Here is a 52460-nt window from a genome sequence, read left to right as displayed (position 1 = left end):
GCAAGAAGGGCTGCACTCATAACCCAGAGGTCGCAGGTTCAAATCCTGCCCCCGCTACACAGTGACAGAGGCCCGGACCGTATGGTCCGGGCCTCTGTCGTTCGCGCAACCGGATCCGCGAGTTGGTAGACGGTGGGCGAGTGACTGCTCGGGCACGCCGGGAAGGGGCGACCGTGACCGGGCGCCATCCGAGATGGCGCACGGCTGTGTTGCTACGCTCCTGCCACGTAGCAAGTGAGGAGGTGTGCCGTGCCCGTGACCCAGGCCGACGTCGCGCGGCGAGCCGGTGTGTCGCAGCGCACTGTCTCGAATGTCGTGAACAAGTTCCCTCACGTCAGCGCGGACGTCGTCGCTCGCGTGACTGAGGCGATCGAGGCGCTCGGGTACACCCCGAGCCACGCGGCGCGCAGCTTGCGCCTCGGGCGCTCCGGCCTGCTCCAGCTCGTCGTCCCCGAGCTCGACGTGCCCTACTTCGCCGAGCTGGCGCGCGGGGTGGTCAAGTGTGCAGAGGAGCGTGGCTTTGGCGTCATGGTGCGCCAGACGCTGGGCGACCGTGAGCGGGAACGGGATGCACTCGAGGGTCCGGCCGCTGAGCATGCCGAGGGCACGATCCTCTCGGCTGTGGGCTCCATCGAGGACATCCTTGCCACGGGCCGAGGGCGTTCCCCGGTGGTGCTCATCGGTGAGCGGACGGGGATGGGTCTCGTCGACCACATCGGCATCGATGACACGGCGGCGGCCGCAGAAGCGACCAGGCACCTGGTCGAGACGGGCCGGCGGCGGGTGGCATTCATCGGCGCCGACCCGGCCGACTCCCTGCGCATGGCGGAGCTCCGCCTTCGGGGCTACGAGCAGGCGTTGACTTCGGCCGGTCTGCCCTTCGACGAGACGCTCGTCGTGCGCACGCGCTCGTACCACCGCAAGGACGGCGAGGAAGCGATGGCGGCGCTGCTCGCGCTCGGCCCTGACCGCCGTCCCGACGGCGTGTTCTGTGCGACCGACCTTCTCGCCCTCGGCGCGCTCCGTACGGCCCGCACCAGCGGCGTCGCCGTGCCGACCGAGCTTGCGCTGGTCGGCTTCGACGGTCTGGAGGAGGGGGAGTACTCCGCCCCGACGCTCTCGACGGTCGCCCCGGACAAGGCGGAGATCGCGCGCGTCGCCGTCGAGACCCTCCTGGCGCGTATCGCCGCGCGCGCCGGCGTGGAGGACGAGCCGCCGGCGCAGGACCTGCTCATCGCGTTCGACCTTGTCGTGCGGGAGTCGAGCCGGGCGGTTTGACCAGCGGATGGCCGTGGGATCTCGGTTGGGTAACGGTGCTTGCCACGTAGCATGCTACGTGGCAACACTGTACCGGGGCACCCACGAACCAAAGGAGATTCAGATGGGACTGCGGAAGAAGGCCTTCGGCATCACCGCTGCGGCGGCGTGCCTGGCCCTGCTCGTGGCCGGCTGCACCGGCGATTCGAGCACTGAGGACGAGGGCGACGACGATGGTGCTGCCACCGGCGACGTGGAGCCGGCGACGGTGCGCGTCATGCTGTGGGGCAACGACGCCGACATCTCCTCCATCAAGGACGCGGCGGCAGGCTTCTCGACGGCTCGCCCCGAGATCACGATCGAGTGGGAGAGCGGGGACTGCGGCGTGGACTACGCCGCGTGCAAGACCCTCGTGGCAGGTGGCAACACTCCCGACGTCTTCGTGATGGGCAGCTGGAACTACTTCGAGGCCGCGCGCGACGGTGTCACGGCGGACCTGACGCCCTACCTGGAGGAGTCCGGGACCACGACCGACGACTTCACGCCGGCGATCATCGACGCCCTCACGTCGCCGTCCGACGGCAAGCTCTACGGCCTTCCGATGGGCTACAACATCCAGTCGCTCTTCTACAACAAGGACATGTTCGACGCGGCGGGCCTGGACTACCCGCCGGCCGATGGCTCCTACACCTACGACGACCTGCGCGAGTGGGCCGCCAAGCTGACCCTCGACGGCTCCGGCAACGACGCGACCGCGGCCGGCTTCGACCCGAACGCCATCCAGCAGTACGGGTACTTCAACTTCGCCGCCGCGCCCATCGAGCCCGGCTACGCGCCCGTCCTCGCCGCCTTCGGTGGAGGGATCCTCGGCGGTGACGCCCGCAACGAGTGCACCGCGGACTCCGAGGGCACGATCGAGGGCTTCCAGTGGCTGCAGGACCTGATGTGGACCGACCACTCGGCCATCACCCCGCAGCTGCAGCAGGAGGAACCCGGCTACGCACGCTGGGTCCGCGGCCAGGTCGCCATGCAGCAGGGTTCTCACGAGCAGGTGCTCGCCGTCCAGCAGCAGAACCCCGAGCTCAACTACGGCATCGCCGCCCTGCCCGAGGGTCCGGCCGGCAACGCGACGCTGGCGCAGATCCACGTCTGGGTGATGTCCGAGGCGTCGGAGCACAAGGACGCGGCGTGGGAGTTCCTGCACTACATGGCCACCGAGGGCGCCGGCAAGCAGATGGGTCTGATCCCCGCGTACCAGGACGTCGCGCAGGGCCCGGCGTTCGCGCAGGCCGAGGGTGAGCCCGAGGGCCTCGTCGAGGCGCAGATCGACCCGGCGGGCTGGGACCTGACGTTCACCAACGTCGACCCGTCGGTCGTGTGGAGCGCCGTGTCCAGCCAGGACGGCATCGCCCCGGCGATCGAGGACATCATCATGAACCGCGCGACCGCAGCCGAGGCTCTGGACGGGATCTGCGCCTCGCGGATCGACGCCCTCCTCGACGCCGCCAAGTAGCCGGGACGAGGACGAGGAGTCGAGCGGTGCCACCACGCACGCAGCGCGGCGCAGCGACGCCACGCCGACGGACCAGCCTGGCTCGCAGGCGCTCACGCACAGCTCTGCTGTTCGTGCTGCCGCAGGTCATCGGGCTGCTGGCCTTCACCGCCGTGCCTCTGGTGGCATCGCTCGGCTACTCCTTCACCAACTGGGACCTGGTCGCACCGTCGCCCACGTTCGTGGGCCTGGACAACTGGCAGCACCTGCTGGGCGATGACCGGATCCCCGCGGTGCTGTGGAACACGGTCCGCTTCATCCTGGTCGGCACGAGCACCCTGCTCGTCTTCTCGCTCGTGGCCGCGTTGCTGACCTTCACCCCGCGCCGTTTCGTCGGCGTCTACCGGGCGGCTCTGTTCCTGCCGTACGTGCTCTCGCAGATCGCCGTGGGCGTCGTCTGGCGGTGGATGTTCAACAGCCAGTCCGGGCCGATCTCGGGTATCTGGGAGCTCTTCGGAGGCACCAGCCCCGACTGGCTGCTCGACCCGGCGACGGCGATGCCCTCGATCGCCATGGTCACCACGTGGCAGACCATCGGCTACGGCATGACGCTCTACGTCGCAGCGCTGCAGGGGGTGCCCGTCTCGCTGCTGGAGGCGGCGACCATCGACGGGGCGAACCGTTGGCAGCGGTTCCGGAACGTGACGGTCCCGATGATCTCCCCGACGGTCTTCTTCCTCACGGTGACGTCCCTGATCGGGGCGTTCCAGCTGTTCGACCCCGTCGTCGCCATGACGTCGGCCAGCGCCGGCCCGGCCACCGCGGGCGGTCCCTCCAACTCGACTCGGACGATCGTGCTCTACATGTACAACCAGATGTTCAACTACAACGAGCAGGTCTCCGGCCTCGGGTACGCCGCGGCGATCGCCTGGATGCTGGCGCTGCTGATCTTCCTGGTCACCGCGGTGCAGTTTCTGGTCAGCGGCCGCTGGGTCCACTACGAGGACCCGACCGCGTCCGGTGGCCGGCGCCGACGTCGGGCGCGTCGATGAGCGCCGTGACCGCCCCGCGCGCCTGGGCGCGGGCCACCACCAAGGAGCGGGGCCAGACGGTCCTCTACCACGGCTTCATGATCGTCATGGTCTTCGCGTACATCTTCCCGGCCCTGTGGGCGCTGTCGATGTCGCTGCGGACCGACGAGAACATGTACGCCGCCGACCAGCTGATCCCGCACCCGATCACGTTCGAGCACTACCACCGGCTCTTCGAGGCCCTGCCCGAGCTCGGCCGATACTTCGGCAACACGTTGCTCATCGCGGTGATCGGTACGGCCGGCACTTTGCTGTCGAGCTCGATGGCCGGGTACGCGCTCGCCCGGTTCCGGTTCCCCGGCCGCGGCACCCTGCTCGCCACCATGCTGCTGACGCTCATGGTGCCGGTGCACGCCACGCTGATCCCGCAGTACGTCATCTTCCGCGAGCTCGGCTGGCTCAACTCGCCGCTGCCGATCATCGTCCCGATGCTGTTCGGCACGCCGTTCGCCTCGTTCTTCTTCCGGCAGTACTTCATCACCCTGCCCGGCGAGCTGGAGGACGCGGCCGCGATCGACGGGGCGGGCCCGTGGCGTTGCTTCTTCCGCATCATCGTGCCGCTGTCCGGGCCGGCCTACCTGGCCCTGGGCCTGCTGACCTTCGTGTCGCTGTGGAACAGCTTCTACGTCAACTCGATCTACCTGACCAGGCAGGACAGCTGGGTCCTGACCCAGGCGCTGCAGTCCCTCATCGGCCGGTACACCGCGCAGTACGGGGCGATCATGGCCGGCGTCACGCTCGTCTCCCTGCCGATCCTGGTCGCCTACCTCTTCTTCCAGCGCTGGATCGTGCGCGGCATCTCCATGACCGGCCTGGCCAACTGACCACCGAAGGAAACCCCCTGTGCGTGCACCCCTGACGAGCGCCACCGTGCGCATCGACCCGACCGCCCTGGTCGACCACCCGCTGTCCAAGGAACGGATCGCGATCTACAACTCCGGGCTCGTGCCGATCGAGCGGTACCGGCGCGACGCTGCGCACATCGCGGCGGTGCGAGCGGAGTCTCTGCGGATCGACCTCGGCTGGGGTGCGGAGTGGATGCCCTGGACCCGCGAGGTCGTCACCCGCGACGAGCGCGGCGAGCTGGCCTTCGACTTCGAGGAGACCGACCACATCGCGCGGGTCCTCGCCGAGACCGGCACCCGCCCCTACTGGTCCTACTGCTACGTCCCGGCGGCGGCGCGGGAGCCGGGCGACGACTGGCGGACGATGGCCCGCGACGACTCGGCTTGGGTGCGCACGGTGGCGTCCTACGTGTCCGGGCTGCGCCAGCGCGGCACCGCCGTCGGCTATCACGAGGTCTACAACGAGCCGGACCTGCGCGACGAGCGCACCGCGGAGCCCACGTTCTACACGGGTGACCTCGAGGACTACCTGGAGCTCTACCGCGCGACTGCGGCCGCCATCCGTGCCGCGGATCCCGCGGCCCGCGTGGGCGGACCGGCACTGGCCGTCGCGGCCGTCCACGCCGACTGGCTGGACGCCTTCTGCCGGGTGGTCACGGACGAGGGGCTGCCGCTGGACTTCCTGTCCTTCCACCACTACGGCCACTTCGGGCTGGAGGCCACGCTGCGCACCGTCGGCGACGTGCTGGCCGCGTATCCGACGCTGCGCGACGTGGAGTGGCACCTGAACGAGTACAACGCGTTCAGCATCGACTACCCGCGCGGCGGCCTCCAGGACACGCACCTGCTCGCCTCGGCCTTCGCCGCGGACATCCCGCGGCTGCTCGCCCACCGCGAGTTGACCCGGACACACTGGGCCCAGTTCCTCGACAGCGGCCAGGGCAACTTCTCCGGCATGGTCGACATCGACGGGGCCCCGAAGCCCATCTACGCCGTCTACCGCTTCTACCAGCACATGCCCGTCGACCGTGTCGCCGTCGGCATCGACGGCCCGCGCGGCGTCGGCGCAGTCGCCTCGGCGTCCGGGTCGGCCGTCTGCGCCATCGTGTGGAACCGGCACTTCACCGACGTCGACGTCCACCTCGCGCTCGGCAGCGCGCCGGGCGCGGGGACCGTCTGCGTCATCGGCGCCGACGGCGTCGCCCCGGAGCGATCCTTGGCCCTCGCGTCCGGCCGCGCGTCCGTGATGGTGCCCGCCGGAGGCGTCGCGCTCATCCGCATCGGCGACCCTGAGGACGAGCCGGGTGGCAGGCGTGCGTGGGGGATCGCGCTCCGCAGCGACGGCACGGGATGGGCGGATCTCGACGAGGCGACCCTCACCTTTCGCTTCGGTGGCGGGACCGCCTGGTCGGCCCACGCCGCCGACGTGCCCGACGACGCCGTGCCCGACGGCTGGGACGTCCACGCCAGGACGGCAGACGGAGCGCCGGCCGACGCGACGGTCGTCCTGGAGATCGACGGCGTGCAGCACGTCGTCTCCGGTTCGCCGCAGGCTCGTTGGACCGGCGGACGCGTCAGCCGCCCGGCCCCCGCAGGCCACCGCCGGATCGTGATGGCGGCCACCGCTCCCGCCGGCACGTTCGTCACCGTCTCGCCGGTCACCGGGGCGGGACGATGACGCCCGACCACCCCCGTCCGACCCTGGTACGACGCGAGTACACCCTGCTCGACGGGCCATGGGGCTTCGCCGCCGACACCGCCGACAGGGGCCTCCCCGACCGGTGGTTCAACAGCGCCGAGCCGTTCGACCGGACCATCCAGGTGCCGTACCCGCCGGAGGCTCCCGCGTCCGGCATCGGACAGGACATCGACGCACCGCTCTGGTACCGGCGCGACTTCGAGCACCGGCCCACGCCGGGACAGCGGCTCCTGCTCCACTTCGAGGGCGTCGACCACCGCACATCCGTGTGGGTCAACGGCACCCACGTCGGAGACCACGAGGGCAGCCAGGCCCGGTTCAGCTTCGACGTGACCGACGCCGTCCGGCCGGGCGCCAACGTCCTGGTGGTGCGCGCCGTCGACGACGCGCGCGACCTCGAGCAGCCACGCGGCAAGCAGGACTGGTCCGACGAGCCGCACGTCATCTGGTACCGGCGCACGTCCGGCATCTGGCGCACCGTCTGGCTCGAGCCAGTCCCGGCCGCACGCATCGACCGCCTCGCTCTGCGGCCCGGGGACGACCTCGCGTCTGTAACCGTGGAGGCCAGACTCGTCGGCGTCCACGGCCCGGCGGCGAGCCTGGGTCTCCGGTTCGCTGTCGGCGGCCGGCTCCTGGCCGACGTCACTGTCGCGTGCCTGTCCTCAACCGCCCGGGTCGTCGTCCCTCTGGACCACGAGTGCCTGGACGTCGAACCGGGGGAGCTCCTGTGGAGCCCGGAGTCGCCCACCCTCATCGACGTCGACGCCACACTGCGACTGAACGGCGAGGTCGTCGACCAGGCCGAGTCGTACCTGGGGTTGCGCACGGTCGGCACGGACGAGGAGAACGTGCTCCTCAACGGCCACCCGTACTTCCTGCGTCTTGTCCTCGAGCAGGGGTACTGGCCGCAGACCCACCTCGCGGCGCCGTCATTCGAGGCCCTCGAGCGCGAAGCCGGCCTCATCAAGGAACTTGGCTTCAACGGGCTGCGGATGCACCAGACGAGCGCAGATCCCCGGTTCCTCGCGTGTTGCGACCGGCTCGGCCTGCTCGTGTGGGCCGACACCGCGGCCGCCTACCGGTTCTCCGACGTCGCGCTGACCCGGACGGTCGCGGAGGCGGTGAGCCTCGTCGAACGCGACGCAGGCCACCCGAGCGTCGTCGCTTGGGTGCCCTTCAACGAGAGCTGGGGCGTCCCGCGACTTGCCGACGACCCCGCCCAGCAGCACGCCGTCACCGCACTGCACGCGCTGCTCAAGGCGCTCGACCCGACCCGCATCGTCATGGGTAACGACGGCTGGCAGTACACCGCCGGCGACGTCTTGGGAGTACACGACTACGCCCAGCAACCCGGCACGCTTGAGGACCGCTACGGCTCGCGCGAGCGCGTGCGGTCCACCGTCGCCCGCGGTCACACCGGAGGTCGCCGCATCGCGCTCGAGCGCTCGGTCAGCCGTGCAGCGACCGTTCCGGTGCTTCTTTCGGAGTTCGGCGGGCTCAGTGTCCACGAGGACGCCGAAGCGTGGGCGGCGTACGGGGACGTCATCGACCCTGAGGCGCTCGGGGAGGCGATTGCCGGCCTGGTTGCCACCATCGGCCCGGGCCGCGGCCTCGCCGGCTACTGCTACACGCAACTCACCGACACGGCGCAGGAGAAGAACGGCCTGTTCACCGAGGATCGGGTCCCGAAGAGCTCCCCGTCCCGCATCAGGGCAGCGCTGCTCGGGATCCCGGTGACGGCCTGACGTCCGCCATCGCGATGGATCGGGTAGCGGACGACTGCCGTCCGACCTTCTCGGACGCCGTGCTCGGCGTCCCGGAGCGACGTCGAGCCATGGAGGTGCTGATTCGCGTGCGAGGTGTGCTCACCGTCGCCGACCTCGCGGCGGAGTTCCGAGTGTCGAGAGTGACGGTTCGCAAAGATCTCCGCGCACTCGTCGAGGCCGGCTCAGTCCATCGGTTCCATGGCGGAGCGGCTCGTCGGCGCAGGCCGGGGTGAGGCGCACCGGTCCGGACGGGACGGCGAAGGCAGGGGTCGGCGACACCCCTGACTCACGCACCGATCAGGGGTGTCCCAGGCGCGTGGTTGGATCGCACCGGGAAGAGAGGGGTGTGCAGATTGCCATGCACGAGCTGCTGACCTGCGAAGACGCCAGGCGCGCGAGACGCAGAACGCCCGTCTCGGTGATCCCCCCGCTACAAGTGAAGTACCAGGTCAGAGGCCCTTCCGATCGAGAGATCGGGAGGGCCTCTGGCGTTGGTGTCAACGAGATGTCAACGGACGCTGCCCCGTGGACGGGCACGCACAGCCGCGAAAGTGCTGCTCCATCCGGCGGCATCACCGATCGTGGTCCGCTCGCGGAACGAGGTGGTGAGCGCCGTCGCGGATCTCCACGCGCATCTCGGCATCGGACGTGACTCCCAGGCCGTGGAGGCCCGGCGCTGGATAAAGGCGGCGACGGACGTCAGGGACAAGGTGTTCGAGACAGGTGAGGACGGCGTCGACGCCGCGCGAAGGTTGGGCAGTGAAGCGGTCGATCAGGCCAGGGCGGTGTCTGACCGAGTCGCCAAGGAGGTCGTGCAGCGCGCCCGGCGGCAACGCGGTGATCGAGAATCTCCCGAGAACTAGACCACCGAGATCGACTCGACCGGCACCTCGACGAACGGATGGCCGGTGGCCTGCGGCGGGGGGCTGCTGATCGGGTGCGCCGCGACCCCGGTGTACATCGCGGCTACCGCCCGGAGGATCTCCGTGGGGGCAGGCACCGTCCGGCCGCTGAGCCGGGCCGCCACGACATCGGGGCATGGCGGCCGAGCGCGGGCTCGCGGGGGACTGAGCCCGCCGTCAGCGCGCCGGACGTGCGGCGGCCGCGGGCCGGGCGCTGCGCCGGGCCACGATGTCGTGCATGTGCTGCTCGCCCCAGTCCCCGAGGGGGCCCAGCGCCCGGTCGAGCTGCACACCCACCTCCGTGAGGTGGTAGACGACCTTCGGCGGGACCTGCGCGAAGACCTCCCGCCGGACGACGCCGTCCTCCTCGAGCTCGCGCAGCTGGGCGATGAGCACCTTCTCCGAGACGCCGTCCAGCTCGCGCCGCAGCTCCCCCGTGCGGCGCGGGCGCTCGCTCAGCGCCCAGAGGATGAGCGGCTTCCACTTGCCGCCGACGACGGCGACAGCGGCGTCGAGCCCGCACAGGAAGGTGCCCGTCCCGGCCATTCCGGCCTCCACACTCACCTCGGGGTAGGTACCGCACACGGAAGTAGGTACTTGTCGGGACGACGGTACCGGTCGGAGGGTGTGCGGGTCGAGACCGTGCCCGAGACCGAGGAGGACCCCATGTCCCGTCAGCACACGCCCCCCACCGTCGCCGTCCTGGGCCTGGGTCCCATGGGCTCGGCCGTCGCCTCCGCCCTCGCCCGTGCGGGTCTGGCGACGGTCGCCTGGAACCGCACACCGTCCCGGGCCGAACCCTTGCGCGACCTGGGGGTCGTCGTGGCCGCGACGCCGGACGACGCCGTCCGGGCGGCCGACGTGACGTTCGCCGTGCTCCGCGACCACGCCACCACCCGGGCGCTCCTGGCCTCGATCGACCCGTCCGCACTCGCCGGCTCGGTCGTCGTCAACGCCGCGTCGGCGACCCCGATGCAGGCGAGGGAGACCACGCGGTGGGCGACCGACCGCGGGATCCGCCTGCTCGCTGCGGCGATCATGGTCCCGACCCCGCTGGTCGGCACCGAGGACGCGCTCGTCCTGTACTCCGGCGACCCCGACCTCTTCAGCGCGTCGCACGACGCGCGGGCGGCCCTCGGCGGCGAGGGCAGGTACGTGGGTGACGACCCCGGCGCGGCATCCCTGCTCGACGTCGCCATGCTCGAGGTGTTCTTCACCGGGATGACCGGCTTCCTGCACGCGGCGGCGATGGTCGGGGCGTCCGGCGTGAGCGCGGCGCGGTTCCTGCCGCTCGCCCGGTCGATGGTCGAGATCCTGCCGGCGACCCTCACCGAGCTGGCGCGCGACGTCGACGCCGGGGAGCACCCGGGCGCGCAGGACCGGATCGCGATGGAGCTCGCCGCGCTGGAGCACGTCCACGCGACCGCCAGCGACGCCGGGCTCGACCTCCGGCTGCCGTCCCTGCTGCGTGACCTCGCCGCCAGTGCGGTCGAGGCCGGTCACGGGGACGACGGCTGGTCGCGTGTCGTGGACCTGCTGCGCGACCCCCGGGCTCGGGACGACCGGGCCCGGGGCCGCGCGACCGACGGTCAGCTGACCGTGCCGCCCTCGTCCGTGCAGTAGATGACGTGGCTGAGGTTCTTGCCGGGGTGGTGGGAGACGGTGGGGGCGGTGACGTCCGTCATCGCAGCGAGCTCGCCGGCCGACACCTCCCCGGACGGTGCGGTGGCCAGCGCCGAGAGAACGCGCACCCGGATGGGGTCGGAAGCCGCCGTGAGCGCCTCGGCGACCGGCCGCGCCACGTCATCGGCCATCGCTCGCTGCCGCGCTTCCATCAGACCACTTCCGAGTTCGCCCCATCGCAGGCCCGTCTCGATCGCGGTCATGACGAGCGGCTTGAAGCGGTCCGGGATCTCGGCCAGCACGCCCGCGAACTCTTCGGGGGTGAGCGTCCTGGCCCTCCTCGTCACGACCTTCGGCGGCTCGGTGTGCTTGCAGGGGTTGGAGGCGACGAGCCGGTCAGGAACCGCCCGGGCGAACCACCGAGTGCAGCATCACGTGGTACTTGGCGATGGAGCGTGGCGACAAGCCCTTGGCCACGGCTGAGGCCCACGGCGCTTCCGTACCGCCCGCACGGGTCCAACGGGAGCATCGAGTCATCGAGTCCGCGTCCCAGACCGCTCGCGCTTCGAACCATGGACGGGCCGCCTCACCCCTCCGCTTCTACGTCGGTCAGCCGGCCGTCCTCGGTGAGAGTCGCCGTCAGGCGCTGGCTCGTGATCCAGGTCGTCGTCGCGGGGTCGTAGGTGTCGGGCGAGACGCGCAAGTACAGGACGAGCTCGTAGTCACCGGCTGGAAGGTCGGTGGTGTAGGTCCCGTCGCTGTTGGGGACGCAGTAGTCCGTGCGGGTGGCCGAGGCGTGGACCGCGCGTGGCTGGTCGGGCGGGAGGGCGGCGATGGAGGCGCTCTCGGCGTTGTTCGGTCCCAGCCCGACGATGCGGCCGTCCTGCACCCAGGCGACGGCGGCCAGGTCGGGTGCCCACAGGTCCACGGTGGACGTCGCGGCGGATGTCAGGGTGGCGTCGAAGGTGTAGAGCCACGTCCCGTCGGGCGTCTGCTCGGAAGTCGCCGTGCCGGCGGCCCGGAGGGCGACGACGGTGCCGGCCGGTTGCGGGGCGACCGCGTCCGCGCCGCAGGCCAGGCCGGAACCCTCGAGCCAGGCCGGCACATGCCCGTCGACGAAGCCTGCGGGCAGTGCACCCGTGGGGCCCGGGGACTCAGCACCTGGACTGGTGGCTGCGGGCGACGGGGCTTGGGTGCTCGAGGTAGTGGGTGCGCCGGTGCTGGCTGGTGGCACCGAGCGGGTCGGGAGCAGTGAGGGTGCGAGCAGGACTGCGCCGGCCGTCAGGGCAAGGCTTACCGTTCCAGTCGCCACTCGCCCGGTGGTGCGTCGGCGGCGACTGCGGGTCACGACCTGGTCGGTGTCCAGGGCTGAGGTGAGTTCGTCGAGGTGTGCGCCGGCGCGCAGCCGCGCGGCGAAGTCGTCGGGGGCGCTCATGAGGATGCCTCTTCTCCTGGGTCGGTCATGATGGTGCGCAGCTGGGCCAGGGCGCGCGAGGAGGTGGACTTCACGGTGCCGATCGGCAGGCCGAGCTCGGCGGCGACGTCGGCCTCGGACATGTCCAGCAGGTGACGCAGCACGACGATGCGGCGCTGCTTGACCGGGAGCAGCAGCAGGGCGCGGACGACGGCGTCGCGTTCTGCCACGGCGACCGCGGGGTCGCCGACATGTGCCCGATCGTGGTGGTCCAGGCCGGTGAGGACCTCGCGGCGAGTGCGTCGCCAAGTGTCGATGCGCAGGTTCGCCAGGATGCGGCGGGCGTAGGCCAATGGGTCGCCGTCCCGGGCCGAGCTCCACGCCCGCCACGTGCGCTCGAACGTGGCCTGGGTCAGCTCGTCAGCACGCACGGCATCCCCGCACAGCAGGAACGCCATCCGGTACAGGGGGTCCTTCGCGGCCTCGACGAACGCACGGAACTCCTCCACGCGTGTCGCACCCGTGACGACCCTGACCGCCTCGCCAACACCCGGCCCGCTCGCGCGTCTCGTTCTCGTGCCCATGGCGGCCGCCCAGCTCCCCGCATCGGGTGGGTTCTCGATCCTTCTCACGCCCCTACACGCAACACAAGGCATCCAGGGTTCCATCGATGCCCAGCCCCTGACGGCGATGAGTCGGACATCCGGGCAGGTCGAGCATGTAAGGCTGCGCGAGCTCGCTGCGCCTCGAATTCGCCCCGGCTCGCTGACCCGGCACGTCGCGCGGTCCTCGCCAGGTCGGCCGAGGCTCGGCCATGGTGGCTGCCTGCGCAGTCCGAGTCGCTCGATGAGGGCTCGGTCCGGGGGGAGGAGGAGTGCCGCGAGCGAAACCCGTATCGCCCCCGTGCTCCCGACGCTCGCGTGCGGACCATGAGGCCGGACCTTCAGGGACGAGCACTCAGGAGGTGCGGCGGTGCACCTGGCGCATTCGCGGCGGGCAAGACCGACCGGAACGGTGCACGGCGATGCCCTCGGTCGACGCGGTCTGCCGCCCAGTGAGCCGCTACACCGGGGCCGGGTTGCGCCGGGCGAAGCCTTCCTGTCGCTGGTACGGGAAGTGGGGGTATGGGTGCTCCACCTGGCTGACCGCGTCGAGGCGAGCCATCTGGTCGGCCGTGAGGTCCCACCCCACAGCGCCCAGGTTGTCGAGCAGCTGCTCCTCGGTGCGCGCCCCGAGGATGACACTGGTGACGGTGGGTCGGTTGAGGAGCCAGCGGATTGCGACCTGCGGGACCGACCGGCCGACCTCGGCTGCGGTCTCGAGGAGAACGTCGACGACGTCGTACATCAGCTCGTCGTCGACCGGGGGGCCGTACGCGGCCGTCGTGTGCAGGCGGCTGTCGGGCGGGGCGGGTCGGTCGCGGCGGATGCGCCCGGTGAGCCGCCCCCACCCCAGCGGGCTCCAGACGAGGGCCCCGAGTCCCTGGTCGAGCCCGAGGGGCAGGAGCTCGGCCTCGTAGTCGCGGCCGACGAGGGAGTAGTACACCTGGTTGGCGACGTACCGGGGGTAGCCGTAGCGGTCGGCGACGGCCAGGGACTTCATGATCTGCCAGCCCGCGAAGTTCGAGACCCCGATGTACCGCACCTTTCCCGAGCGGACCAGGGCGTCGAGGGTCCAGAGCACCTCCTCGACCGGGGTGAACGCGTCGAAGGCGTGCAGCTGCAGGAGGTCGATGTGCTCCGTGCGGAGCCGTCGGAGTGCGGCGTCGACGGAGTCGACGAGACGGGCTCGTGAGGTGCCCGCGTCGTTGGGGCCGTCCCCCGTCGGCAGGCCGACCTTCGTCGACAGCAGGACGTGATCGCGCCGCCCCCGCAGGGCTTCGCCGAGGATCTCCTCGGACCGGCCGTCGGAGTACACGTCTGCGGTGTCGAAGAGGGTGACGCCTGCGTCGAGGCACAGGTCGACGAGGCGCCGGGCGCCGGCAACGTCGGTGTTCCCCCAGTTCGAGAACAACGGTCCCGAGCCGCCGAAGGTGCCAGCCCCGAAGCTGAGCACGGGGATCTGCAGGCCTGACCGTCCGAGTCGTCGCGTCTCCATGCCGGCGATGATGCGACGACGGTTTCCAGAAGACAAGTAGTCACCTTCTGGTAACCTCAACGCCATGGCCGACCAGGACGTCGCTCCCTACGGGCCGAGGTACCCCGCTCGGCGGCTGCTCGAGCTCGTCGGTGACAAGTGGACGCCCATCGTGCTCTTCAGCCTGTCCGACTCGACGAGGCGCTTCAGCGAGATCCAGCGAGCCATCCCCGACGTGTCGAAGAAGATGCTCATCCAGGTCCTGCGGGCGCTCGAGCAGGCTGGGCTGGTCGAGCGGACCGTGTACCCGGTGGTGCCGCCAAAGACGGAGTACCGGCTCACGCCCGACGGACGTCGGCTGCACGAGCCGGTCGCCGCGTTGTGCACCTGGGCCACCGAGCACGAAGCGTTCCTGGACGAGCTGCACAGGCGCCGAGCCGACGGGTGACGACGGGCGCGTGCGGCGGTGGCGTCCCGCGAGCAGCGCGATCAGCCCTCAGGGTGCGACGCGGCCGCCGTGCGGCGAATAACTCGATGCACCCGTGTCCCGCCCGGGCATACGTTCGTCAGGTGACCGATCCTCACGAGCCCTTGGATCCGGTGCTGCTCGAGGACGTCCGGGTGGCCGTCTATGCGGCCCTGGCGTCGACCGGTCGGCTGCCGGCCGACTCGGAGCTGGCCCGACTCGCAGGAAGCCCCGCCCGCGCAAGGGCCGCGATCGAGCAGCTGGCCGAGCAGCGCGCGTGGGCGCTCGGCGCGGACGGGGAGATCGTGCTGGCGCACCCGTTCGCGACCCGGTCGTTCGGCTACAGCGTGATGAGCGACACGACGCTGTGGTGGGGTGGCTGCGCCTGGGACTCCTTCGCGATCCCCCATCTCGTGCCCGACTGCGGGCCGGTGGTCGTCGCGGGGGCGTGTCCCGCGTGTGATCGGCCGCTCGCCTGGCGCGTCGACACCACGTCGCCGCCCGAGGGCCGGGAGCGCGCGCACTTCCTCGTCCCCGCGGCTCGGATGTGGGACGACGTCGTCCACACGTGCAGCAACCAGCTGCTCTTCTGCGACGACGCCTGCATCGACCGCTGGCTCGCTCGCACGGGCCATCCGGAGGGCTACCGGATGGACCTCGATACGCTGTGGCGCTTCGCCGCGGGGTGGTACGAGGGCCGGCTCGAGCGGGGCTATCGCCGGCGAGAGCCTGCTGACGCCCGCGCCTACTTCCGACAGGTGGGGCTGCAGGGCCCGTTCTGGGGCCTCAGCTGACGACGCTCCCGCCGGCGAGGTGCGCATCGAAGGCCGCTGCTCGTTCGGTGTCCTCGTAGTCCTCCTGCCGCTGGATCCTCCCCCATCGGGTATCGATCATGAGGACGACGCGGTTGCTGTAGACGTCACGGCCGACCTCAGGGCCCGGTACCCAGACGTGGGCCCGCACGGCGGCGCGCAGGGCCCACGGCGGTCCGTTCACGAGGATGTCCTCCACGGCCATCTGGATGCCGTGCCGCACGTAGCGACGTAGGAACGCCTCGATCTCGTCGCGTCCCTGGTGCGACCGGTGGGCGGAGCGCCCCAGGGTCGGTTCCCGGAACTGCCCGCTCCACGCGTTCCGTCCGGGGAAGCACAAGGTGGCGCTGCCGGCGAACATGGCCAGCGCCGGCTCGTGGCGCCCGGCGTTGAGGGCTGCGATGTTGCGTCGAATCATCCAGCGCACGGCGGCCTTGATCACGGCGCGACCTCCGCGAGGTCGGACTCGGCCGCCGGCTGCAGCAGCGCCCGGCCGATGAACGTGAGCGCAGTCCGCTGGAGCTCCGCCATGCCGGCATCCATGTGACCGCCACCTGCGACGACGAGGTACTGGTGGGACACGTCGGCCGCCAGGAGCTGGGCGTGGAGGTGCTCGCTCCCGTCGCGCAGCCCGAACTCGTCTCGTTCGCCCACGCCGAGGAAGAGCGCCATCCTCCGCTGTCGGATCGCGTCGAGGTTCGCGAACAGCCGCTCGTGCACACGCTCCCCGGGGAGCTGGTCGAGGGCTGCGAGGAGTTGGCCGAGCACCGCCTGGCGGTTGCGTTCCGGCACCTCCGCGGTGGTGCTCCCCGGGAACACGGCAGGCGCCAGTGCCGCGGCCGCGACGTATCGATCCGGGGTTCCGAAGGCCAGCTTCAGCGCACCGAAACCGCCCATCGAGGCACCTACCACCGCGAGTCGCGAGCGGTCGATGGGGTGGATCTGGCTGACGAAGTCCGGCAGCTCGTCACCGACCACCGATCCCCACCGGGGCCCCTGCGGCCAGTCGAGGTAGAAGCCGCCCTCGGTGGGGGTGCTCGCGCACGCGACGACGCACGGAGGCAGTGCGCCGGTGGCCCACAGCCGGTGGATGAGGGGAGCGTGCAGGTCGAGCGACTGCGCAGACGACATCGCTCCGTGCAGGAGCAGGATCAGCGGGAGCGGCTCGTCCGCCGGGCCGGCGGCGAGGACCCGGACCTCGACCCCGGCCGAGGCGCTGGTCGACGGCATGCGGTGTTGCTCGATCTTCGGTGACATGAGGGAACCTCCTCGTGACGCGGCACGACCGGCCGTCCTCCGGGGGAGGGCCCTAGGGGTTGGCGGAGAAGGGGGCGAGCGCGGCGTCGACGGCCGCCCGGAGGTGGGCTGGTTCGGGCGTGACGCGCGCCAGCACATGGAGGCCTTGCATGAGCGCCACGAACATGCGGGCGGCGCCCTCGGGCTCGACGGCGGGGGCGACTTCGCCCTCCCGCTGCGCCCGTGCCAGCGCCTCGGCGATGCTGCGCTCCAGCTCGAGCAGCGCGTCACGCACGATGGCTGTGGCGGCGGGGTCGTCGGACAGCTCGGTGGCCGTGTTGCCGAGCATGCAGCCCCGTGGATGGTCGCTGGAGGCTGCGGCAGCGATCTGTTGCAGCACGCTCCGGAGGCGGGGTAGCACCGGACCGGGATCCTGCAGCGATGTACCAAAGGCGCGCTGGCGCTGGGCGTAGTGCTCCAAGGAGCGGAGGAAGAGGCTGCGCTTGTCGCCGAAGGCGGCCTGCAGGCTGCCGGGCAGGAGCCCGACGCGCTCACCGACGCGCCGCATGCTCGCAGCGCCATAGCCGTGCTGCCAGAAGACCTCGGTCGCGGCGTCTACGACCTCGGACTCGTCGAAGCTGCGCGGCCGTCCCGTGCGGACCATGCGTCGAGGCTACGACTTCTTGACTGGTCGTACAAGAATTTGTACGATTGGATTTCTTGTTCGGCTGACCAAGAATTCGAGGAGAAGGTCCATGGGATCCGTGTTCGCGCACATCAGCGTCTCGGTCGACGGCTACGTCGCCGACGCCGCCCGCGGGCTCGGCTGGTGGTCGGCGGACGATGAGTTCGACCGCTACATCGACGGCATGCTCGAGTCGATCAGCGGCATGGTCTTCGGCCGCGTCGCCTTCGACGCGCTCGCCCAGTTCTGGCCTACCGCCGGGCCGGAGGTCTCCCTGATCCAGCGGCACCGGATGCACGAGCTGCCCAAGTACGTCCTCAGCCACGCGCCGCTCGACACCACCTGGCACAACAGCCACCGGCTCGCGGGCGACCCGCGGCGGGCAATCGAGCGCGCGGCCCAGGATGCAGCCGGCGACATCGCCGTGTTCGCCGGTGCGGGGGCCGTCAGGGCGACCCTCTCGTCCGGTGTGCTCGACGAGCTGCGCCTCGTCGTCCATCCCGTGCTGCTCGGATCGGGCCTGCCGCTGTTCGACGGCACACACCCGGCACAGTCGCTGCGGGTGCGTGAGACGACCTCGTTCGGCTCGGGAGCGCACGTCGTCCGCTATTCGTTGCCCGCACCGGCGCAACGGCTCCCTGCCGCGACCCCTGCCACGGTGGGCTCGCCATGGTGATCGTGGCCGGACACCTCATCGTCGACCCCGGAGCACGCGCCGCGTACCTCGAGGGGTGCGTTCCGATCGTAGAGCAGGCACGGCGCACCGCCGGCTGCCTCGAGTTCACTCTGGCTCCCGACCCCCTCGACCCCTCCCGGGTCAACGTCCTCGAGCGCTGGGAGTCGCGCATCGCGCTGGACCGGTTCCGTGGCGAAGGGCCCGACGACGACCAGCGGGCCGCCCTCAGATCCGTAGACGTCGCGGACTACGAGGTCGACGGGCCGGTTGCCGACCCCGGTGGAAGGGGCGCGGCGCGGTGATGCCGACATGGAGAGGGAGACCGATGGACGACGTCAATGCTGAGGTGATCGACGAGTTCCGGGCCAACGGTGGCTCCGTCGGCGGCGCGCTCGCCGGGGTTTCACTGCTCCTCCTCACCCATCGTGGGGCCCGCTCGGGGGTTTCCCGGACGACTCCGCTCGGATACTACGAGGATGGCGAACGTCTGATTCTGTTCGCGTCGAACCGGGGCGCGGCACGCGCTCCTGACTGGTACCACAACATCGTGGCGGACCCGCGGGTGACGGTCGAGCTCGGCGAGGAAACGTTCGAAGCCGAGGCGAGCGAGCTGGTGGGTCCAGATCGAGAGGCTACGTGGGAGCGGGCCGTCGCCGTTCGACCATTCCTGGCGGAGCACCAGGAGAAGGCCGGGCGCCAGATCCCCCTCATCGCTGTGCGACTCGTGTGACGGACGAGTGACGTACCCGGTCAGAGGCCCTCCCGAGCGAAGATCGGGAGGGCCTCTGGGGCGGACGATGCGCCATCTCGCACGCGACGTCCGTGATCCGGCGGCTCCGCATCGCTCGCGGCGCGGTGGCCTGCAGCGGCGCTACGCCGTGGTGGCGTGGGCGTGCTGCAGGGCCTCGCCGACGAACCGGATCGCCTCGCGGGTCCTCGTCTCGGCAGCGGGACCGAGGTGCCCGGCCCCCTCGACGAGACGGAACGTGTGCGGGACTGCCAGCGCCGTGAGGACGCCGTGCAGGTGCTCCGCGCCCTCGTGGAGCAGGTACTCGTCGGCAGCGCCGCAGTCGAGGAGCAGAGGGGTCTGCGCTGCCCGGAGTGCTGCCGCGTTCGACCGGGCGCGCCCGTGGACGCTGTTGGCCGTGTACGACCCGGCATCGCCGGTCCCGCCGCCCATGGCGGCGTGGAGCTGCCCGAGGACGGAGGGGATGTTGCGGTCAGGGACCTCCTCCGGCGCCTCTCCGGGGAACACGGCAGGCGAGAGCGCGGCGACGACGGCGAACCGGTGGGGTGCCGCGAAGGCGATCTTCAGGACCGCGTAGCCGCCCATCGAGGCGCCGACCAGTCCGGTGGCGGAGAACGGACCGTACTGCGCGGCGAGGTGCTCCGGCAGCTCCCGGGCGGTGAAGGTCTCCCACGCCGGGCCGCCGGGCCAGTCGATGTAGAAGCCGCCCGTGGTCGGCACGCTCGGGCAGGCGACCACGGCGCGCGGCAGGGCGCCCTCGGCCCACAGCTCGTCGTACAGGGGTCGTGCGAGCTCGAGAGACGTCGAAGACGACAGCGCTCCGTGCAGATGCAGCACGAGGGGGAGGGTCTCGCCGGGCGTCCAGTCGGCCGGGCGCAGGACCCGGTACTCGACGCGTTGCTCGACCGTGCTGGCATCGAGGTGACTGACGGACATGACGGAGGTGGGGGTCATCGTGACGCTTCCTTCGACTCGGGTGGTGCGGGGTTGATGGTGGGGTGGGTGCGCCCGGCTGCCGTGTGCCGCCCTGCAGGCCGGGCTTGCGCACGGTGCGTGGTCGCCCCGGCGCTACGCGGCGGCGTTCACGCCTGCGCGGCCATCACGGGGCGATCCGTCCTCGGCGACTCGAGTGCCGGGTCTTCCAGGTGGACGGGGGGGAGCGCGCGGTCCAGCCACGGCGGGAGCCACCACGCCCGGTCGCCGAGGAGGTGCATCACTGCCGGCACGACGAGGCAGCGGACGACGACGGCGTCGAGCAGGACGGCGACGGCGAGCCCGAGCCCCATCTGCCCGAGCATCCGGGTGGGGCTGAGCAGGAACGAGCCGAAGACCACCACCATGATCGCCGCCGCGGCGGTGATGACGGCCCCGGTTCCCGCGAGGCCCTCGCGCACGGCCGTTCGGGCGTCACCGCCGCGCCGCCACTCCTCGTGCATCCGGGAGACGAGGAAGACCTCGTAGTCCATCGACAGGCCGAACACCACCGCGAACACGATCACGGGGAGGAAGGCCTCGATCGGTCCGGGTGACTGGCCGAGGGTGCCGTTGCCGTAGACGAGCTGCATGGCTCCCAGTGCGGCCCCGATGGAGAGCAGGTTCGCGATCGCCGCCTTGAGCGGCACGAGGACCGAGCGGAACACCGCCATGAGGAGCAGCGCGGAGATCCCGACCACGACGAGGACGAACCACGGCATGCGGTCGCGGACGCCTTCGGCGAAGTCGATCGCCGCTGCGGTCGCGCCACCCACCGAGAACTGTCCTTCCGTGGCGGGGGGCAGGACGTCGTCCCGGAGGCGGTGGACGAGCTCGATCGTGGCGCGGTCCGACGGCCCGGTCTCCGGGACCACGACAAGGGTGGACGCGCCGTCGGCAGTCAGGGGCCCGACGACGTCCGCGACGCCCGGGGTCCGCCGGACGGCCTCCGTCACCCGAGCCACCTCGTCGGCGGGGGCCTCGGCGAGCACAACGAGCGGGCCGTTCACCCCATCGCCGAAGCCCGCAGCGAGGAGGTCGTACGCCTCGCGGGTCGTCGAGCCGGCCGGGTCGGTGCCGGCGTCCGCGAAGCCGAGCCGGATCGAGAGCGCCGGCGCCGCGAGCACGAGCAGGACGAGAACGCCACCGACGAGGGCCGGCCAGGGGTGCCGGGCGACGGTGTCGGAGAGGGCGCGCCACGACGAGCCTTCGGCCCGGCCCCGTTGCCGCGCGCGGCCCGCGCGTCGGCGGACCGAGCGCTCGATGCGCCCGCCCAGGAGCGTGAGGAGGGCCGGGAGGAGCGTCGCCGAGGCCAGGAGCGTCATCAGCACGGTGACGGCGACGGCGACGGCGAGCCCACGCAAGGAACCCAGGCCCAGGACGACGAGGCCCAGCAGAGCGACGACGACCGTCACGCCGGCGAAGACAACCGAGCGCCCGGCGGTGCGCTGGGCGACGACCGCCGCCTCGGCGCGGGGTCGGCCGGCCAGCAGCTCGCCGCGGTAGCGGGTGAAGATGAGGAGGGCGTAGTCGATCCCCACGCCGAGGCCGACGAGCATCATCATCGGCGCGGCGTAGGACGGCACGGACGTCACGTGCGAGACCAGGGCGGCCGCCGCGATGCTCGCCCCGACGGCCAGGACCGCGCTCAGCACGGGGAGGGCCGCCGCGACGAGGCTGCCGAAGAGGAAGACCAGGATCACCAGCGCAGCCAAGATGCCGACGCCCTCGGCGGCGCCGCCCGTCTCCTGCGCACCGCGGACGGACGCGCCGCCGACCTCGACCTGCAGGTCGCCCGTGGCGTGGGACTCGGCTGCCTCGATGATGCGTCGCACGTCGGCGGCGTCCGTCGCCAGGGGCTCGGTGTCGAGGGTCACGGTCGCGTACCCGATGCGGCCGTCGGTGCTGATCGAGTGCCCGTCGGTCGTCGGGGCCTCGACCGAGGCGACGCCCGGGAGCGTGGCGATCTCGTCGACCACGGCGCGCAACGAACGCGCCACGGGTTCCTCTGTGAGGCCGGCCGCTGCGTAGAAGACGACCTGGACGGTGTCCAGGCCCTGGTCGCCCGACTGCTGCAGCCGGTCGGCGACGCGCTGCGACTCGGTCCCGGGCAGCGTGTGGTCGTCGAAGTAGGCGGACCCGGCCGCCGCGGCGGCCGCGTTCAGGCCGGCCACCGCGAGCACCCAGAGGGCGATCGCCCACCACGGTCGTCGCATCGCCCACGTCGTCCTCATCTTGCCTCCAGTCCTCGTCGTCGCGGCCGGGCAGCCCAGCCGTCGCCCGGACGGTACGGACGAGGGCGGGCCCGGCCCATCCGTCAGGGAGCGGCGTCTGGGGCCGGTCGCGTACGTCAGCGTGCGACCGGCGTTGTCGCCCGCGGGCGTACCGGGCCGCTGCGGCGTCGGGGAGGGCCGCGCTCAGTGGCCGGCGGCGTGGGACCGGGCCGGCTCCTCGCCGTCGGTCACGACGAACTGCGCCATGAGGCCCTGGTCCTCGTGCAGGAGGAGGTGGCAGTGGACCATGTACGGGGAGTCGGGGTCCGCGTAGTCCTCGAACCGCATGAGCAGGCGGTAGGTGCGGCGTGGTTCGAGGTAGACGGTGTCCTTGCGGCCGGCGAGCTCCGGGGATGGGGGCGCGCCGTCCACGTCGAGCACGTGGAACTGCACGTCGTGGACGTGCCAGTTGTGCGGGAACCGGTCGAGGTTCGTGACCTCCCAGATCTCCGTGTCACCCACGTGCACGGTCTCGTCGATGCGGTCCATGTCCATGGTCCGGCCGTTGATGCTGCGGTCCTGGACCTCGAACCTCCGCGTGACCGCCGCGTCGTCCGGATCGACCGCGTCGCCCGGCTCGACCGCCTGGCGCTGGGGGACCGGCGCGGACTGGCGCAGCGAGGCACCGGCTGCGAGGCGCAGCACCGGGAAGGTGTCGTTGCCGCCGAAGGCGAACGGGGCGGCGACGTCCCCGAGGTCGGGCGCTCGGGAGACGAGCGTGGTCTCCGAGCTTGGCGCCATGGCGACGACGATCTCCGCGCGTTCGCCGGGTGAGAGACGGACGTGGTCCGTCTCGTGGGGCTCGGGCAGCAGCCCGCCGTCGGTGGCCACGTGCCAGAAGCTCCGGCCGTCCTCGAGCGCGAAGTCGTACACACGAGCCGTCGAGCCGTTGAGCAGGCGGAGGCGCACCAGCTCGGTGGTCACGTCGAGCATCGCGCCGGCGACGCCGTTGGTGAGCACCGTGGAGCCGAGGAGGCCGACCTCGTTCCCGTCGGAGTCGAGCTCGAGCCGCCCGTCGGCGTCGAGCCGCTTGTCCTGGACGACGACGGGGACGTCGTCCACGCCGTACTCGGCGGGCAGCCCCGAGGGAACGCCGTCCTCCACGAGGAAGAAGCCCGCCAGTCCGCGGTAGACGTGCTCCTCGGTGCTGCCGTGCGGGTGGGGGTGGTACCAGAGGGTCGCCGCCGGCTGGTCGATGGTCCACTCGGGGCGCCATGTCCCGCCGGGCTCGATCATCTGGTGGGGGCCGCCGTCCATGGCGGCCGGGAGGTGCATCCCGTGCCAGTGCACGGTGGTGGGCTCCGGCAGGGCGTTGGCGACCTTGACCGCCACGCGCTCCCCACGCGACGCCCGGAGCGTGGGACCGAGCATGTCGCCGTTGAAGCCCCAGGTGGGCGTCCGGACGCCGGGGAGGAGCTCGGAGGTGCCCTCCTGCGCGGTGAGCTCGAAGACCCGGATCCCGTCGACGACGGTCGAGGGGGCGAGCGGCGGGATGGGGAGTGGGACGTCGAAGGCCGCGGGCGCCTCCACCGGCGACAAGGACGACGGCCCGACGACGTCCTGGGCGGAGCACGCCGCGGCACCGGCCAGCATGCTCGCCGCCACCAGCGCCGCCGGGAGGGCTCGGCGGAGATGGGTGCGGCGACGGTCGGACGGGTGTCCGCCCGGCGAGCCGCTGGCATCGATCCGCGCGGGCGCGCCGGTCACCGGCGCGCCCGCGAGTTCTGGAGCTGTCGGGCCAGGACCCCGGCCAGCGCCCCCAGGCCGGCCGAGCGGGCGATCTCCACGATAGCGACGACGGCGGCGATGCGGCCGTCGACGGACGGCCGGACGTCGAGCGCGAGGGACAGGCCCAGGAGGAGCACCCCGTAGACGACGCCGGCGAGGGTCAGCGTCGCGACAGGTCGGGGGACGCGCCCGAGCCCGGCACCGAGCACCCATGCGAGCCCGACTAGCCCCAGGACGAGCAGGGCGGTGGCCGGTTGGCCCAGTGCCTCGTCCAGGCCGACGACGTCGACCAGTGGCCAGAGCAGCGCGAGCGAGCCGAAGCCGACGATGAGCGGCCAGCTCAACAGCGGCTGCGGGCCCCGCGGATCGAGGACGGGATCTGGGGTGGAGGACTCGTGTGACATGCCGGGACGGTACGGAGCGGCTGCGCCGACCCGCGTCGTGCTCGTGTCGTCACCTGGTGTCGCCCGTCGGCGACGTCGAGGTCGCCTGTCGGCGAGCGCCGTCGGCGGCCCGGACGAGCGCGTCGCGAAGCGGGATGCCGCGCTCGAGGGTGGACGCCCGGTTCGCGAGGCGGGCGAGCCGCACCAGGCGCCGGGTGGCCGGCCTGCGCTCGCGGTCGTAGCGGCGCAGCGCCGTCTCGACCCGGTGCTCCTCGCGCACCGCGCGTGCGAGCGCCACGGCGTCGAGGATCGTCTCGCACGCCCCGCGGCCCAGGTTCGGTGCCATGGCGTGTGCGGCGTCGCCGAGAAGTGCGACGTTCCCGCGCACGTAGGGCCCCAACGCTGGGACGTCCGAGAGTCGGCGCCTGTCGACGGTGCCGGGTTCCACGGCCGCGAGCACGGCCGAGACGTCCTCGTGCCAGCCGGCGAAGAGGGCGTGGAGGTCGTCCGTCATCCGTACGGGGTCATCTCCGGCGGGCGCCGACCCGGCGCGCACGCAGGCGAACCAGTTCGTCGTGCCGTCCCCGTTCGGGGTGATCCCGAAGAGCCGGCCGGGTCCCCACGTCTCGGTGATGCGGTCGACGGCACCTGGCACCGTGCCGCGGAAGGCCACCGTGCGCAGGACCCGTGGGCCTACCGCCCAGTGGGCGGAGCGGACGCTCGAGTGGATGCCGTCGGCGGCCACCACCAGGTCGGCCGCAGGTAGCATCCGGGGGTCCGTGACCTGTACGCCCCACTGCACGGTGCCCGCGGGCAGGCTGCGGGCGAGGACGTCCAGCAGGTCACCGCGCGACACGAGCTGCACGCCACCGGGGACGCCGACGCCGGTGAGGGTGCGGCCGTCCGGCCGGAGGATCTCCGCACGCGTGCACATGACGGAGCGCCGTCGCACGTCGTCGCCCAGCCCGAGCGCGTCGAGCGCTCCCATCGCCGCGGGCCACATGCCGAGGGCGGTGCCCCGGCGGGGCGGCGCGGGGGAGCGTTCGAGGACGACCGCCTCCCATCCGGCGAGGTGGAGCGCCCGCGCGACAGCCAGGCCTCCGATGCCCCCGCCGACGACGACGGCAGAACCGCGCACAGCACCTCCTCTGGTCGGGCCGCCGACGGTCAGGCCAGCCCGGACCGGTGGGCGATGATGGCGAGCTCGGTCCGGTCCCGCGCGTCGAGCTTGGCCAGGATCCGGCTGACGTAGGTGCGGGCCGTCGCCGGGCTGATGTACAGGACCGCGGCGATCTCGTCGTTGGTGTCGCCGTGACCGACCCGCTGGAGCACCTCGAGCTCGCGCTCGCTGAGCGTGTCGAGCCGGGGATGGGGCTGCGGCTGCGGCGGGCTCGCGGCAACGAAGTCCATGAGGCGACGCGTGATCGCCGGTGAGAGCAGGTTGCCTCCGGAAGCGGCGGTGTGAACCGCCTGCCGCAGGTCGGGTCCGGGGGTGTCCTTGAGGAGGTACCCCGCCGCGCCGACACGCACCGCCTCGATGACGTCGGCGTCGTCATCGAACGTCGTGAGGATGAGGACGCGGGTCGCCTCGAGGCGCACGTCGGCCCGGATCCGCCGCGTGGCCTCGATCCCGTCCGTGCCCGGCATCCGGATGTCCATGAGCACGACATCGGGCCGGTGCCGCACCGCCAGCTCCACGGCACGGGCACCGTCCGTCGCCTCGGCGACGACGGTGATCGTCGGGTCGCTCGTGAGCAGGGCGCGCAGGCCGGCGCGCACGAGGTCCTGGTCGTCGACCATCAGAACTGTCGTCATCGCTCCTCCCCGAGGGGCATCGTCGCCGCGACGACGAAACCGGTGGCTGTCCAGCCGGCATCGAGCGTCCCGCCGAGCGCCTCGGCCCGCTCACGCATCCCGGCGATCCCGTGGCCCGCCGACGGTTCCCCGTGCTCGGTGGGCGGGCGGCTGCCGTCGTCCTCGACGCGGACGTGCAGCATCCCGGCCGCCGTGTGCACGGCCACGCGGATCCGACGGGCGTGGGCGTGGCGGACGACGTTGGTCACCGACTCCTGGACGATCCGGTAGGCCGCCGCCTCGACGGCCGCCGGGATCGGCTCGCCGAGGGTGACCTCGTCGACGACCTCGAGCCCGGCGACGCGCGCCGGCCGGACCGCCGAGGCGAGGGCACTCAGGCCTGGCACCTCGCGCGACGTCTGGCCCGGCCGCCGCAGGAGGGCGACCGTGCGCCGGAGGTCCGCGAGCGTGCTGGTCGTCGTCTCCTGGATGACGGCGACCGCCTGCGCCACCGCGGCGTCGTCGCGCCCGACGGACTCGGCGGCCACCTGCGCGTGCAGGGCGACGACGGTCATCGCGTGGCCGACGGAGTCGTGCACGTCCCGCGCCATGGTCAGGCGTTCGGCGGTGAGGCGTTCCTCGGCCTCGCGGCGGTAGCGCTCGGCCACGAGGTCCGCGATCTCCCGTGCGCGCGCTTGGAGCGCCCGACGGGAACGGACGCCGTCCCCCAGCGCGACGGCGGCGGCGAGCATGAGGGCGTTCCAGACGAGCTCGTACCCGAGGACGAAGTCGGCCGCCTGGCCGACGGCGAGCCGGTACCCCGTCGAGATCGCCAGGACAGCCACGGATCCGAGGACCGCGACGGCGGTGCGGCCCACCTCGGCCGCGGAGAAGACGGCGGCGGCGACGGGCACGGCAACCCCGACGGGCGGGTAGCCGGCGGCGTAGTAGGCGAGCAGGCCGCCGACGGTGAGCGCCACGACGAGGGCCGGATAGCGTCGGCGCACGAGCATGAGCGCCCCGAGCCCCGCGGCCCAGAGGTAGGGCATGGCCCCGGGCCGCGACCCGTCGACGTCCGCGGTGATCACCAAGGACAGCGTCAGGGCGACGGACGCCGCCAGGATCGCGTCGGCGACCCAGGGGGCGGTCTCTGCGACGGCGTCCTGGGCAGCGGTGTCGGCAGGCATGCCGCCAGGGTAGGCAGCGTCCGTCGGCGCCGGGAGTCGCCACGGGGCGACTCCCGGCGTCGCCCTGGACCGTATGGAGGTCCTGATCCCGGACCGACGCGGCGCAGTACGAGAATTTCTACGGTCGGCGCCATGACTACTTCGACTCCTCCCGTTTCCCGTCAGCTCGGCCCGTCAGCCGTCGACCACACGCCCCGACGGGCTGGCCCCGTGCGGCGGTTCCTCGGGCTCCCCACGACCGCCGTCGTCGGTCTCGCCGCCCTCGGGCTGCCGCGGGTCGTCCTGCACGACTTCGGTGTTCTGACCGGTAGCTCGGTCACGTCCTTCCTCCTCGCCGTGCTCCCGCTCGTCGCGTGGGTCGTCGTCGCGACGCGGCCCGTCGTGCGGGCGCCCTTCCTCGCCCTCGTCGCGACCGGCGCGGTCCACGGCGTCCTCCTCGCGGCGACCCACCAGCTGCTCTGGACGCGCGCGTTCGACGGCGCGCCCCCTCGGCTCGGCGACAACCTCGCGGGCATCGACCCGGAGCTGCAGGACGTGGTGCTCCGCGGCGCCGCCGTGTTCTCCGGGATGCACACCGGGCTCGCGCTCGGCGTGCTGACGGGCGCCGTCGCCTGGGCGATCGTGCGCCGGCAGCGCCGGGCGGCAGTCCAGTCGTCCTCCCGATGACACGGGGGCCGGGCACCCGGGCTGCCACCCACCGCCCGACGGTGGCCTGGCTGACCGGGAGCGCGCTCCTGGTACCCGTCCTCAGCGGCGCGACGCCGGCCGCCAGCCCAGGTGAGGGGCCGGTCGTGCCCCGGGGGTCGGCGCACCTGCTCGTCCTGGGGGTCTGGGTGGCGGTCGTCGTCTTCGGACGGCGACCGTCACCCCTGCGCACACTAGCCCTGTGCGGCGTCCTGGCCGGGCCGCTCGTCGTGATCGCCGATGCGGCCCTGGCGACGTACACCGGTGTCGCGTCACACGTGGCGGGGCGCGACGCCTTCGCCGTCATCGCGGAACTGTTGCGGTGGGCCGGGGCCGGTCTGGCGGCCGGTGTCGTCGCGCTGGTGATCCTTCGGCTCGGGCGATCTTGAGCGGGTCAGGCCTGCGGCTCGTCTGGGCGAGGTTCGGTTCGTGCACCACAAGGGGAGGTGCACTCATACCCAGAGGTCGCAGGTTCAAATCCTGCCCCCGCTACTCATCACGAAGGCCCGGACCATGAGGTCCGGGCCTTCGTGATGAGTAGCGGGGGCAGGCAGGGCCGCCCGGGTACCGACCCGTGACCGCAGGGACTCGTGGCGCGCGTGCACAACGTGACGGCCACGGCTCCGCCAGACTGCTGCTCACGAAGCAGTTCTCGTACGTCCAGTGCCGGTGCAGCACGGGAGGCGCCCAGATGTCCGTCGCACCTGACGACAGAGACGTCGCGTGGCGGTCGGCGGCGGATCACGTGGTGCAGGACGAGGACGGCACCGCGATCGCGCAGTCCCAGGCGTTGTGGGCTGCGGCGGTCGCTGCGTCCTTCCCCCTGGGAGGGGACATCCGGTGCGACGGCGCCGCGTTCGGTCCCGCGCGGCTTCCAGATGGCCGGGTTGTGCATCGACCCGTGGTTGCCGTCGTCGCGGAGGACCCCGTCCGCGCTCTGAAGGCCTGCCGTGCGGCATGGGGTCGCTTCCAGCGCGTGGACGTCGATGGCATCGAGGATCCCGACGACGGCGAGGGTGAGGCGCCCGACCCGTTCGGTGACCCAGCGCTGGTGGGCGGACAGGTCCTGGTCGGCCTCGACACCCGTAGGGACCTGGAGCCGCTGCCGCACCGAGCGTGGGCGTGCCTGTTGATCCTTGCCGAGGAGCTCCGGGCGTACGGGTGCGCGCCCTGCTCGATCAGCTCGGTGGTGATGTTGCCCGGGGACGAGCCCGAGGCCGTCGGCAGGGACGGCCGCGGGACGCCGGCGTCTCACCGGCGTCCTGAGCCTGGCGAGGAGGTGCAGGAGAGCATGGACCCGCCGTCATGGCTGCCGGCCTTCCACCGGGTGGAGCGACCCCGCGTGGGGCTTCCGGCCGGTCCGGTGCCGTTCGTGATGGTGGTTCGCGGCTGGGTGTTCGCCTGGGACCCGCAGGAAGGGCTGCTCACGCTGCCGGGACGCGAGGAGGAGGTCTTCGGACGCGTCACGATCACCTGGGAGTGCCTGTCGGCCGACGGGACCGTGCTGCACTACGAGCGGGCTGCCCGACCGGACCACGGCGACCCGCCGGCGGGATGCGTCAGGTACGACCTGGCCACCGGCCAGAAGCGGCTGGTCTCCTCCGGCCCGGATGTCGCGGTGGCGGTCGGCGGATGGCCGCGGCTGCGGCATGACTGGCGCTCGGAGCCCCAGCGCCTGGTCATCGTGCGGTCGGCCGATGAGGACCCGAACGCCGCGCGTGCCCTGCCCCTCACAGATCAGCTGATGGGGGACCTGAGCGGGCCGGGGGCGCAGTTCTCACCGGACGGGACGGCGTTGCTCACGAGCCATGCTGGAGCAGAGGGCCACCATGTCGCGGTCACCGACGCGGCGAGCGGCACGACCCATCGCTTCGAGGGCGTCCAGGCGAGCGGGTCCGCCTCCTGGAGCCCGGACGGGACCAGGTGTCTGGTCTCGTGGGGTCCGCAGCAGGTGCTCGACGTCCGAACAGGGCAGCGGACGTCGCTGAACGGGCACAGGTTCCGATCCGACGACGTCCCCGGTCGGGGGGAGGCACGGGCACTGGGGTGGCTGGACGACGACGGCGTCCTCGTGCGGCAGAGCTACGGCAGGCGCGTCCGGCTGTCCTACCAACCCCTGCACGCCGGGGTCCGGTTTCCGATCCTCGACCTTCCCACGCCCGGCGCTGCGGCGTACGACGCGCCCGTCTACCTGGCATCCCAGATCGTGCGGAGCACCCCGGAGTCCGTGGGGTTCCTCGGGCCCTGACCGCCGGGGCTGATCGGACCGGCACCGGTCTGGCAGATGACGGCGCCCGACGGGTGGGTCAGAGATGATCAACGACGAGGGTCACGCCTCACCGTTCGCCGCCGACCTGCCGGGCCCCGGCGCCGGTGCGGGTGCGGCAAGCACCCGTGTCGCAGGCCCCGTCACGGCGAACGGCCCGGGCACGAGCTGGTCTCGTGGCGCCCCGAACACGTCTGTGGTCAGGTCCAGATCGGACCCGTCGGGATTGGTGTAGGGCATCTCGGCCTGGTAGCTCCGACCGAGCCGCGCCGTCGTCACCGCAGCGACGACGGCGAGCTCACCCGCGTCGCTCACGTCCACACGGACGGTTCCGGCCTCGGCGTCGACCACCTCGACGCGCACCGGTGACGTACCGATCACGACGGCCCCGGGCTCCGCGCGGAACGGCTCGGCGCCGGCCGCGTAGAGGTTGCCCTCGATCCAGACCGGGAGCCGTGGCCCGGCCAGGTCGCTGCCACGCTCGCTGGGGTACTCCTGCGCCGTCGGGTACGCGTCGTACTGTGACGTGCCCACGGGCGTCGGCACGAAGGTCGCCCGGCCGGGCACGCCGTCCATGTCGATCGCGCCGGACCAGAAGCTGGCGAGCGCAGGCTCCGCCTGCGCGTCTGCTCCGGCGGGTTCGCCGGTCGCGCGTTCGCCGACGAAGAGGTTGTTGTAGAACCGGTTGTCGCCGCCGAGGATGTTCGAGACGCCGTAGACGGCCGTCGAGTGCGGGACGTGGTACGGGGTGTACCGCTGGTGCTCCGTGCAGTTCGCGATGCGACCCGCGACGTAGTTGTGCACGTAGGCGCCGCCGGAGGACATGTCCTTGACCGCCCACGGCGACAGGAAGAGGTTGGAGTCCACGAGGTACGGGCCGTGGCAGACCTCGACCATGAAGTCCTCGGCGGTCGAGGCGTAGAACACGTTGCGCCGCACGAGGGTGCCCTGCGCCTGCCAGTCGAGCCACAGCGCGCGGTGCGTGTGGTGGATCGTGTTCCCGCTGATCACGGTGTCGATGGCGGCGTGCAGCTTGATCCCGGCCACCTCGGCGCCGTGCCACTGTCGCTTCACGTGGATGCGTGAGATGTGGTTGTCGGCGATGGTCGAGAACGCCGCCCCCAGGTGCCCGACGACGCCGGCCTGCTCGCAGTCCCGGATCGTGTTGCGGCGCACGGTGTGCGAGCCGACGTGGTCCCGGTGCCACGGGTGCGGCTCGCCCGCGTCCGGTCCGCCCAGGACGAGCGCGCGCTGGATCACCTCGCGCTCGCGCTGCGTGCCGCCCTTGTCGCCGGCGGACCCCGCGGTCCACTCGTTCTGCCCGGTGCTGGCTTCCTTGCCGAGCGAGATGCCGACGTTCTTGGAGTCGGTGATCGTGTTGTCCTCGATCACCCAGCCCTTCGACCAGTGCGGGCCGATCAGGCCCTCCTGCAGCGCGGTGGGCGGGGCCCACTGCGTGGCGGCCTTCGTCAGGGTGAACCCGCGCACCGTGACGTGGTCGACGCCCGTCGTCGCCGGCCAGAAGACGAAGGTGCGGACGTTGATCTCGATCTCGTGCTCGGCCGGGTGCGCGCCCCCGAAGTTCGCCCAGATCGTCGTGACGTCGTCGCCCACCTCGCAGTACCAGGTCAGCAGCGAGCCCTCCGGGTCGAACGAGTCCGGGGTGACCTGGGGGTGCTCGACGCCGCCGAGCGTCTGGGACTCGTACATCGACGTGCCGTCGAGATACACCTCGCCCGTGTGCCAGGTGTTGACCTGGTCGAAGAACCAGTCCCCGCCGATGCGCTCCGCGTACGGGTTGCGCTCCCCGAACAGGGTGTTCGGCACCTGCGTGAACCAGACGCGGCCCTCGGCACCGGGGTGGGGGTGCCAGTCGGTGATCACCTCGGCACCGGAGATCGTGACGGGCTCGAAGCGCCCGTCCGGGCCCACCGCGGCCTGGTAGGTGATCGGCGCGTCGACCGTGCCGCCGCGCGGTGGGTTCACCCACTCCCGGTACACGCCTTCATGCACGACGACGGTGTCGCCCGGCACGGCCGCCTGAGCGGCCCGGTTGATGCTCCGGAACGGGGCGTCGGCCGACCCGTCCCCGCGGTCGGAGCCGGTGGTGGTGACGTGCAGGACGGTCACGGCAGTGCCTCCTCCGGCTGCGGGTTCACGTATCCCCGGGCGACGAAGAACCGCTCGAGCAGGTAGCACCACCACACGAGGATCAGGCCGGGGACCACGAACACCGCCGGCATGGCGTTCCAGATGGCGGTACCCCCGACGAGCACGGCGATCCCGAGCAGGAACGTCAGGCTGGGCGTCGTCAGCCCCAGGGTGAACCCGTTGCGCACATGGCGCCAGGTGGGGTTGGTGAAGCGGGCCACGAGGGGGAGGCACCAGAAGACCAGGAGCAGGAGGAAGAGTCCGATGACGAGGAGCGGCACCAGGACCTCGGCCAGCCCGAGCGTGGGCAGGTAGGAGAGCGTGAGGATGCCGACGGCGGCGACCCCGACGGCCAGCAGACCGACGACGGTCGCCTGCTTCCAGCTCTGTCGCCAGGCTTTCGTGGCGACGCCCCACGGCCCAGCGTCCTTACCCAGGACGTACCGCCGGCAGAGCTCGTAGGAGATGACCGTGCCCACTCCCGCGGTCACGACGAGGCCGACGCTCACGAGCCAGAACAGGCTGATCAGGATGACGGAGCCCAGCGCGTCGAGAATGCGCCACAGCATCGACGCGGGGTTGAAGCGGAAGATGGCCGGGACCTCTCGATATGCGACGCGGGGCGCCGTCGGCCTCCCGCGGAGCGCGGGAGGCCGAACGCGCCATCAGCCCTTCACGGAGCCGATCATGAGACCGGACACGAAGTGCTTCTGCAGGAAAGGGTAGACGAGCAGGATCGGGACGGCCGCCACCATGGTGATCGCCGAACGCAGGGCGATCGGTGTGGTGAGCTGCCCACCGGCTCCCACCGCGGCCTGGTTGGCCGCGGAGTTCGCGGAGTTCGCGCCGGCGTTCATCGAGCTCGCGAGAAGCTTCTGCAGCTCGTACTGCAGGGTGGTCAGCGCCGGGTCGCCCGAGTTGTACAGCAGCGTGTCCAGCCAGGCGTTCCAGCTGCCGACCGCCACGAACAGGCCGATCACGGCCAGCACGGGCTTGCACAGCGGCATGATGATCTGCCACCACGTACGGAAGTCGCCCGCGCCGTCCATGCGTGCCGACTCGGTGATCTCCTCGGGGATCGACTTCATGTACGTGCGCAGGATGATCAGGTTGAACGCGCTGATCATCACCGGCACCCAGTAGGCCTGGAAGCTGTTCAGCATGCCCAGGTCCTTGATGAGCAGGTAGTTCGGGATCAGGCCGGCGTCGAAGTAGAGCGTCAGGACGAAGATCAGGGTGATCGGACGCCGGAAGATGAACTCCTTGCGGCTGAGCGCGAAGGCGAGCATCGAGGTGAAGAAGAGGTTCGTCGCCACCACGACCACGGTCTTCAGGGTGCTCATGATGAACGCCTGGTAGATCGTGTCCATGTTGAGGACGATCTCGTAGTTCCTCAGTGAGAAGACCCGGGGCCAGATGCCGATCCCGCCGCGGACGGCGTCCATGCCGTCGTTCAGGGAGATGGCGAGCGTGTTCAGCAGCGGGTAGACCATGATCACGGCGAGGGCCACGAGGAAGGTCGTGTTGAGCGACGTGAAGACGACCCGCTCGGTCGTCCACCGCCGTCGGCGGCGGGCGGGCCTGCCCTGTGCGGCGCTCGGCGCCAGAGGCTTCGCGACAGACGTGCTTGACATGAAGTCCTCCTAGACCAGCGTCTCTTGGTTGAGGCGCTTGGCAGCCGCGTTCGCCGAGCCGACCAAGATGATGGCGACGATCGTCTTGAAGATGCCCGCGACGACGGCGAGGCTGTAGTTGCCGAGCTGGTAGCCGTAGCGCAGCACGAAGACGTCGATGGTCTCGGCCTTCTCGGCGATCAGGCCGTTGCCGAGGAAGTACGGCAGCTCGAAGTTCGTGGACAGGATCCAGCCGCTGTTGATGATGAGCAGCACGACGATCGTGGGCCTGATCCCTGGGAGCGTGATGTTCCACATCTTGCGGTAGCGCCCGGCCCCGTCGACCTCGGCGGCCTCGTACTGGCTCGGGTCGATCGCGGTGATCGCAGCCAGGTAGAGGATCGTGTTCCAGCCCAGCTCCTTCCACAGGTTCGTCCCGGCGACGATCCCCCAGAAGTAGTTCGGCTCGGTCAGGAACAGGACCGGTTCGTCGACGAGGCCCACGTTCATGAGGACCTGGTTGATGAACCCGCCGGAGGAGGGCATCGAGAGCGCCACCGAGGCCAGGCTCGCCACGATCACCCAGCTGAGGAAGTGGGGCATGTAGGTGATGTTCTGCAGGACTCGCTTGAACGGCAGGTTCTTGACCTCGTTCAGCAGCAGCGCGAGGACGATGGCCCCGACCGTCCCGACGAGCAGGGACAGGACAGACTGCCCCACCGTGTTGACCACGACCCGGCGGAACCGTTCACCGTTGACACCGGTGAACAGGTCGACGAAGTTCTCGAAGCCGACCCACTCCTGGTTCCAGATGCTGCCGCGACCCGGCTTGTAGTCCTGGAAGGCGATCGACCAGCCGTAGACCGGGACGTACTTGAACAGGATCTGGTACATCAGCAGCGGGACGGCCATCAGGAGAAGGACCCGCTGCGCCTTGATCCTGTCCCACGTGATCTTGGGCTTCGGGTCCTTCGTCTTCTTCTTCCGGGCCTTGCCGCCTGGAGCACGCGAGCTGATCGCGGGCACCAGGGCCGGTTCGACATCGGAGGCGGTCACAACGGTGCTGACCGGGGCTTGCGTCATCTGTCCAACCTCGCCGTCAGGAGCAGTGGTGGTCACCGGGAGCGGGTCGTGGTGGGGGGCGGTGTGCGCCCCCCACCACGACCGGTCGCTCGCGGGCTGTTACCAGTTGGCGATGCGGTCCTGGATACCGGCGTTGATCGCGTCCTCGTAGACCTGGACGTCGATCCGGCTGATGGCGTCGACGAAGGCTTCCCAGTTCGCGTCGAACTCACCAGGGTCACCGGCGATGATCTTCGGCAGGTTCTGCACGCTGGCGTCGGTGATCTGCTGGTTGACCTGGTTGGCGTCGTCGGAGAGCGTGATGTTCCACGCCGGGTAGTACACGGGGTTCTCCGGCTGCGGGTTCATGAACTCGAGCCAGGTCTGCTTGCCGTACTGCTCCATGAAGCCGCGGTCGTACTCGGTCAGCGTCGCGAAGAACTCGGTGGGCTGGTCGTCGGGGCTGTAGGCGTTGCCGTCGGAGAACTGACCGTTGTGCTTGGGCAGCACGTCGAGCAGCGCGTCGAGACGGTTGGAGGCACGCCAGGTGAGGTCGCGGTAGTTGGCGCGCTGCTCCTCGGTGCGGGTGAACATGCCGTCGTCGCCGACCTCGTAGTCCTCGCCCGCGATGCCCCAGGAGAGCACCTTCTGCCAGGGCTCGCTGAGCATCAGGTCGAGGAACTTCAGCGCCGCCTCAGGCTGGTCGCTGGAGACGGAGACGCCGAATCCCTGGTTGGTGTTCATGACGGGGCGGTCGGCGTACCAGGGCTCGACGCCGTCGTAGACGGGCATCAGGGGCACGTAGGTGTACTCGTCCATGCCGGCGCTCTGCAGCGACTGGGTGGCGGTCTGGAAGTCCCAGCCCTGGTCGTGCATGCCGAGGACGGCGCCGGTGGCCAGCTTCGCGACGTACTGGTCGAACGTCAGGGTGAAGGACTCGGGGTCGACGAGACCTGCGGCGTACTGCTCGTTGAGGACCTCGTAGTAGTCCCGAGCGATGTCCTTGTCGGCGTAGATCTCCGCGTTGCCGTCCTCGTCGACGATCACGCCACCGTTGTTCGGCGAGCCTGCCAGCAGCGCCGGCGGGTTGGTCATGCCCCACTCACGGCCGGTCGACGCCAGGACCTCGAAGCCGACGGTCGGGATGCCGTTCGTCTCGGGGTTCGCCGCCGCGTAGTCCGCGATGAGCTCGAAGTAGCGGTCGAGCGTCATGTCGCTGAGGTCCGGGTAGCCGGCGTCCTCGAGCACACGCTTCTGGATCCAGAACGCGGGGCCGAAGTAGGTGCCGCCCGTGGGCTCGCCGTAGAAGCGGTTGTAGTTCGGGAAGATGTACAGGCCGTCGTCGACCTCTCCGCCCGTGTAGCTCATCTTCTTGATGTCGTCCTCGACGTGCGTCGCGAGGTTCGGGTAGTCCCCGGTGGCCAGCATGTCGTCCAGGCGCAGCAGGGCGCCGCCCTCGAGGAGACGCATCTTCAGGTCGGTGGTGCCGATGAGGTCGGGGTAGTCGCCGCCCGCGAGCATGACGCCGATCTTCTGGTCGACGTTGTCCGGCGTGACGATCTCGTACTCGAGGGTGACGCCGAGCTGCTCCTTGAGCAGCTCGGTGATCTTGTTGTCGGCGGCCGGCGCCTGCTGCGCCGTCGTGATCCAGACCGAGAGCGTCGTCGGGTTGCTGGGGGTCAGCGTGCCCGACGCGTCCGCGAGATCGCCCTCGGGGATGACGGGCGCCGACGACGGGCCGTCTTCGGCTTCGCCCGAGTCGCAGGCGGCGAGGCCCGCGGACATGACTGCTGCCACGAGGACAAGAGCGGACAACTTCCTTCTTGCGGTACGCACCGAGGTCTCTCCCTTGAGATCAGTTCCGGTCGGCCTTGACTGGAACCTGTGCAAAGCGGACGCACGTTGGAGACCGGGCGTCCTCATCCCGGCGGGATTTTAGCGTTAAAGTAGAGACGCCCTCGCGACGACGTCAAGGCCTCGCGCATCTCGAAAAGGTCACGGCCGCGTCCGGGTGCGACCGTTCGGGTGCCGGAGGTACGGAGCGCCTGCACCTGCACCTCGACAGGCGGTGGTCCGGCGGACCCGCGAACCGGGGGTCGCCTCCGGGGGTGGGGTTCGCCCACCGGCTGGTTCGCGATCCGGCCGGCCCCGCCCACCTCTGCCCGGACGGAGATCGGGGTCTGGCGCTTCCGCGTTTTATCGATATATTGAGCGCGCTCCGGCAGCGTGGCCGAGGCGCGTGGGTCGGCGGACTACGCTGGACCGGCGCGATGAGCGAGGAGAAGGACGCGCATGGTGAGGATGGCGGACGTGGCCCGCGCGGCCGGCGTCTCGGTGATGACCGTGTCGAACGTCCTCAACGAGCGGCTTCCCGTCGGCGAGTCGACGCGCGCCCGCGTCATGGAGGCCGTCGAGGCCCTCGGGTACGAGGTCAACCTGACCGCGCGGCACCTGCGGGCCGGACGGACCGACACCGTCGCCTTCGTCGTTCCGAGCTTCCACGACTACTTCGGCGAGCTCGCCGACCAGGTCGCCCCGCTGGTCGAGGCGGAGGGCCGTCACCTCGTCCTCGAACGCACGAGCGCCAACGCGGAGCAGGAGATGGAGGCGCTGAGCGTCGCGCGGCTCCGGATCTACGACGGCGTCCTGCTCTCCGTCGCCGGGCTCGACCTGGAGACGCTCGCACGGGTCCGCACCGCCAAGCCGATCGTGCTGCTGGGCGAGCGCGACGTTCCCGAGCACTTCAACCACGTGCGCCTGGCGAACGAGTCGGGCGCCCACCTCGCCACGGCACACATGATCGAGCGCGGATCGCGCCGCATCCTCGCGCTCGGGTGCTCGCCCGACGCCACGCACATGATGACGGACCGCCGCGTCGGGTGGGAGAACGCGTGCCACGAGGCCGGCCTCGCGGCCGATCCGGCCTACGTCGTGCCCGTCAGCGACTACACGTCCCTCGGTGGTCGCGAGGCGATGCTCAAGGTGATCGCCTCGGGGCTGCCCTTCGACGGGGTCTTCGCCGTCACCGACATCGTCGCGCTCGGGGCGCTGTCCGCCCTGGCGGACAGTGGGCTGCGCGTCCCCGGCGACGTCCAGCTCGCCGGCTTCGACAACCTCGACATGTCACGCTTCATCCCTCCGGGCATCACGTCGGTCGACGTCAACCGCGAGGGCGTGGCCGAGGCGGCGGTCGGACTGCTGCACCGCCAGATGTCGGGCTGGACCGGTCCCGCCGAGCACGTCGTCGCACCCGTCCGCCTCGTGGTGCGTGGATCCACCCGGGGCGGCGCCTAGCCCGATCGGGAGCCGCGCGCTCGACGGCCGCACGCTCGACGGCCGCCCGCTCGACGGCCGCACCCAGGCGACCGTCCACCGGCCCTGCACCCCTGCGCGACGCGCGTCACGCCTCGGGGTCCCGGGCCGGCGCGTGCAGGTCGAACCGCACGCCGAGCATCCTGATCGCGAAGCACAGGACGGCGCCGACGACCGCCGCGGGCGCGGCGGCCGCGGCCGAGCCGCCCGCGAGCACGGCCACCGCCGCCCCCGCGAGCGCGGGGATCGCGTACAGCTCGCTCGTCAGCACGCTCGGCACGTCGCCCACCAGCACGTCGCGGATGGTGCCCCCGCCGACGGCGGTGATGGCGCCCAGGAGGATCGCGGGGGCGGGCTGGAGCCCGAGCTCCACCGCCTTGTGCGCGCCGGTCACGCAGAACACCGACAGGCCGATGGCGTCCAGCACCACGATCGCCCGGTGCAGGCCCCGCGGCGGCCGGGCGATGACCCACGCGGCCGCCGCTCCCGCGAACGCGGCCGCGAGGTAGTACCAGTGCTGGAACGCGGCCGGCGGGGTCGCGCCCAGCAGCACGTCGCGGATGAGGCCGCCGCCGATCGCCGTGATCACCCCGAGCGACAGCACGCCGACGATGTCGAGCCGCACCCGCCGCGACGCCGTCATCGCGCCGTTCAGCGCGAACGTCACCGTCCCGAGCAGGTCGAGCGTCAGGACGACGTCGGCGCCGGTCATCGGGTCCCTCCTTCGCAGCGTGCGGACGTGGGGGACGCGGCCCGTCGGCCACGTCCCCCACGTCGCTGTGGTCCGTCGCGACTGTGGTCAGTCGCTGTCAGTCGTCGTAGTACTTCCGGCCCTTGGGGACCGTCGCGAGGATCGAGATCACCGCGATCAGCGACAGGATCAGGTTGAACATGAACGTGATCATCCCGGCCTGCCGGATGGCCTCGTTCTCGTGCATGCCCTGGGTGACGAGCAGCTCGCCGAGGACCGAGACCCCCGAGCCGAGGAACGAGGTGAAGATCGTCAGCGAGAGCGCCGCGCCGATGGCCCCGCCGAGCGAGGATGCCATCTTGTAGATGCCGGCGCCCGCGCCGGCCTGGGCCGGCGGGAGGTTGGACAGCGCGGCGTCGGTCGACGGCGTCGCGTAGAACGCGAGCCCGATGCCGAACAGCGAGTAGGCGATCACCGCGAGCACCTCGTACTGCCCGACGAGGACGTTGGTCGGGACGAGGAAGGCGCAGGACAGCGCGACGATGCTCGCGCCCCAGACCATCGGCTTGCGCGGGCCGAACCGGCGCAGCAGCTTCTCGCCGACCCGGATGAACCCGATGATCGTGACGGCGTAGCCGATGGTCAGCAGGCCGGCCTTCCACGGGTCGAAGAGCTCGGGGCGGGCCAGCTGCAGCATCTGCTGGCTCACGATCAGCAGGCCGATCGTGGCGTTGAGCAGGAAGTTCGAGAGCGTCGCGCCGGAGAACGTGGGGTTCCTGAAGAGCTTGAAGTCGATGAAGGGCGCCTCCTTCGAGCGCTCCACCAGGAAGAACACCACCCCGCCGACGACGGCGACCGCCGCCAGGCCCAGCGTGGTCGCGCTGGTCCAGCCGATCTGGCGGCCGAAGATGAGCACGACCATCAGCGCCAGGACCGTCACCATGAAGATCAGCAGGCCCGGCAGGTCGAAGCGGCGGTGCGTCGACGCGTCCGCCTTGCTCTCCGGCGTCCCCCACATCAGTGCGATCGCGACGGCCGACACGGCGATCGACACGTAGAAGATCGTCTGCCAGGTGAGGTTCGACGCGACGAAGCCGCCGAAGATGGCCGCGACGCCCGAGCCGCCCCAGGAGCCGATGGACCACATCGACACGGCGCGCTGGCGGCCGGCGCCGTCCCAGTACGCCTTCAGCAGCGCCATCGTCGACGGCATGATGCAGGCCGCCGACAGGCCCTGGAGCGCGCGGCCGGTGAGCAGCATCGGCAACGTCGCGCCCGTGCCTGCGAGGACGAGCAGGAGGGAGCCCGCCATCCCGAGGAAGTTCCCGGTGATGGCGATGCGCACGCGGCCGACCCGGTCGGCCAGGCCGCCCATGAAGACGATGAAGAGCCCGGAGAACAGGGCGGTGATCGACACCGCGAAGTTCATCTGGTCCACGGTCACCAGCGGGTTCGCGACCTCGTCGATGGCGCCGCCGTTGAGGTCGGTGAGCATCGTCCGTGCGACGGTGCCGACCGTCCCGGCGAACATCCAGAACGTCAGGACGCCGAGGACGATGCCGATGAGGAGCTTGTCGTTGCCCTTGAAGGTGGGCGTGGCCGGTGTCTCGACGGCCTGCGTGGCGTTCACGAGAGGTCCTTCCCGAAGTAGGCCATGGCGGCGACGACGACGGCCTGCGTGCCGGCGTCGAGCGTGGGCTGGATGAGCGGTGCGAAGAAGGGCGAGTGGTTCGGGACGCCGGTCCCGGGCGCGAAGCCGCCGAGGCCCCAGTACGTGTACGGGGTGCCGAACGCGTCGGGGATCCGGCTGAAGTCCTCGCTCGCGGGCACGCGACCGAGCGGGATGACGCGCTCCGTGCCGAAGTGGGCCCGGAACGCCTCGGTGACCGTGCTCGTGACCTCGGCGTCGTTGTCGGTGAGCGGGAACTGGTCGTAGTACTCGAAGGTCGGCTGGTGGGGCGAGCCGGCGGCGGCGCACTCGCCGCGCACGATCCGCTCGACGGCCGCGACCACGCGCTCGCGGGTCCGCGTGTCGTAGGTGCGCAGGTTGACGAGCAGCGTGGCCCGGTCCGGGATGACGTTGCTCTTGCTGCCGGCGTTGAGGGCGCCCACGGTGACGACGGCGAACTCCCCGGGTGCGACCTCGCGCGAGACGATCGACTGCAGGCGCAGCACGATGGCCGAGGCGAGGACGACCGGGTCGACCCCGAGGTGCGGCATGGACCCGTGCGAGCCCTTGCCGAACACGGTGATCCTGATGCTGTCCCCGGCCGAGAGCACCGGCCCGGTCTGCGTCGCGAGCACGCCGGCCTCGTGGCCGAGGACGTGCTGGGCGAACGCCACGTCGGGGCGCGGGATGAGGTCGGTCAGGCCGTCGTCGACCATCGACCGGGCGCCGGCGGCGGTCTCCTCGGCCGGCTGGAAGAGCGCGAGGAAGGTCCCCGACCACGCGTCCCGCTGGGCGGCCAGCAGGGCCGCGGCGCCGAGCAGGCAGGTGATGTGCGCGTCGTGCCCGCACGCGTGCATGAGGCCGACCGTCTGTCCCGACTCGTCGACCGTGGTGTCCGTCGAGGCGTACGGCAGCCCCGTCTCCTCCTTGACCGGCAGCCCGTCGATGTCCGCGCGGCTGAGGACGACCGGCCCCGGCCCGTTCGCCAGGACCCCGACGACGCCACCACCTGCCGTCCGGACCTCGTAGCCGAGCTCGGCGAGGCGCTCGGCGATGAGCGTGCGGGTCTTCTCCTCGCGCAGGCCCAGCTCGGGGTGCGCGTGCAGGTGCCGGTAGAGCTCTTCCTGCCAGGTGCGGGTGGTGCCCAGGTGGCTGAGCACCTGGTCCAGTGCGGGCACGGTGACTCCTCTCCGATGAGGCCGCGACGGGTCCACGCGCGGCGGTCCTCGCCGGCCGGCGGGAGCCGGACTCGGCTCGGATGGATTCGGCTGCGGCGAACGATTTCAGGCTAGAGAGAGCACTACGATGGCGGCTGTGAGTGAAGGAAGTTGTCCACCTGGAGAGCCGTGATGAAGGATCCGGAACTCGACGAGGATGATCGGCGCCTGATCGCCGCCCTGCAGGTTCGGCCGCGCGCGTCGTGGACCGAGCTCGGCGCCGTCCTGGGGCTGAGCCCGGTCACCCTGGCCCGACGCTGGGCACGGATGTCGGCGGCGGGCGTTGCCTGGCTCACCGCGGCGCCGAACCTGCAGGCCGGGACCTCCGGCATGGGGCAGGGCGTCGCGCTCGTCGAGATGCGGGTGCCCCCCGGCCTGGTCCTGCCGATCGCCGCGCAGCTCGCGGCGGTGCCGGAGATCGTGACGATCGACCTCACCGCCGGCAGCCGCGACCTCGTCCTCACGGTGATCGCGGGGAGCGACGAGTCCCTCGCACGGCTCCTCCTCGAGCAGCTCCACGCCGTCGGCTCGGTGACCACGGTCCACTCGCACCCGGTGACACGCACCTACGTCGACGGCGGGAGCTGGCACCTGCCGGGCCTGACCGAGACGGAGCGTGCGCGCCTTGCCGCCCACCGGAGCCAGCCGAACCGCGCCCGCGTCACCCCGCTGATGGAGGCGGCCGCCCGCGAGATCGCCCGCGACGGGCGCGTGACGGCCGCGCAGCTGGCGGAGGCGCTGGACCTGCGTCCCCGGCGCGCCCGCGAGCTCCTCGGTGAGGTCGTCGGGACGGGGCGGCTCCGGTTCCGGACCGAGATCGCGCGGCGCCACTCCGGGTACCCGCTGTGCACCTGGTACTTCCTGCGCACCCCCGCGTCCCAGCGTGACAAGGTCGCCCAACGCATCGCCACGGTCCAGGAGGCGCGGGCGGTGGTCGCGGTCGTCGGGCAGTACGACCTGGCGATCGACGTGTGGACCAGGAACCTCGACGACGTCCACCGGCTCGAGGCGACGATCGAGGACCGGATGCCCGGCGTGCAGATCGTCGACCGCGCCGTCGTGCTCCGCACGGTCAAGCTGATGGGGCGGCTGCTCGACGACACCGGCGCGGCCACCGGCTTCGTCCCGCTGCCCGCCTACCTCAAGGGCGGGCCGATCTGAGATGCCCGCCCGTGACGACGCGCTCCGCGCGCTGCTCCTGCTGCTCGCGGCCGCCGGCCTGTGGATCTTCCTCCAGCCGGTGGTCGTCGCCGGGATCTGGAACGCCGGCAACGCGCTGGGGCTCGCGGCGAGCGCGGTGCTGGCCGCCGTCGTCCTGGCCTGGTCGACGCTGGCGCGGGGGCTGCGCGCGCTCGCGGGGACGCGACGCGGCAAGGCCCTGCTGGGGGCGGGCGCCGTCGCGCTCGGCGCGGGCGTCGTCTGGTGCGGCGTGCTCTCCGCGTGGATGCTGGCCGACGTCGGCGAGCCGCCCGACGCCCCGGCCGCCGTCGTCGTCCTCGGCTGCCGCGTGGAGGGCGACACCCCGAGCCAGGCCCTCCAACGTCGGATCGACACCGCCGCCGACTACCTCCTGGCGCACCCCGGGGTCCCGGTCGTCGTCTCCGGCGGCATGGGCGACGGCGAGCGGATCAGCGAGGCGGAGGCGATGCGCCGGGGCCTCGTGGAACGCGGCGTCGCGGACGACCGCATCCTCCTCGAGGACCGCTCGACGTCGACGCTCGAGAACCTCACGAACTCCGCCGCGATCCTCGCCGAGAAGGGCCTGGGCTCCTCGGTGGTCGTGGTCAGCGAGGGCTACCACCTGCACCGGGCGCTGGGGATCGCCGACCGCGTCGGGCTCGACGCGGACGGGCTCGCCGCGCCGAGCCCGGGCTGGCTCCTGCCCACCTCCTGGGTCCGCGAGTGGGTGGCCCTCACGCTCGACACCGTGCGCCGGTAGCTCGCTGGGAGGCGGGCCGTGGAGTGGCCGTGGTGTGACCGGGCACACGGTAGAGCGCGCCTCGTGATGCTCACCGGGGCCGGTGCGTCGCCGATCGGTCTGGTGACCATGAAACGACGAAAGGTATGTCGGTGACGCAGCACGGCGGATCCCAGGGTTCGACGACGGTTCACGAGGGCGGGGTCCGCGGACGGAGGAGGTTCCGGGATCTGCCCGTGGCGCTGCGCATCGGCTCGGCAGTGGGTGCGCTCGCGGTCGTCTCCGTCGTCATGGGAGTGCTCGCGATCAGCACCGCGCAGGCGCTGAGCGACGGCCAGGACGACATGTACCAGACGCACGTGCTGCCGATGGACCAGCTCGACGAGATCCAGCGCACGCTGCAGGGCAGCCGCGTGCGCGTCAACTCCTACGCGTTCGAGCAGGAGGAGCGGCGCCCGGCCCTCGAGGCGGAGATCGCCGAGCGCGAGGCGACCCTCGTGGCGCTCGTGGAGGAGTACCTGCCGAACGCGGCGGACCCCGAGCGCGCCGCCGCCGGCCTCGCCTCGGCGAAGGAGTTCCACGCGGCCTTCACGTCGCAGTTCGTGCCGGCGGTCGACCAGGACGACGAGGCGGAGGTCTCGGCGATCTACGACGACGCCGTCTACCCGGCGTCCGACGCCGCCCTCGACGCGTTCTCGGCGGAGGCCGAGGAGCAGGCGGCCGCTGCCGCCGAGGAGAACGACAAGGGCACGGCGCTCATGGCCTCGCGCCGGACGCTGCTCATCGCCGCGCTGGTCGCGGGCCTGAGTGCAGCGCTGGTGCTGGCCTGGCTGGTGGTGCGCGGCATCACCGCGACGGTCGTCGAGGTCAAGGCCGCGGCGGACGCGCTGGCCACCGGCGACCTGACGCGGGAGCCGCGCGTCGACTCCCGGGACGAGCTCGGTCAGATGGCCCGGGCGCTGGCGGACGCGCAGGCGTCGTTGCGGAGCACCCTCGCCCAGGTCGGGCAGGCCTCCGGGACCATCGCCGCGGCGTCGGAGGAGATGTCGGCCGCGGGCACCCAGGTCGCGGCGGGCGCCGAGGAGACCGCGGCCCAGGCGGGCGTCGTCGCCGCCGCGGCGGAGCAGGTCTCGCGCAACGTGGAGGCCGTGTCGGCCGGTGCCGAGCAGATGGGCGCCTCGATCCGGGAGATCGCCCAGAACGCGCACGAGGCCGCGCGCGTGGCGGAGCAGGCGACGGGCGTCGCGGCCGCGACGAACGCCACGGTGACCCGGCTCGGCACGTCGAGCCAGGAGATCGGCAACGTCGTCAAGCTCATCACGACGATCGCCGAGCAGACGAACCTGCTGGCGCTGAACGCGACCATCGAGGCGGCGCGGGCGGGCGAGGCGGGCAAGGGCTTCGCGGTCGTCGCGGGCGAGGTCAAGGAGCTGGCGCAGGAGACCGCGAAGGCGACCGAGGACATCGCGCGCCGGGTGCAGGCGATCCAGGCCGACAGCGCCGACGCGGTGACCGCGATCGGCCAGATCACCGAGATCATCAGCTCCATCAACGACTACCAGATGACGATCGCCTCGGCGGTGGAGGAGCAGACCGCGACGACGACGGAGATCTCGCGCGGGGTCACCGAGGCGGCGACCGGGTCCAGCGAGATCGCCACGAACATCACGGGGGTCGCGACCGCGGCGTCGACCACGACCGAGGTCGTCTCGCAGATGGAGACGTCCACGCGGGAGCTCGCGCAGATGTCCGCGGACCTCAAGGCGCAGGTGGACACCTTCACCTACTGAGCGCGTCACCTGCTGGGCGCGTCCGGAGGTGGCCACGTCCTGAGGTGGCCACCTCCGGGCGGGCTATTTCAGCAGTTGCTGAAATAGCGAACTGCTGGACCAGTGATACCGTCCTGCCGTGCAGGCGAGTGGAACGGGAGATCGAGGCGCGATGACCGCCCCGCACGTCCAGATGAAGGCCGACCTGTTCAAGGCGATGGGTCACCCTGCTCGCATCCGCGTGCTCGAGCTGCTGAGCGAGCGGGCGTGGGCCGTCGGTGAGATGACGGCGGAGCTCGGCGTCGGCGCGTCCGGGCTCTCCCAGCACCTGGCGGTGCTGCGGTCGGTCGGCCTGGTCCAGGCGCGACGCGAGGCCTCCACCGTGTACTACTCGCTCACGACGCCGCGGACCGCGGAGCTCCTCACCGTGGCCCGGCAGCTGCGCGCCGACCTGCTCACCCAGCAGATCGAGGTCCTCACCGACCTGCGCGCCGATGACGAGCAGGCCGTCGAGCGAGCGGACGGCTGAGGGTGCACAAGCTCCTGCGCACGATGCTCCGGGTCGGTCGGATCGCCGAACCGGCGGGCACCGCGCCCGCGCCCTCCGAGGCGGCTCTCGCGCCCACCGGCTCCGTGCAGGTCCGGCACGTCGACGCCGGCTCGTGCAACGGCTGCGAGATCGAGATCGGCGCCGCCTTCGGCCCGGTGTACGACGCCGAGCGGTACGGCGCACGGATCGTCGCCTCCCCGCGGCACGCCGACGCGCTGCTGGTCACGGGCCCGGTGACGCGCAACCTCGCCGAGCCGCTGCAGAACACGTACGAGGCGATGCCCGCGCCGCGCCGCGTCGTCGCGATCGGGGACTGCGCGCGGGGCTGCGGCGCGTTCGCGGGGGCGTACGGCGTCGTCGGGGCGGTCGGTGACGTCGTGCCCGTGGACCTCGAGGTGCCCGGTTGCCCGCCCCGGCCCGAGGACGTCGTGGCGGCCCTGCGGGAGCTGACCGGCCGATGATCCAGACGGGACTCTGGCTCGTCGCCCTCGGGGCGCTCGTCGGCGCCGCGGCGGTCGTCGTGGCCCCCGAGCGGCGCCGGCACGTCGTCGCCGGATCGGTCACCGCGCTCGTCGGCGTGGGCGGGGTGCTCGCGGGGCTCGGCGGCCTCGGCGGGTCGACGTGGACGGCCGTCGCACCCGGACTCCTCCCGCTCGGGGAGGCGCGCCTGGCGGTCGACGCGCTCTCCGGCGCGTTCCTGCTGCTCATCGGCGCGGTCGCGGTCGCCGCCGGGGTGTACGGCATCGGGTACACCGCGCCGGGCGGCCGGCACGCCCAGGACCTCCCGGCGGCCCACGACCAGCACCTGCCCGACGCCGCCGCGCACCACGCGAGCCCGGCCGCGTCCCGCACGGCGCAGGCGACGGTGCCGCTGTTCGTCGCGGCCATGCTCCTGGTCCCCGCGGCCGCGAGCGTCACGACGTTCCTGGTGCTCTGGGAGCTCATGGCCCTCACGTCGCTGCTCCTGGTGCTCACGGAGCACCGGCTGCGCGCCTCGGTCCGGGAGGCGGGCCTGTGGTACGCGGGCATGACGCACGCCGGCCTCGTCGCGATCATGACCGCCTTCGCGCTCGTCGCCGCGAACGTCGGCGGCGAGAGCTTCGACGCGATCCGCGCCGGCGCCGCCGACCTCTCGCCGACGGTGCGCACGGTCGCGCTCGTCCTCGTCCTGCTCGGCTTCGGCTCGAAGGCCGGCATGGTGCCGCTGCACGTGTGGCTGCCGCGCGCGCACCCCGAGGCGCCGAGCCACGTCTCCGCGCTGATGTCCGCGGCCATGGTCAAGCTGGGCGTCTACGGCCTGATCAGGGTCGCGTTCGACCTGCTGGGCGGCGCGCCGCGCTGGTGGGGTCTGCTCGTGCTGGCCCTCGGCTGCCTCTCGGCGCTCTACGGCGTGCTGCAGGCGAGCGTCGCCGTCGACCTCAAGCGCCTGCTCGCCTACTCCACCAGCGAGAACGTCGGCCTCATGCTCATCGGCCTGGGCGCGGCCGCGGTGTTCGCCGCCGACGGCAACCGCGTGCTCGCCGGCGTCGTCATGGCCGCCGCGGTGCTGCACGCGTTCAACCACGCCGCGTTCAAGACCGTCCTCTTCCTCGGCGCCGGCTCGGTGCTGCGCAGCACGGGCCTGCGCGACCTCGACGCCCTCGGCGGCCTCGTCCGTCGGATGCCGGTCACGACGGCGCTCGTCGCGGTGGGCACACTCGGCGCGGCCGCGCTGCCGCCGGGCAACGGCTTCGTGTCCGAGTGGGTGCTGCTGCAGGGTCTGATCCACTCCGTCGGGCCGGGCGGCTCACCCGTGGTCGCCGTGAGCATCCCGGTCGCCGTCGGCGTCGTGGCGCTCACCGCCGGCCTCGGCGTCGCGACCTTCGTCAAGGCGTTCGGCGTGGGCTTCCTGGCGCTGCCGCGCTCGACGGCGGCGGCCGAGGCGACCGAGAGCCCGCTGCCGATGCGCGTCGGCATGGGGCTGGCCGCCGGCGTCTGCCTCGCGCTCGGGCTCCTGCCCGCGGTGGCGGCACGGCCGCTCGACCGCGTCCTCGGCGTGCTCCCGGAGGTCCGCAGCATCGACCCGCTCGCCGACAGCGCCGTCACCCTGCGCCTGAACGGCATCGCCGGCTCGATGTCGCCGCTGGTCATCGCCGTGGGGCTGGTGCTCGCCGGCACGGCGGTGGTGGCCCTCGTGCGGCGCCTGAGCCGCGGCGTCCCGCGCCGCGTCGCCCCTGCGTGGGGGTGCGGTGCGATCGAGCGCGACCCGCGCCAGGAGTACACGGCGACGTCGTTCGCCGAGCCGCTCACGCGCGTGTTCGACGACGTGCTGCGTCCCGAGCAGGACGTCGACGTGACCCCGCTCGCCGAGTCGCGATACCTCATCGAGTCGGTGACGTTCCGGCAGCGCGTGCCCGACCGGCTCGAGGCGCGGATCTACCCGCCGCTGCTGGCCGCGGCGACCGCGTGGGGCCGGTGGTCGCGGCGGCTCGCCCGCGGCAGCGTGCACACCTACCTCGCGTACGGCTTCGTCGGCCTGCTGGCCGCCCTGCTCCTGGCGGGGGTGACCGGATGAGCGCCGGCGAGGTCGTGGGCGCCGTCGTCGCGTCGCTCGTCCAGGTGGTGGTCGTCGTCGTCGGCGCGCCGTACCTCACGGGTCTGATGCGCCAGGTGCGCGCCCGGATGGAGGGGCGCGCGGGGGCCGGCGTCGGGCAGCCAGCCCGTGACCTGCGCAAGCTCATGGCCAAGGAGGCCACGAGCCCGGAGGGCGCCAGCTGGGTCTTCCGCGCGGCGCCGCTCGTGCTGATGTCCACGGTCGTGGTGCTCGCGGCGGCCGTCCCGTTCGTCACCACCGTCACGCCGGTGTCCGGGGCGAGCGACCTGTTCGCCGTGGTCGCGGTGCTCATGCTCGGCACCGTCGCGCTCACGCTCGCCGGCCTGGACACGGGCACCGCGTTCGGTGGCATGGGGGCGAGCCGCGAGGTGACGGTCCTGGCCCTCGCCGAGCCGACCATCCTGCTCGCGATCTTCGCGCTCTCGGTGCGCGTCGGCTCGTCGGACCTGGGGGACATCGTCGAGGGCGCGCTCGCCACGCCCAGCCAGCTGTTCTGGCCGGCGAGCCTGCTGGCGGCGGTCGCGTTCGCCGTCGTCATCGTCGCCGAGACCGGGCGGCTGCCCGTGGACAACCCGTCCACCCACCTCGAGCTGACGATGATGCACGAGGCGATGGTGCTGGAGTACTCCGGCCGCGACCTCGGCATGGTCGAGCTCGCGTCGTGGTCGCGCCTGGCGATCCTGCTGGGCCTCGGTGTGAACCTCTTCGTGCCGTGGGGCGTGGCCACCTCGCTCGCCCCGGCCGCCCTGGCCCTGGGCGTCCTGGCCCTGGTCGTGAAGGTGTGCGTGCTCGGGGCTGCGCTCGCCGCCTTCGAGGTGTTCATGGCCAAGCTGCGCCTGTTCCGCGTGCCCGAGCTGCTCGCCGGGTCGCTGCTGTTCGCCCTGCTCGCCGTCACCGCGTCCTTCTTCCTCGCATGAGCGCCGCCATGACCACCATCGCCGCCACCGCCGCCGGCCCGACGGGCGTCGCGTCCGTCCAGCTGCTCGACCTGCTGTGCGGCGGGGTGCTGCTCACCGCCGTGCTGATCCTGTGGCGGCGCGAGCTCGCCGCGATCGTCCGGCTGCTCGCGCTCCAGGGCGTCTTCATCGCGGGCCTCGCGGCCCTCGTGGCCGGCGCCGAGGGCGGCGTCGCGGGCTACCTCGTCGCGCTCGGCGTGCTGGCGCTCAAGACGTTCGTCATCCCCGCGGTCCTGCGCCGCGTGCTCGCCGACAGCGGCGAGGCCCGCGAGACCGAGCCGCTCGTGAACGTCGCGGCGTCGCTCCTCGCGGCTGCGCTGCTCACCCTGCTCGCGTACGTGGTGAGCCAGCCGCTGGTCGCCCTCGCCCCGTCCGCCGCGACCCGGGCGCTGCCGGTGGGGGTCGCCGTCGTGCTGCTGGGGTTCTTCGTGCTGGTCACGCGGCGGCGCGCGCTGTCCCAGGTGGTCGGCTTCCTGCTGCTCGACAACGGCATCACGACGACGGCGTTCCTCGCCGCGTCCGGCGTGCCGCTCGTGGTCGAGCTCGGGGTGTCGCTCGACGTGCTGCTGGTGGTGCTGGTGCTGCAGATCCTCGCCGCGCGGATGCGCACGACCTTCGGCGGCACCGACCTCGACGAGCTGAACGAGCTGCGTGACTGATGACCGCCACCCTGATCCTCCCCGTCCTCGCCCCGGCGCTCGCCGCGCTCGCCGCCGCCGTGCTCGGCTGGCGTCGATGGGTCGCGTGGGCCGGCGTCGCCGCGTCCGGCGTCGTGCTCGCCGTCGGTGTCGCCCTCGCGGCGGCGACGGTCGACGGCTCGGTCCTCGAGCTCGCCGGGACCCTGCGCGCCGACGCGCTGACCGCCGTGATGCTGCTGGTCATCGGCGCCGTCTCGGTGATCGCCAACTGGGTGGGCGTCGGGTACGTCGACCGCGAGCTGGCCACCGGGGAGACGACGGCCCGCGGCGCGCGCCGCTACCAGGTGCTCGTGCCACTCTTCGTCGCGACGATGGCGGGGGCGGTGCTCGCGAGCAACCTCGGCGTGCTGTGGGCGGCGGTGGAGGCGACGACGATCGTCACCGCGTTCCTCGTGGGGCACCACGGCGGCCGACGCGCGGTCGAGGCCACGTGGAAGTACGTGATCATCTGCTCCGTCGGCATTGCGCTGGCCTACCTCGGCACCGTGCTCGTCTACTACGCGTCCCAGCACACCGGCGGCGCAGGCGCGGGGGAGGGCTCGCTGGACTGGGCAGTGCTCGTCGCGCGCGCCGGCGAGCTCGACCCGGGCGTGATGCGGATCGCCGTCGTCCTGCTGGTGCTCGGGTTCGGCACGAAGGTCGGCCTGGTGCCCATGCACTCGTGGCTGCCCGACGCGCACAGCCAGGCGCCCGCGCCCGTCTCCGCGCTGATGTCCGGGGTGCTGCTCTCGGTCGCCGCGTACGCGCTGCTGCGGTACCGCGTCATCGTGGCCGCGGCGCTCGACCCCGACTTCCTGCGGGTGCTGCTGCTCGTCGTCGGCATCGGCTCGGTGGCGCTCGCGGCGTCCATGCTCATCGTCCAGCGCGACTACAAGCGGCTCCTGGCGTACTCGAGCATCGAGCACATGGGCCTGGTGATGATCGGGCTCGCCGTCGGCACCCGGCTCGCGATCGCTGCGCTGCTGCTGCACGTGCTCGGCCACGGCCTCGCGAAGGCCGTGCTGTTCTGCGCCTCCGGCGAGATCCTGCACGAGACGGGGACCACCCAGGTGGCGGGCATGCGCGGGCTGCTCGCGCGCCGGCCGGCGCTCGCGGGCGCCTTCGGGCTCGGCGTCGCGGCGCTGCTCGGGCTGCCGCCGTTCAGCCTGTTCGCCAGCGAACTCGCCCTGGCACGGGCGGCCGCGGGGGAGGGGCTGGCCTGGGTGGTCGGGGTCGCGCTCGTCCTGCTGCTCGTGGTCTTCGTCGCCGTCGCGCGGCCGGTCGCGGGGATGCTCCTGGGCGAGGCCCCGGCGTCCGACGCCGAGCGCGGCGTCGCCCCGGAGGCGGGCGCGGACGCCGCGACGGCCGGTGCGGAGGCCGCGACCGCCGTCGCGCGGCGCGTGGTCGTCCCCGTCGCGCCGCTCGTCGTCGGCCTGGTCGCGCTGGCGGTGATCGGCGTGCTCGCACCGCTGGACGGCCTGCTCGAGACCGCTGCGACGATCGTGGGGACCCGATGAGCGCGACCGGACGGACCACGCGGCCGGTGACCGCCGCGGAGCTGCCGGGCGAGCTGTCCCGGCTGCTCGACGACGGGTACCGGCTGACCCTCGTCGCCGCGCACGAGGATCCGGACGCCTTCCGCGTCGTCTACCTGCTCACCGCCGCGGGGCCGGACCGGCGCGTCGAGCTCGAGCTGCGCACGGACCTGGCCGAGCCGCGGCTCCCGAGCATGGCGGGCCTGTCCTTCCCGCTCGGCCGGTTCGAGCGCGAGATGCGCGACCTGTACGGCATCGTGCCGCTGGACCACCCGCTGCCCCGCCGCCTCGTCCGCCACGCGCACTGGCCGACGGGCTGGTACCCGGCGCGGTCCGACGCCGGCCCGCCGCCCCCGTTCGCCCCCGAGGCCGCCTACCCGTTCGTGCGCGTCGAGGGGCGCGGGGTCTACGAGATCCCGGTGGGCCCGATCCACGCGGGGATGATCGAGCCCGGCCACTTCCGCTTCTCGGTGGTCGGCGAGACCATCCTCAAGCTCAAGGCCCGCCTGTGGTTCACGCACAAGGGCCTGGAGAAGCTCGCGGAGGGCTGCACGCCCGAGGAGGCGTTCGCGCTCGCGGAGCGGGTCAGCGGTGACACCACCGCCGGTCACGCGGCGGCGTTCGCGCTGGCCGTCGAGGAGGCCCTCGGCTGGCAGGTGCCCGAGCCCGCGC

At 72.0% G+C, this 52460-nt stretch carries 52 protein-coding genes (1 of these 52 only partly in view); 28 read left to right on the top strand and 24 right to left on the bottom strand.

What is annotated here, in order from left to right; all coding sequences use genetic code 11:
• Positions 1 to 234 precede the first annotated feature (234 nt).
• From AFE02nite_RS16180 to AFE02nite_RS16145, 8 genes are all read left to right on the top strand, one after another.
• On the top strand, positions 235 to 1278 hold the full coding sequence (locus AFE02nite_RS16180) for a LacI family DNA-binding transcriptional regulator (RefSeq protein WP_307726060.1): 1044 nt from the start codon (positions 235 to 237) through the stop codon (positions 1276 to 1278).
• Positions 1279 to 1381: 103 nt separating this feature from the next.
• Positions 1382 to 2770, top strand: a complete 1389-nt coding sequence (locus tag AFE02nite_RS16175; RefSeq protein WP_034243927.1) for an ABC transporter substrate-binding protein — start codon at positions 1382 to 1384, stop codon at positions 2768 to 2770.
• A 26-nt stretch (positions 2771 to 2796) separates the two neighbouring features.
• Positions 2797 to 3801, top strand: coding sequence for a carbohydrate ABC transporter permease (locus AFE02nite_RS16170; RefSeq protein ID WP_186814590.1), 1005 nt, complete (start codon positions 2797 to 2799; stop codon positions 3799 to 3801).
• Positions 3798 to 4664 carry a carbohydrate ABC transporter permease gene (locus tag AFE02nite_RS16165; protein ID WP_052113443.1) on the top strand — a complete coding sequence of 289 codons (867 nt, stop codon included), beginning with the start codon at positions 3798 to 3800 and terminating at the stop codon, positions 4662 to 4664. The genes AFE02nite_RS16170 and AFE02nite_RS16165 overlap by 4 nt, the downstream gene beginning before the upstream one ends.
• A gap of 19 nt (positions 4665 to 4683) precedes the next feature.
• On the top strand, positions 4684 to 6363 hold the full coding sequence (locus AFE02nite_RS16160; protein ID WP_034243928.1) for a GH39 family glycosyl hydrolase: 1680 nt from the start codon (positions 4684 to 4686) through the stop codon (positions 6361 to 6363).
• A complete protein-coding gene (locus tag AFE02nite_RS16155) occupies positions 6360 to 8129 on the top strand; it encodes a glycoside hydrolase family 2 protein (protein ID WP_034243930.1) in 1770 nt (589 codons plus the stop codon). The genes AFE02nite_RS16160 and AFE02nite_RS16155 overlap by 4 nt, the downstream gene beginning before the upstream one ends.
• A gap of 14 nt (positions 8130 to 8143) precedes the next feature.
• On the top strand, positions 8144 to 8383 hold the full coding sequence (locus AFE02nite_RS18020) for a DeoR family transcriptional regulator (protein ID WP_146820033.1): 240 nt from the start codon (positions 8144 to 8146) through the stop codon (positions 8381 to 8383).
• Positions 8384 to 8755: 372 nt separating this feature from the next.
• Positions 8756 to 9013, top strand: coding sequence for a hypothetical protein (locus tag AFE02nite_RS16145; RefSeq protein WP_052113444.1), 258 nt, complete (start codon positions 8756 to 8758; stop codon positions 9011 to 9013).
• On the opposite strand, the gene AFE02nite_RS17535 is transcribed toward AFE02nite_RS16145, so the two are convergent.
• Positions 9010 to 9150 carry a hypothetical protein gene (locus tag AFE02nite_RS17535; RefSeq protein WP_186814589.1) on the bottom strand — a complete coding sequence of 47 codons (141 nt, stop codon included), beginning with the start codon at positions 9148 to 9150 and terminating at the stop codon, positions 9010 to 9012. The genes AFE02nite_RS16145 and AFE02nite_RS17535 overlap by 4 nt on opposite strands.
• A 79-nt stretch (positions 9151 to 9229) precedes the next feature.
• Complete coding sequence (locus tag AFE02nite_RS16140) at positions 9230 to 9598, bottom strand: winged helix-turn-helix transcriptional regulator (RefSeq protein WP_034243931.1); 369 nt, start codon at positions 9596 to 9598, stop codon at positions 9230 to 9232.
• Between the two features lie 81 nt (positions 9599 to 9679).
• Here AFE02nite_RS16140 and AFE02nite_RS16135 point away from each other — a divergent pair, with 81 nt between their 5' ends.
• Entirely contained in the window at positions 9680 to 10675 is a 996-nt protein-coding gene (locus AFE02nite_RS16135; RefSeq protein WP_052113445.1) for an NAD(P)-dependent oxidoreductase, read from the top strand.
• Here AFE02nite_RS16135 and AFE02nite_RS16130 read toward each other — a convergent pair.
• The 4 genes from AFE02nite_RS16130 to AFE02nite_RS16115 form a co-directional block, all read right to left on the bottom strand.
• The gene (locus tag AFE02nite_RS16130; RefSeq protein ID WP_052113446.1) at positions 10642 to 10977 is read right to left on the bottom strand and encodes an ArsR/SmtB family transcription factor; all 336 of its coding nucleotides are present in this window, start codon (positions 10975 to 10977) and stop codon (positions 10642 to 10644) included. The genes AFE02nite_RS16135 and AFE02nite_RS16130 overlap by 34 nt on opposite strands.
• Positions 10978 to 11261: 284 nt before the next feature.
• Positions 11262 to 11780, bottom strand: coding sequence for a hypothetical protein (locus AFE02nite_RS16125; protein ID WP_034243932.1), 519 nt, complete (start codon positions 11778 to 11780; stop codon positions 11262 to 11264).
• A 326-nt stretch (positions 11781 to 12106) separates the two neighbouring features.
• Positions 12107 to 12598, bottom strand: a complete 492-nt coding sequence (locus AFE02nite_RS16120) for a SigE family RNA polymerase sigma factor (RefSeq protein WP_261765673.1) — start codon at positions 12596 to 12598, stop codon at positions 12107 to 12109.
• 553 nt (positions 12599 to 13151) lie between these two features.
• On the bottom strand, positions 13152 to 14186 hold the full coding sequence (locus AFE02nite_RS16115; protein ID WP_034243933.1) for an aldo/keto reductase: 1035 nt from the start codon (positions 14184 to 14186) through the stop codon (positions 13152 to 13154).
• A 64-nt stretch (positions 14187 to 14250) separates the two neighbouring features.
• Here AFE02nite_RS16115 and AFE02nite_RS16110 point away from each other — a divergent pair, with 64 nt between their 5' ends.
• Entirely contained in the window at positions 14251 to 14613 is a 363-nt protein-coding gene (locus tag AFE02nite_RS16110) for a winged helix-turn-helix transcriptional regulator (RefSeq protein ID WP_034243934.1), read from the top strand.
• Between the two features lie 122 nt (positions 14614 to 14735).
• Complete coding sequence (gene merB / locus AFE02nite_RS16105) at positions 14736 to 15425, top strand: organomercurial lyase (protein WP_222594422.1); 690 nt, start codon at positions 14736 to 14738, stop codon at positions 15423 to 15425.
• Here the strand turns inward: merB and AFE02nite_RS16100 are convergent.
• Genes AFE02nite_RS16100 through AFE02nite_RS16090 form a run of 3 tightly spaced genes read right to left on the bottom strand, consistent with a single transcriptional unit; the run spans position 15418 to position 17343 of the window.
• Positions 15418 to 15885 carry a nuclear transport factor 2 family protein gene (locus tag AFE02nite_RS16100; RefSeq protein WP_034243936.1) on the bottom strand — a complete coding sequence of 156 codons (468 nt, stop codon included), beginning with the start codon at positions 15883 to 15885 and terminating at the stop codon, positions 15418 to 15420. The genes merB and AFE02nite_RS16100 overlap by 8 nt on opposite strands.
• On the bottom strand, positions 15882 to 16700 hold the full coding sequence (locus AFE02nite_RS16095; RefSeq protein ID WP_052113447.1) for an alpha/beta hydrolase-fold protein: 819 nt from the start codon (positions 16698 to 16700) through the stop codon (positions 15882 to 15884). Before AFE02nite_RS16095 ends, AFE02nite_RS16100 begins: the two co-directional genes overlap by 4 nt.
• A 52-nt stretch (positions 16701 to 16752) precedes the next feature.
• Complete coding sequence (locus AFE02nite_RS16090; protein ID WP_034243938.1) at positions 16753 to 17343, bottom strand: TetR/AcrR family transcriptional regulator; 591 nt, start codon at positions 17341 to 17343, stop codon at positions 16753 to 16755.
• Positions 17344 to 17434: 91 nt separating this feature from the next.
• Between AFE02nite_RS16090 and AFE02nite_RS16085 the strand changes: the two genes are divergently transcribed.
• From AFE02nite_RS16085 to AFE02nite_RS16075, 3 genes are read left to right on the top strand one after another with little or no spacing between them, the layout of a single operon-like run.
• Positions 17435 to 18040, top strand: a complete 606-nt coding sequence (locus tag AFE02nite_RS16085; RefSeq protein WP_034243940.1) for a dihydrofolate reductase family protein — start codon at positions 17435 to 17437, stop codon at positions 18038 to 18040.
• A complete protein-coding gene (locus tag AFE02nite_RS16080; RefSeq protein ID WP_052113448.1) occupies positions 18034 to 18342 on the top strand; it encodes a putative quinol monooxygenase in 309 nt (102 codons plus the stop codon). The genes AFE02nite_RS16085 and AFE02nite_RS16080 overlap by 7 nt, the downstream gene beginning before the upstream one ends.
• A gap of 23 nt (positions 18343 to 18365) precedes the next feature.
• Entirely contained in the window at positions 18366 to 18770 is a 405-nt protein-coding gene (locus AFE02nite_RS16075; protein WP_034243942.1) for a nitroreductase family deazaflavin-dependent oxidoreductase, read from the top strand.
• 141 nt (positions 18771 to 18911) lie between these two features.
• Here the strand turns inward: AFE02nite_RS16075 and AFE02nite_RS16070 are convergent, their stop codons facing one another.
• The 7 genes from AFE02nite_RS16070 to AFE02nite_RS16040 form a co-directional block, all read right to left on the bottom strand.
• Entirely contained in the window at positions 18912 to 19742 is an 831-nt protein-coding gene (locus AFE02nite_RS16070) for an alpha/beta hydrolase (protein WP_222594421.1), read from the bottom strand.
• A 128-nt stretch (positions 19743 to 19870) separates the two neighbouring features.
• Positions 19871 to 21994, bottom strand: coding sequence for an MMPL family transporter (locus AFE02nite_RS16065; RefSeq protein ID WP_034243943.1), 2124 nt, complete (start codon positions 21992 to 21994; stop codon positions 19871 to 19873).
• 183 nt (positions 21995 to 22177) lie between these two features.
• On the bottom strand, positions 22178 to 23626 hold the full coding sequence (locus AFE02nite_RS16060) for a multicopper oxidase family protein (protein WP_146820037.1): 1449 nt from the start codon (positions 23624 to 23626) through the stop codon (positions 22178 to 22180).
• Between the two features lie 110 nt (positions 23627 to 23736).
• Positions 23737 to 24165: a hypothetical protein gene (locus tag AFE02nite_RS16055; RefSeq protein WP_146820027.1), complete on the bottom strand. Its 429-nt coding sequence runs from the start codon at positions 24163 to 24165 to the stop codon at positions 23737 to 23739.
• 49 nt (positions 24166 to 24214) lie between these two features.
• Complete coding sequence (locus AFE02nite_RS16050) at positions 24215 to 25282, bottom strand: FAD-dependent monooxygenase (RefSeq protein WP_052113450.1); 1068 nt, start codon at positions 25280 to 25282, stop codon at positions 24215 to 24217.
• A gap of 29 nt (positions 25283 to 25311) precedes the next feature.
• Entirely contained in the window at positions 25312 to 25959 is a 648-nt protein-coding gene (locus AFE02nite_RS16045; protein ID WP_034243945.1) for a response regulator, read from the bottom strand.
• Entirely contained in the window at positions 25956 to 27125 is a 1170-nt protein-coding gene (locus AFE02nite_RS16040; RefSeq protein WP_034243947.1) for a sensor histidine kinase, read from the bottom strand. Before AFE02nite_RS16040 ends, AFE02nite_RS16045 begins: the two co-directional genes overlap by 4 nt.
• A gap of 210 nt (positions 27126 to 27335) precedes the next feature.
• Between AFE02nite_RS16040 and AFE02nite_RS16035 the strand changes: the two genes are divergently transcribed.
• From AFE02nite_RS16035 to AFE02nite_RS16025, 3 genes are all read left to right on the top strand, one after another.
• Positions 27336 to 27791, top strand: coding sequence for a hypothetical protein (locus AFE02nite_RS16035; protein ID WP_034243949.1), 456 nt, complete (start codon positions 27336 to 27338; stop codon positions 27789 to 27791).
• The gene (locus tag AFE02nite_RS16030; protein WP_052113451.1) at positions 27788 to 28198 is read left to right on the top strand and encodes a hypothetical protein; all 411 of its coding nucleotides are present in this window, start codon (positions 27788 to 27790) and stop codon (positions 28196 to 28198) included. The genes AFE02nite_RS16035 and AFE02nite_RS16030 overlap by 4 nt, the downstream gene beginning before the upstream one ends.
• Positions 28199 to 28710: 512 nt before the next feature.
• Positions 28711 to 30057: a WD40 repeat domain-containing protein gene (locus tag AFE02nite_RS16025; RefSeq protein WP_146820026.1), complete on the top strand. Its 1347-nt coding sequence runs from the start codon at positions 28711 to 28713 to the stop codon at positions 30055 to 30057.
• Between the two features lie 81 nt (positions 30058 to 30138).
• On the opposite strand, the gene AFE02nite_RS16020 is transcribed toward AFE02nite_RS16025, so the two are convergent.
• The 5 genes from AFE02nite_RS16020 to AFE02nite_RS16000 all read right to left on the bottom strand — a co-directional run bounded on the left by AFE02nite_RS16020 (position 30139) and on the right by AFE02nite_RS16000 (position 36716).
• On the bottom strand, positions 30139 to 32205 hold the full coding sequence (locus tag AFE02nite_RS16020) for a right-handed parallel beta-helix repeat-containing protein (protein ID WP_052113452.1): 2067 nt from the start codon (positions 32203 to 32205) through the stop codon (positions 30139 to 30141).
• Positions 32202 to 32795 (bottom strand): DUF624 domain-containing protein, encoded by a 594-nt coding sequence (locus AFE02nite_RS16015; protein ID WP_261765672.1) that lies wholly within the window; start codon positions 32793 to 32795, stop codon positions 32202 to 32204. Before AFE02nite_RS16015 ends, AFE02nite_RS16020 begins: the two co-directional genes overlap by 4 nt.
• A gap of 96 nt (positions 32796 to 32891) precedes the next feature.
• Positions 32892 to 33860 (bottom strand): carbohydrate ABC transporter permease, encoded by a 969-nt coding sequence (locus AFE02nite_RS16010; protein ID WP_034243952.1) that lies wholly within the window; start codon positions 33858 to 33860, stop codon positions 32892 to 32894.
• A 9-nt stretch (positions 33861 to 33869) separates the two neighbouring features.
• On the bottom strand, positions 33870 to 34922 hold the full coding sequence (locus AFE02nite_RS16005) for an ABC transporter permease (protein ID WP_034243954.1): 1053 nt from the start codon (positions 34920 to 34922) through the stop codon (positions 33870 to 33872).
• Between the two features lie 99 nt (positions 34923 to 35021).
• Positions 35022 to 36716, bottom strand: a complete 1695-nt coding sequence (locus AFE02nite_RS16000) for an extracellular solute-binding protein (protein WP_261765671.1) — start codon at positions 36714 to 36716, stop codon at positions 35022 to 35024.
• A 477-nt stretch (positions 36717 to 37193) separates the two neighbouring features.
• On the opposite strand from AFE02nite_RS16000, the gene AFE02nite_RS15995 reads away from it, so the two are divergent.
• Positions 37194 to 38195 (top strand): LacI family DNA-binding transcriptional regulator, encoded by a 1002-nt coding sequence (locus tag AFE02nite_RS15995; protein WP_034243957.1) that lies wholly within the window; start codon positions 37194 to 37196, stop codon positions 38193 to 38195.
• A 106-nt stretch (positions 38196 to 38301) separates the two neighbouring features.
• Here the strand turns inward: AFE02nite_RS15995 and AFE02nite_RS15990 are convergent, their stop codons facing one another.
• The 3 genes from AFE02nite_RS15990 to AFE02nite_RS15980 all read right to left on the bottom strand — a co-directional run bounded on the left by AFE02nite_RS15990 (position 38302) and on the right by AFE02nite_RS15980 (position 41751).
• Positions 38302 to 38925, bottom strand: coding sequence for a trimeric intracellular cation channel family protein (locus tag AFE02nite_RS15990; protein WP_146820025.1), 624 nt, complete (start codon positions 38923 to 38925; stop codon positions 38302 to 38304).
• A gap of 97 nt (positions 38926 to 39022) precedes the next feature.
• On the bottom strand, positions 39023 to 40534 hold the full coding sequence (locus AFE02nite_RS15985; protein ID WP_034246478.1) for an MFS transporter: 1512 nt from the start codon (positions 40532 to 40534) through the stop codon (positions 39023 to 39025).
• Positions 40531 to 41751, bottom strand: coding sequence for an amidohydrolase (locus AFE02nite_RS15980; RefSeq protein ID WP_034246481.1), 1221 nt, complete (start codon positions 41749 to 41751; stop codon positions 40531 to 40533). Before AFE02nite_RS15980 ends, AFE02nite_RS15985 begins: the two co-directional genes overlap by 4 nt.
• A 171-nt stretch (positions 41752 to 41922) precedes the next feature.
• Between AFE02nite_RS15980 and AFE02nite_RS15975 the strand changes: the two genes are divergently transcribed.
• From AFE02nite_RS15975 to AFE02nite_RS15930, 10 genes are all read left to right on the top strand, one after another.
• Positions 41923 to 42951, top strand: coding sequence for an Lrp/AsnC family transcriptional regulator (locus tag AFE02nite_RS15975; RefSeq protein ID WP_034246484.1), 1029 nt, complete (start codon positions 41923 to 41925; stop codon positions 42949 to 42951).
• 1 nt (position 42952) lies between these two features.
• Entirely contained in the window at positions 42953 to 43729 is a 777-nt protein-coding gene (locus tag AFE02nite_RS15970) for a YdcF family protein (protein ID WP_146820024.1), read from the top strand.
• Between the two features lie 215 nt (positions 43730 to 43944).
• Entirely contained in the window at positions 43945 to 45498 is a 1554-nt protein-coding gene (locus AFE02nite_RS15965) for a methyl-accepting chemotaxis protein (RefSeq protein WP_261765670.1), read from the top strand.
• Between the two features lie 151 nt (positions 45499 to 45649).
• Positions 45650 to 46006 (top strand): ArsR/SmtB family transcription factor, encoded by a 357-nt coding sequence (locus AFE02nite_RS15960; RefSeq protein WP_034246495.1) that lies wholly within the window; start codon positions 45650 to 45652, stop codon positions 46004 to 46006.
• 2 nt (positions 46007 to 46008) lie between these two features.
• Complete coding sequence (locus AFE02nite_RS15955) at positions 46009 to 46488, top strand: NADH-quinone oxidoreductase subunit B family protein (RefSeq protein ID WP_261765669.1); 480 nt, start codon at positions 46009 to 46011, stop codon at positions 46486 to 46488.
• Entirely contained in the window at positions 46485 to 48581 is a 2097-nt protein-coding gene (locus AFE02nite_RS15950) for a proton-conducting transporter transmembrane domain-containing protein (RefSeq protein WP_034246498.1), read from the top strand. Before AFE02nite_RS15955 ends, AFE02nite_RS15950 begins: the two co-directional genes overlap by 4 nt.
• Positions 48578 to 49537, top strand: a complete 960-nt coding sequence (locus tag AFE02nite_RS15945; RefSeq protein WP_034246501.1) for a respiratory chain complex I subunit 1 family protein — start codon at positions 48578 to 48580, stop codon at positions 49535 to 49537. The genes AFE02nite_RS15950 and AFE02nite_RS15945 overlap by 4 nt, the downstream gene beginning before the upstream one ends.
• 8 nt (positions 49538 to 49545) lie before the next feature.
• Complete coding sequence (locus tag AFE02nite_RS15940) at positions 49546 to 50235, top strand: hypothetical protein (protein ID WP_052113710.1); 690 nt, start codon at positions 49546 to 49548, stop codon at positions 50233 to 50235.
• The gene (locus AFE02nite_RS15935) at positions 50235 to 51770 is read left to right on the top strand and encodes a proton-conducting transporter transmembrane domain-containing protein (protein WP_146820022.1); all 1536 of its coding nucleotides are present in this window, start codon (positions 50235 to 50237) and stop codon (positions 51768 to 51770) included. Before AFE02nite_RS15940 ends, AFE02nite_RS15935 begins: the two co-directional genes overlap by 1 nt.
• Positions 51767 to 52460 carry the 5' portion of a hydrogenase large subunit gene (locus AFE02nite_RS15930; protein WP_034246906.1) on the top strand. The gene runs 806 nt beyond the window's last position, so the window shows 694 of its 1500 coding nt (coding positions 1-694); it begins with the start codon at positions 51767 to 51769; the stop codon falls past the right edge of the window. The genes AFE02nite_RS15935 and AFE02nite_RS15930 overlap by 4 nt, the downstream gene beginning before the upstream one ends.

Source organism: Actinotalea fermentans, from assembly GCF_007991475.1.
Classification (GTDB): Bacteria; Actinomycetota; Actinomycetes; order Actinomycetales; family Cellulomonadaceae; genus Actinotalea; species Actinotalea fermentans.
The sequence above is the reverse complement of the archived record's forward strand: the minus strand, read 5'-3'. Positions and strand labels throughout refer to the sequence as shown.

Coding starts and splice junctions, on each gene's coding strand:
- AFE02nite_RS16055 (WP_146820027.1), bottom strand. CDS start 24,165: ATGTCACACGAGTCCTCCACCCCAGATCCCGTCCTCGATCCGCGGGGC.
- AFE02nite_RS15970 (WP_146820024.1), top strand. CDS start 42,953: ATGCCCGCCCGTGACGACGCGCTCCGCGCGCTGCTCCTGCTGCTCGCG.
- AFE02nite_RS16115 (WP_034243933.1), bottom strand. CDS start 14,186: ATGGAGACGCGACGACTCGGACGGTCAGGCCTGCAGATCCCCGTGCTC.
- AFE02nite_RS15960 (WP_034246495.1), top strand. CDS start 45,650: ATGACCGCCCCGCACGTCCAGATGAAGGCCGACCTGTTCAAGGCGATG.
- AFE02nite_RS16140 (WP_034243931.1), bottom strand. CDS start 9,598: ATGGCCGGGACGGGCACCTTCCTGTGCGGGCTCGACGCCGCTGTCGCC.
- AFE02nite_RS15950 (WP_034246498.1), top strand. CDS start 46,485: ATGATCCAGACGGGACTCTGGCTCGTCGCCCTCGGGGCGCTCGTCGGC.
- AFE02nite_RS18020 (WP_146820033.1), top strand. CDS start 8,144: ATGGATCGGGTAGCGGACGACTGCCGTCCGACCTTCTCGGACGCCGTG.
- AFE02nite_RS16030 (WP_052113451.1), top strand. CDS start 27,788: ATGACACGGGGGCCGGGCACCCGGGCTGCCACCCACCGCCCGACGGTG.
- AFE02nite_RS16085 (WP_034243940.1), top strand. CDS start 17,435: ATGGGATCCGTGTTCGCGCACATCAGCGTCTCGGTCGACGGCTACGTC.
- AFE02nite_RS16075 (WP_034243942.1), top strand. CDS start 18,366: ATGGACGACGTCAATGCTGAGGTGATCGACGAGTTCCGGGCCAACGGT.
- AFE02nite_RS16010 (WP_034243952.1), bottom strand. CDS start 33,860: ATGTCAAGCACGTCTGTCGCGAAGCCTCTGGCGCCGAGCGCCGCACAG.
- AFE02nite_RS15945 (WP_034246501.1), top strand. CDS start 48,578: ATGAGCGCCGGCGAGGTCGTGGGCGCCGTCGTCGCGTCGCTCGTCCAG.
- AFE02nite_RS16080 (WP_052113448.1), top strand. CDS start 18,034: ATGGTGATCGTGGCCGGACACCTCATCGTCGACCCCGGAGCACGCGCC.
- AFE02nite_RS16045 (WP_034243945.1), bottom strand. CDS start 25,959: ATGACGACAGTTCTGATGGTCGACGACCAGGACCTCGTGCGCGCCGGC.
- AFE02nite_RS16060 (WP_146820037.1), bottom strand. CDS start 23,626: ATGCTGGCCGGTGCCGCGGCGTGCTCCGCCCAGGACGTCGTCGGGCCG.
- AFE02nite_RS15935 (WP_146820022.1), top strand. CDS start 50,235: ATGACCGCCACCCTGATCCTCCCCGTCCTCGCCCCGGCGCTCGCCGCG.
- AFE02nite_RS16155 (WP_034243930.1), top strand. CDS start 6,360: ATGACGCCCGACCACCCCCGTCCGACCCTGGTACGACGCGAGTACACC.
- AFE02nite_RS16065 (WP_034243943.1), bottom strand. CDS start 21,994: ATGAGGACGACGTGGGCGATGCGACGACCGTGGTGGGCGATCGCCCTC.
- AFE02nite_RS15990 (WP_146820025.1), bottom strand. CDS start 38,925: ATGACCGGCGCCGACGTCGTCCTGACGCTCGACCTGCTCGGGACGGTG.
- AFE02nite_RS15995 (WP_034243957.1), top strand. CDS start 37,194: ATGGTGAGGATGGCGGACGTGGCCCGCGCGGCCGGCGTCTCGGTGATG.
- AFE02nite_RS16015 (WP_261765672.1), bottom strand. CDS start 32,795: ATGCTGTGGCGCATTCTCGACGCGCTGGGCTCCGTCATCCTGATCAGC.
- AFE02nite_RS16110 (WP_034243934.1), top strand. CDS start 14,251: ATGGCCGACCAGGACGTCGCTCCCTACGGGCCGAGGTACCCCGCTCGG.
- AFE02nite_RS16005 (WP_034243954.1), bottom strand. CDS start 34,922: ATGACGCAAGCCCCGGTCAGCACCGTTGTGACCGCCTCCGATGTCGAA.
- AFE02nite_RS16175 (WP_034243927.1), top strand. CDS start 1,382: ATGGGACTGCGGAAGAAGGCCTTCGGCATCACCGCTGCGGCGGCGTGC.
- AFE02nite_RS15975 (WP_034246484.1), top strand. CDS start 41,923: ATGAAGGATCCGGAACTCGACGAGGATGATCGGCGCCTGATCGCCGCC.
- AFE02nite_RS16090 (WP_034243938.1), bottom strand. CDS start 17,343: ATGGTCCGCACGGGACGGCCGCGCAGCTTCGACGAGTCCGAGGTCGTA.
- AFE02nite_RS16095 (WP_052113447.1), bottom strand. CDS start 16,700: ATGTCACCGAAGATCGAGCAACACCGCATGCCGTCGACCAGCGCCTCG.
- AFE02nite_RS16040 (WP_034243947.1), bottom strand. CDS start 27,125: ATGCCTGCCGACACCGCTGCCCAGGACGCCGTCGCAGAGACCGCCCCC.
- AFE02nite_RS15940 (WP_052113710.1), top strand. CDS start 49,546: ATGACCACCATCGCCGCCACCGCCGCCGGCCCGACGGGCGTCGCGTCC.
- AFE02nite_RS16165 (WP_052113443.1), top strand. CDS start 3,798: ATGAGCGCCGTGACCGCCCCGCGCGCCTGGGCGCGGGCCACCACCAAG.
- AFE02nite_RS16070 (WP_222594421.1), bottom strand. CDS start 19,742: ATGACCCCCACCTCCGTCATGTCCGTCAGTCACCTCGATGCCAGCACG.